44 protein-coding genes and 2 pseudogenes are annotated in these 43,326 nt (G+C 58.6%); 20 read left to right on the forward strand and 26 right to left on the reverse strand.

Translation table 11 applies throughout. The annotated features are described in order from the left end of the window. Positions 1–272, reverse strand: a pseudogene (locus MMS95_RS20510) (N-acetylmuramoyl-L-alanine amidase); the annotation flags it as partial. A gap of 121 nt (positions 273–393) precedes the next feature. Next, positions 394–717: a heavy metal-binding domain-containing protein gene (locus MMS95_RS20515; RefSeq protein ID WP_004928400.1), complete on the reverse strand. Its 324-nt coding sequence runs from the start codon at positions 715–717 to the stop codon at positions 394–396. A 159-nt stretch (positions 718–876) separates the two neighbouring features. On the opposite strand from MMS95_RS20515, the gene MMS95_RS20520 reads away from it, so the two are divergent. From MMS95_RS20520 to artJ (MMS95_RS20545), 6 genes are all read left to right on the forward strand, one after another. Further along, positions 877–1,419, forward strand: coding sequence for a lipoprotein (locus MMS95_RS20520; protein WP_015377301.1), 543 nt, complete (start codon positions 877–879; stop codon positions 1,417–1,419). 262 nt (positions 1,420–1,681) lie between these two features. After that, a complete protein-coding gene (artP, locus tag MMS95_RS20525) occupies positions 1,682–2,410 on the forward strand; it encodes an arginine ABC transporter ATP-binding protein ArtP (RefSeq protein WP_099982712.1) in 729 nt (242 codons plus the stop codon). Positions 2,411–2,442: 32 nt separating this feature from the next. Continuing rightward, the gene (artJ, locus tag MMS95_RS20530; RefSeq protein ID WP_004928409.1) at positions 2,443–3,174 is read left to right on the forward strand and encodes an arginine ABC transporter substrate-binding protein; all 732 of its coding nucleotides are present in this window, start codon (positions 2,443–2,445) and stop codon (positions 3,172–3,174) included. Between the two features lie 9 nt (positions 3,175–3,183). Then, entirely contained in the window at positions 3,184–3,900 is a 717-nt protein-coding gene (gene artQ, locus MMS95_RS20535) for an arginine ABC transporter permease ArtQ (RefSeq protein ID WP_004928413.1), read from the forward strand. Further along, positions 3,900–4,568, forward strand: coding sequence for an arginine ABC transporter permease ArtM (artM, locus tag MMS95_RS20540; protein WP_004928418.1), 669 nt, complete (start codon positions 3,900–3,902; stop codon positions 4,566–4,568). The genes artQ and artM overlap by 1 nt, the downstream gene beginning before the upstream one ends. Before the next feature lie 199 nt (positions 4,569–4,767). After that, entirely contained in the window at positions 4,768–5,502 is a 735-nt protein-coding gene (gene artJ / locus MMS95_RS20545) for an arginine ABC transporter substrate-binding protein (protein ID WP_015377297.1), read from the forward strand. A gap of 32 nt (positions 5,503–5,534) precedes the next feature. Here artJ (MMS95_RS20545) and rlmC read toward each other — a convergent pair whose 3' ends face one another. The 9 genes from rlmC to MMS95_RS20590 form a co-directional block, all read right to left on the reverse strand. Beyond that, positions 5,535–6,665: a 23S rRNA (uracil(747)-C(5))-methyltransferase RlmC gene (gene rlmC / locus MMS95_RS20550; RefSeq protein ID WP_156865417.1), complete on the reverse strand. Its 1,131-nt coding sequence runs from the start codon at positions 6,663–6,665 to the stop codon at positions 5,535–5,537. Positions 6,666–6,734: 69 nt separating this feature from the next. Further along, a complete protein-coding gene (locus MMS95_RS20555; protein WP_048322681.1) occupies positions 6,735–7,214 on the reverse strand; it encodes a YbjO family protein in 480 nt (159 codons plus the stop codon). A gap of 104 nt (positions 7,215–7,318) precedes the next feature. After that, complete coding sequence (gene potI / locus MMS95_RS20560) at positions 7,319–8,164, reverse strand: putrescine ABC transporter permease PotI (protein ID WP_103085734.1); 846 nt, start codon at positions 8,162–8,164, stop codon at positions 7,319–7,321. After that, positions 8,161–9,123 (reverse strand): putrescine ABC transporter permease PotH, encoded by a 963-nt coding sequence (gene potH, locus MMS95_RS20565; protein WP_242142191.1) that lies wholly within the window; start codon positions 9,121–9,123, stop codon positions 8,161–8,163. Before potH ends, potI begins: the two co-directional genes overlap by 4 nt. 24 nt (positions 9,124–9,147) lie before the next feature. Further along, positions 9,148–10,281 carry a putrescine ABC transporter ATP-binding subunit PotG gene (gene potG, locus MMS95_RS20570; protein WP_004938650.1) on the reverse strand — a complete coding sequence of 378 codons (1,134 nt, stop codon included), beginning with the start codon at positions 10,279–10,281 and terminating at the stop codon, positions 9,148–9,150. Positions 10,282–10,403: 122 nt separating this feature from the next. Continuing rightward, on the reverse strand, positions 10,404–11,513 hold the full coding sequence (gene potF / locus MMS95_RS20575) for a spermidine/putrescine ABC transporter substrate-binding protein PotF (RefSeq protein WP_021504361.1): 1,110 nt from the start codon (positions 11,511–11,513) through the stop codon (positions 10,404–10,406). Positions 11,514–11,919: 406 nt separating this feature from the next. Beyond that, positions 11,920–12,399 (reverse strand): YbjN domain-containing protein, encoded by a 480-nt coding sequence (locus tag MMS95_RS20580; protein WP_004938666.1) that lies wholly within the window; start codon positions 12,397–12,399, stop codon positions 11,920–11,922. A gap of 136 nt (positions 12,400–12,535) precedes the next feature. Then, on the reverse strand, positions 12,536–13,438 hold the full coding sequence (gene rimK / locus MMS95_RS20585; protein WP_166729764.1) for a 30S ribosomal protein S6--L-glutamate ligase: 903 nt from the start codon (positions 13,436–13,438) through the stop codon (positions 12,536–12,538). 54 nt (positions 13,439–13,492) lie between these two features. Continuing rightward, positions 13,493–13,807, reverse strand: coding sequence for a YbjC family protein (locus MMS95_RS20590; protein WP_015377290.1), 315 nt, complete (start codon positions 13,805–13,807; stop codon positions 13,493–13,495). A 230-nt stretch (positions 13,808–14,037) separates the two neighbouring features. On the opposite strand from MMS95_RS20590, the gene MMS95_RS20595 reads away from it, so the two are divergent. After that, positions 14,038–14,301, forward strand: a complete 264-nt coding sequence (locus MMS95_RS20595) for a GrxA family glutaredoxin (protein WP_004938676.1) — start codon at positions 14,038–14,040, stop codon at positions 14,299–14,301. 38 nt (positions 14,302–14,339) lie between these two features. Here MMS95_RS20595 and MMS95_RS20600 read toward each other — a convergent pair whose 3' ends face one another. Then, a complete protein-coding gene (locus MMS95_RS20600; protein WP_015377289.1) occupies positions 14,340–14,729 on the reverse strand; it encodes an inner membrane protein YbjM in 390 nt (129 codons plus the stop codon). A 294-nt stretch (positions 14,730–15,023) separates the two neighbouring features. Between MMS95_RS20600 and MMS95_RS20605 the strand changes: the two genes are divergently transcribed. Beyond that, positions 15,024–16,712: an aspartate:alanine antiporter gene (locus MMS95_RS20605; RefSeq protein ID WP_004938680.1), complete on the forward strand. Its 1,689-nt coding sequence runs from the start codon at positions 15,024–15,026 to the stop codon at positions 16,710–16,712. Positions 16,713–17,170: 458 nt separating this feature from the next. Here the strand turns inward: MMS95_RS20605 and MMS95_RS20610 are convergent, their stop codons facing one another. Beyond that, positions 17,171–17,539 carry a hypothetical protein gene (locus tag MMS95_RS20610; RefSeq protein WP_072010115.1) on the reverse strand — a complete coding sequence of 123 codons (369 nt, stop codon included), beginning with the start codon at positions 17,537–17,539 and terminating at the stop codon, positions 17,171–17,173. A gap of 472 nt (positions 17,540–18,011) precedes the next feature. Further along, complete coding sequence (eco, locus tag MMS95_RS20615) at positions 18,012–18,524, reverse strand: serine protease inhibitor ecotin (protein ID WP_015377287.1); 513 nt, start codon at positions 18,522–18,524, stop codon at positions 18,012–18,014. 295 nt (positions 18,525–18,819) lie between these two features. On the opposite strand from eco, the gene MMS95_RS20620 reads away from it, so the two are divergent. Both MMS95_RS20620 and ybjG read left to right on the forward strand, forming a co-directional pair. Beyond that, the gene (locus MMS95_RS20620; protein WP_103085741.1) at positions 18,820–19,554 is read left to right on the forward strand and encodes a phosphatase PAP2 family protein; all 735 of its coding nucleotides are present in this window, start codon (positions 18,820–18,822) and stop codon (positions 19,552–19,554) included. Between the two features lie 5 nt (positions 19,555–19,559). After that, on the forward strand, positions 19,560–20,165 hold the full coding sequence (gene ybjG, locus MMS95_RS20625; RefSeq protein ID WP_015377285.1) for an undecaprenyl-diphosphate phosphatase: 606 nt from the start codon (positions 19,560–19,562) through the stop codon (positions 20,163–20,165). Positions 20,166–20,201: 36 nt separating this feature from the next. Here ybjG and MMS95_RS20630 read toward each other — a convergent pair whose 3' ends face one another. Then, positions 20,202–21,038 (reverse strand): hypothetical protein, encoded by an 837-nt coding sequence (locus MMS95_RS20630; RefSeq protein ID WP_015377284.1) that lies wholly within the window; start codon positions 21,036–21,038, stop codon positions 20,202–20,204. 218 nt (positions 21,039–21,256) lie between these two features. Here MMS95_RS20630 and deoC point away from each other — a divergent pair, with 218 nt between their 5' ends. The 4 genes from deoC to MMS95_RS20650 all read left to right on the forward strand — a co-directional run bounded on the left by deoC (position 21,257) and on the right by MMS95_RS20650 (position 26,592). Further along, a complete protein-coding gene (gene deoC, locus MMS95_RS20635) occupies positions 21,257–21,937 on the forward strand; it encodes a deoxyribose-phosphate aldolase (RefSeq protein WP_004938693.1) in 681 nt (226 codons plus the stop codon). A 152-nt stretch (positions 21,938–22,089) separates the two neighbouring features. Further along, positions 22,090–22,854 (forward strand): DNA-binding transcriptional repressor DeoR, encoded by a 765-nt coding sequence (deoR, locus tag MMS95_RS20640; RefSeq protein ID WP_033633478.1) that lies wholly within the window; start codon positions 22,090–22,092, stop codon positions 22,852–22,854. A gap of 979 nt (positions 22,855–23,833) precedes the next feature. Continuing rightward, entirely contained in the window at positions 23,834–25,132 is a 1,299-nt protein-coding gene (locus MMS95_RS20645; RefSeq protein ID WP_004938697.1) for an HAAAP family serine/threonine permease, read from the forward strand. Between the two features lie 92 nt (positions 25,133–25,224). Next, positions 25,225–26,592, forward strand: coding sequence for an L-serine ammonia-lyase (locus MMS95_RS20650; RefSeq protein WP_074469397.1), 1,368 nt, complete (start codon positions 25,225–25,227; stop codon positions 26,590–26,592). A gap of 54 nt (positions 26,593–26,646) precedes the next feature. Here the strand turns inward: MMS95_RS20650 and MMS95_RS20655 are convergent, their stop codons facing one another. From MMS95_RS20655 to MMS95_RS20695, 9 genes are all read right to left on the reverse strand, one after another. Next, positions 26,647–27,312: a helix-turn-helix transcriptional regulator gene (locus tag MMS95_RS20655; protein WP_099982699.1), complete on the reverse strand. Its 666-nt coding sequence runs from the start codon at positions 27,310–27,312 to the stop codon at positions 26,647–26,649. Continuing rightward, a complete protein-coding gene (locus tag MMS95_RS20660; protein WP_135637984.1) occupies positions 27,309–28,697 on the reverse strand; it encodes an FKBP-type peptidyl-prolyl cis-trans isomerase N-terminal domain-containing protein in 1,389 nt (462 codons plus the stop codon). Before MMS95_RS20660 ends, MMS95_RS20655 begins: the two co-directional genes overlap by 4 nt. Further along, the gene (locus MMS95_RS20665; RefSeq protein WP_033645816.1) at positions 28,694–29,116 is read right to left on the reverse strand and encodes a hypothetical protein; all 423 of its coding nucleotides are present in this window, start codon (positions 29,114–29,116) and stop codon (positions 28,694–28,696) included. The genes MMS95_RS20660 and MMS95_RS20665 overlap by 4 nt, the downstream gene beginning before the upstream one ends. A gap of 24 nt (positions 29,117–29,140) precedes the next feature. Continuing rightward, positions 29,141–29,695 carry a fimbrial protein gene (locus tag MMS95_RS20670; protein WP_242142193.1) on the reverse strand — a complete coding sequence of 185 codons (555 nt, stop codon included), beginning with the start codon at positions 29,693–29,695 and terminating at the stop codon, positions 29,141–29,143. A 50-nt stretch (positions 29,696–29,745) separates the two neighbouring features. Further along, entirely contained in the window at positions 29,746–30,384 is a 639-nt protein-coding gene (locus MMS95_RS20675; protein WP_041922204.1) for a fimbrial protein, read from the reverse strand. Between the two features lie 74 nt (positions 30,385–30,458). Then, positions 30,459–31,223 carry a fimbria/pilus periplasmic chaperone gene (locus MMS95_RS20680; RefSeq protein WP_118892267.1) on the reverse strand — a complete coding sequence of 255 codons (765 nt, stop codon included), beginning with the start codon at positions 31,221–31,223 and terminating at the stop codon, positions 30,459–30,461. 81 nt (positions 31,224–31,304) lie between these two features. Beyond that, the gene (locus tag MMS95_RS20685; RefSeq protein ID WP_242142195.1) at positions 31,305–33,839 is read right to left on the reverse strand and encodes an outer membrane usher protein; all 2,535 of its coding nucleotides are present in this window, start codon (positions 33,837–33,839) and stop codon (positions 31,305–31,307) included. A gap of 46 nt (positions 33,840–33,885) precedes the next feature. Further along, entirely contained in the window at positions 33,886–34,422 is a 537-nt protein-coding gene (locus MMS95_RS20690) for a fimbrial protein (protein ID WP_103085747.1), read from the reverse strand. A gap of 78 nt (positions 34,423–34,500) precedes the next feature. Further along, positions 34,501–35,022, reverse strand: a complete 522-nt coding sequence (locus MMS95_RS20695) for a fimbrial protein (RefSeq protein WP_004938731.1) — start codon at positions 35,020–35,022, stop codon at positions 34,501–34,503. A 663-nt stretch (positions 35,023–35,685) separates the two neighbouring features. Between MMS95_RS20695 and MMS95_RS20700 the strand changes: the two genes are divergently transcribed. The 3 genes from MMS95_RS20700 (at position 35,686) to MMS95_RS20710 (ending at position 37,576) form a co-directional block, all read left to right on the forward strand. After that, a complete protein-coding gene (locus MMS95_RS20700; RefSeq protein WP_048322655.1) occupies positions 35,686–36,015 on the forward strand; it encodes a hypothetical protein in 330 nt (109 codons plus the stop codon). Positions 36,016–36,258: 243 nt separating this feature from the next. After that, positions 36,259–37,065, forward strand: coding sequence for a fimbrial protein (locus MMS95_RS20705; RefSeq protein ID WP_347340962.1), 807 nt, complete (start codon positions 36,259–36,261; stop codon positions 37,063–37,065). A gap of 13 nt (positions 37,066–37,078) precedes the next feature. Continuing rightward, positions 37,079–37,576 carry a fimbrial protein gene (locus tag MMS95_RS20710; protein ID WP_015377271.1) on the forward strand — a complete coding sequence of 166 codons (498 nt, stop codon included), beginning with the start codon at positions 37,079–37,081 and terminating at the stop codon, positions 37,574–37,576. Positions 37,577–37,670: 94 nt separating this feature from the next. Here MMS95_RS20710 and MMS95_RS20715 read toward each other — a convergent pair whose 3' ends face one another. Beyond that, positions 37,671–38,876: a serine hydrolase gene (locus MMS95_RS20715; RefSeq protein ID WP_162895233.1), complete on the reverse strand. Its 1,206-nt coding sequence runs from the start codon at positions 38,874–38,876 to the stop codon at positions 37,671–37,673. Between the two features lie 467 nt (positions 38,877–39,343). Between MMS95_RS20715 and MMS95_RS20720 the strand changes: the two genes are divergently transcribed. Then, entirely contained in the window at positions 39,344–40,711 is a 1,368-nt protein-coding gene (locus MMS95_RS20720; protein ID WP_242142198.1) for a cystathionine beta-synthase, read from the forward strand. A gap of 12 nt (positions 40,712–40,723) precedes the next feature. Then, positions 40,724–41,869, forward strand: a complete 1,146-nt coding sequence (locus tag MMS95_RS20725) for a PLP-dependent aspartate aminotransferase family protein (protein ID WP_004938751.1) — start codon at positions 40,724–40,726, stop codon at positions 41,867–41,869. A gap of 59 nt (positions 41,870–41,928) precedes the next feature. Here the strand turns inward: MMS95_RS20725 and MMS95_RS20730 are convergent, their stop codons facing one another. Then, a complete protein-coding gene (locus MMS95_RS20730; RefSeq protein ID WP_033633490.1) occupies positions 41,929–42,951 on the reverse strand; it encodes an isopenicillin N synthase family oxygenase in 1,023 nt (340 codons plus the stop codon). Positions 42,952–43,143: 192 nt separating this feature from the next. Between MMS95_RS20730 and MMS95_RS20735 the strand changes: the two are divergent. Continuing rightward, positions 43,144–43,326: pseudogene (locus MMS95_RS20735) on the forward strand (hypothetical protein); the annotation flags it as partial.

The raw sequence follows: 43,326 nt of genomic DNA on the forward strand, positions 1-43,326 counted from the left end.
AGCCGGTACACCGTCGGTTTGCCGTGTTCACGCTGCGGATGCGCCGGCAACAGATAGTGCGCGCTGACGTGTTCATCGGTCAGCGTTTTCAGCGATGAATGGAAATCTTCCGCCGTGTAGTGCATCACCAGAAAGCGAATGCGCCGATCGGCGCCCTGCGCCTGATGCAGCGTCTCGAGCTGGTAAGCGCCGCGATCGACGAGCGTGTCCTGCTGCGGATTTTGGCACCCAGCCAACAGCGCGGCGGCGATGATCCCTGGCCAAATTTTCACTTATCCTCCCTGTGGTTTGGTGATTTGATCTAACGTTAACGTTAAGCAATAGTCGCCACGGAAGCCACCCGCCGACAAAGTAAAAACGCCCCGGCGTGAGCCAGGGCGTTAAGGCATGGGATTAGCGGCTGACTTTCACCGCGGTGCCACTGACGGTCACCATCAGCATGCTGCCGTCTTTGCCAACGGTTTCATAATCGATATCAATGCCGACCACCGCGTTGGCGCCCAGCTCTTTCGCCTGATCTTCCAGTTCTTCGAACGCGATCAGGCGCGCCTTGCGCAGCTCTTTCTCGTAAGCGCCCGAACGGCCGCCGACGATATCGCGCACGCCAGCGAAGAAATCACGAAAAATGTTGGCGCCGAGAATCGCTTCGCCGGTGACGACGCCGCAGTATTCGGTGATGGTAAACCCTTCCAGGGTCGGGGTAGTTGAAAGCTGCATCAGAACTCCTTGTTTGATTAATTCAACGTATCTATGACCAGAAGATTGACATTATGTTCGCTTAATCAATGGCACGCAGTACGAATGCAAGGCCAAAAAACGCATTTATACTGTAAGCTATCGGTCTTCATGGTAGAGACTTTCACATAAGGTAATAAGATGAAAACAAAAACGATTGCGGCTGTTTTACCCTTAGCGCTGTTGCTGAGTGCCTGTACCACGGTGGAACCGGCATACAAGGATATCGGCACCCGCAGCGGCAGCTGTGTGGAAGGCGGCCCGGATACGGTCGCGCAAAAGTTCTATGACCTGCGCATCCAGCAGGGCGCCGGCCTGCCGGACAGCAACCGCCTGGCGCAGCTGCAGCCTTATCTGAGCAAAGTGCTGTATCAGGATCTGGTCAGCACTGCTCAAAACCCGGGCAAGCATCAGATTACCGGCGATCTGTTCTCCGGCAATGCGCAGGGGCCAAGCAGCGCATCCGTCGCCAGCGCCTCGACCATTCCCAACACCGATGCGAAGAACATCCCGCTGCGCGTTGACCTGAGCTACCAGAAAGACGCCAACAGCACCGTGAACTGGCAGGACGAAGTGCTAATGGTGCGCGAAGGCACCTGCTGGGTGGTTGATGATATTCGCTACCTGAATGTTCCAGCGCACGCCACCAACGGCAGCGTACGCCAGGTGCTGGAAAACCAGTAACCCGCTTCCCCCGGCCGACGCGGGCTGGCCGCGTCGGTCATCCCGCCGCCCGTCTACCGCTCGAATTTCGTCCAATAGAAAAAATTTCGCTACCGATCTCACAGCCTGCGCCACAAATCCCCTCCCTCGGCTTGAGTCGCGGTATCTTGTGCTAATCTTTTACCGTCCCGCCGCACACTCATAAATTTTAACGCACAAAGATTGCATAAGTATTCTGTGGAAGTTAACATTTGCGGCATCAATGTCTATTCAATTCTGGCGCATGAGTATTCAACTTAACGGTATCAATTGCTATTACGGCGCTCACCAGGCGCTGTTTGACATCACGCTGGAATGTCCAGCCGGGGAAACCCTGGTGCTGCTTGGCCCAAGCGGCGCCGGGAAAAGTTCATTGCTGCGGGTGCTGAACCTGCTGGAAATGCCGCGTTCGGGCCAACTGCAGATCGCCGGCAACCAATTCGACTTCAGGCAGGCGCCGGGCGAGAAAGCCATTCGCGAACTGCGCCAAAACGTCGGCATGGTGTTCCAGCAATACAACCTGTGGCCTCACCTCACCGTGGTTCAGAACCTGATCGAGGCACCTTGCCGCGTGCTGGGTCTGAACAAGGCTCAGGCGATGGAGCGCGCCGACAAGCTGCTCAAGCGTCTGCGCCTGACCGACTTCGCCGATCGCTTCCCGCTGCACCTTTCCGGTGGCCAGCAGCAGCGCGTGGCGATCGCCCGCGCCCTGATGATGGAGCCGCAGGTGTTGCTGTTCGATGAACCGACCGCAGCGCTGGATCCGGAAATCACCGCCCAGATCGTCAGCATCATTCGCGAACTGGCCGGCACCGGCATCACGCAGGTGATCGTCACCCACGAAGTGGAAGTGGCGCGCAAAACCGCCAGCCGCGTGGTGTACATGGAAAACGGCCACGTAGTGGAGCAAGGCGACAGCAGCCACTTCACGCAGCCGCGGACCACCGAGTTTGCTAATTACTTATCACACTAACAATTAACTTGCTGTAATTTGGGGAGTTTGCGATGAAAAAACTAATAATCGCCGCCGTTCTGGCCGGCATCAGCGTTTCCGCCTCCGCAGCCGAAACCATCCGTTTCGCTACCGAAGCCTCCTATCCTCCGTTTGAATTTATTGACGCCGGCAACAAGATTCAGGGTTTTGATGTCGATCTGGCCAACGCGCTGTGCAAAGAAATGCAGGCCGAGTGTACCTTCACCAACCAGGCGTTCGACAGCCTGATCCCAAGCCTGAAGTTCAAGCGTTTCGATGCGGTGATGGCCGGTATGGACATTACGCCGGAGCGTGAGAAGCAGGTGCTGTTCACCAAGCCTTACTACGATAACTCGGCGCTGTTCATCGCGCAGAAAGGAAAAATTGCCGACGTGGCGGCGCTGAAAGGCAAGAAAGTCGGCGTGCAAAACGGCACCACCCACCAGAAATACCTGACCGACAAGCACCCGGAAATCACCACCGTGCCTTACGACAGCTACCAGAACGCCATTTTGGATCTGAAGAACGGCCGCGTTGATGCGGTGTTCGGCGATACCGCGGTGGTCAACGAGTGGCTGAAGCAGAATGACGCGCTGGCGGCAGTGGGCGCCAAAGTGACCGACAAAGACTACTTCGGCACCGGCCTTGGCATCGCGGTGCGCCAGAAGAACACCGATCTGCAGGGCAAGTTCAACGCCGCTCTGGACAAGATCAAGCAGGATGGGACCTATGAAACCATCTACAAAAAATGGTTCCAGCAGTAATACGCCCAAATGAATGAATTACAACCTTTAGCAAGCGCCGCCGGCATGACCGTCGGCCTTGCCGTTTGCGCCCTGATCCTCGGGCTGATTCTGGCGATGCTGTTCGCCGTATGGGAATCGTCCCGCTGGAAAGCGGTCAGCTGGCTCGGCACCGCCTGGGTGACCGTGTTGCGCGGCCTGCCAGAAATCCTGGTGGTGCTGTTTATCTATTTCGGCTCGTCGCAGCTGCTGCTGATGCTCTCCGACGGCTTTACCCTCAACCTCGGTCTGTTCCAGCTGCCGATTCAGTTGGCGATCGACAATTTCGAAGTCAGCCCGTTCCTGTGCGGGGTGATCGCTCTGGCTCTGCTCTATTCCGCCTACGCCTCGCAGACGCTGCGCGGCGCGCTCAAAGCGGTGCCGCAGGGGCAGTGGGAATCCGGTCAGGCGCTTGGACTGAGTAAGGCGGCGATCTTCTTTCGCCTGATCATGCCGCAGATGTGGCGCCACGCCCTGCCCGGCCTCGGCAATCAGTGGCTGGTGCTGTTGAAAGACACCGCGCTGGTGTCGCTGATCAGCGTGAACGATCTGATGCTGCAAACCAAGAGCATCGCCACCCGCACCCAGGAGCCTTTTACCTGGTATGTGATCGCCGCGGCCATCTACCTGCTGGTGACGCTGTTCAGCCAATACGTCATCAAACGCATTGAGCTGCGCGCCACGCGCTTTGAGCGGGGGCCGGCCTGATGATTGAATATTTGCCGGAGATCCTCAAAGGGTTGCACACCAGCCTGACGCTGACCGTCGCCGCGCTGATCGTCGCGCTGGTGCTGTCGCTGCTGCTGACGGTGATCCTGACGCTGAAAACGCCGATCCTGACGCCGTTGGTCAAGGTTTATGTGACGCTGTTCACCGGCACGCCGCTGCTGGTGCAGATCTTCCTGATCTACTACGGCCCCGGCCAGTTCCCGGCGATCCGCGACTACCCTTGGCTGTGGAACCTGCTGTCGCAGCCCTGGCTGTGTGCGATGATAGCGCTGGCGCTGAACAGCGCGGCCTACACCACGCAGTTGTTCTACGGCGCGGTGCGTGCCATTCCCGCCGGGCAGTGGCAATCGTGCGAAGCGCTTGGCATGTCGCGCCGGCAGACGCTGCGCATTCTGCTGCCGTTCGCCTTCAAGCGCGCCCTGTCGTCTTACTCCAACGAAGTGGTGCTGGTGTTCAAAAGCACCTCGCTGGCCTATACCATCACGCTGATGGAAGTGATGGGCTACAGCCAGCTGATGTACGGCCGCACCTACGACGTGATGGTGTTCGGCGCCGCCGGCCTGGTGTACCTGTGCGTCAACGGCCTGCTGACGCTGCTGATGCGCCTGGTGGAGCGCCGCGCGCTGGCGTTTGAACGCCGCAACTGAGGCCGCCGCCCCCATGAGCCCCGCCATTGTGCGGGGCTTTTTTTACCCCTCAATGCAATACTTAATCATTTATATTGCATTTTAATTCACTCAATGGCAGGGTTAACAACAGGCATTCGCGCAAAAACCTCTGGCGATTACCAGTAAAAACAAACGATAGCGAATAATCACTTTCAGGATCCAGACAGGAGCTCTACGCATGAAAAAACTGCTGCTTGCCGCGACGATGTTGGCCGGGATGACCTTTAACGCCACCGCGGCCGAAACCATCCGCTTCGCCGCCTCCGCCACCTACCCACCGTTCGAATCGCTCGACGCCAACAACCAGATCGTCGGCTTCGATATCGATCTGGCCAACGCGCTGTGCAAGCAGATGCAGGCGCAGTGCACCTTCACCAACCAGGCGTTCGACAGCCTGATCGCCGCGCTGAAATTCAAGAAATACGATGCGGTGATTTCCGGCATGGATATCACGCCGGAGCGCAGCAAACAGGTCGCCTTTACCCAGCCTTACTACGCCAACTCGGCGATCGTGATCGCGCAAAAAGGCAAGTTCAGTTCGCTGGCGGATCTGAAAGGCAAAAAGCTCGGCATGGAAAACGGCACCACCCACCAGAAATACATGCAGGACAAGCACCCGGAGATTAACACCGTTTCTTACGACAGCTACCAGAACGCCATTCTGGAGCTGAAAAACGGCCGTATCGACGGCGTGTTCGGCGACACCGCCGTGGTGAACGAGTGGCTGAAAACCAACCCGCAGCTGGCGCCGGTGGGCGAGCACATCACCGATGCGCAATACTTCGGCACCGGTCTCGGCATCGCGGTGCGCCCGGACAACCAGGCGCTGCTGGCCAAGCTGAACGCCGCGCTGGACGCCATCAAGGCCGACGGCACCTACAAGGCCATCAACGACAAGTGGTTCCCGCAGTAAGCAATAAGGCCCGGATAACCGGGCCTTATGTTTTATAAACGCCGCACCAGCAGCGTCAGCACTTCGTAGTGCGAGGTATGCGGGAACATGTCGAACAGCTGCACCCGTTCGATGTGATACCCCGGCAACATCTCGATATCTTTCGCCATGCTCTCGGCGTTGCAGCTCGAATACAGAATATAGTCCGGCGCCATCCGGCTCAAATAGTCGCACAGCGCCTGACCGATGCCACGGCGCGGCGGGTTGACCAACACCAGCTGCGGCACCTGGCCTTCGGCGATGGCGAAGCGGGTGGAATCGAGCGCCTGAAAATCTACCTGCAACAACCCTAACCGCTGCGCCGACTGGCGCGCGCAGGCGATCGCCTCCGCGCTGATTTCGATGCCGGTCAATCGCGTCTGCGGCTGCGCGCAGTGCAGGCCGAAACCGCCGACGCCGCAGAACAGATCCCACATGCTGTCGATACCCAGCGCGCGCACCCAGTCGCGGGCGGTGGCATACAGAGCGGCGGCCACCTGCGGGTTGGTCTGAAAGAAGCTTTGCGGGCGGATGAACAGCGGCACCTGATTGAACTGTTCCTCCAGCGCCTGCTGTTCGGTCAGCGCGATCTCGCGCTCCCCTTCCATGATCGCCATATGCACCGGTTGAATATTGGCGGAGATCACCCTGAGCTGCGGCAGCTGCTGCTGCAGCCACGGCAGCGCGGCGCGCAGCTGCGCCAGTTTGGTTTCCGAGCGCAGCACGAAACGCAGCATCACGCCGCCGTCGAGCGTGCTTTCGGTCAGCAGCAGGTATTTCAGCTCGCCGCGTTTGCGCGCTACGTTATACGGCGTCAGACCGGCGCGGGCGATAAAGCTTTTCAGCACCGCAAACATCGGCGCAAAACCGGCGGGGTACAGCGGGCAGTCGCTCAGATCGACCGGCGTGCCGTCGCGGTGCAGCATGCCGAGCAGCGGTCGCTCCACGCTGCCGCTGACCACCATCTTGGCTTTATTGCGAAATGCGCTCAGTTCCCCCGCCACCGGCTGCAGCCACTGCGCGACGTCGCGCCCGGCCAGCAGCGATTGCAGGTGATGCTGTTTGTCGGCCAGTTGCTGCGGATAGGGCTTTTCCAGCCACTGACAGGAACGGCAGGTGCCCGCCGTATACAAAGCGCAATGCATGAAGATTACCGTGAAGTTCAGGATGACGAATTAAAGGCGCAGAGTTTACCACTCCGCGCGCCTAAAATCTCACTTGCGCGCGGTGAAGAAGCGGCGGCTGGCGGCAGGAACGAACAGCAACGCCAGGATCACCACGTCGGGGATCTTTTGCAGGATCAGAACGTGCAAGATTTGGCCGCTGGTTTCCCCCTCCACGGTGAACACCTCTGGGAAGACGCTGCCGATGGTGGCCAACAGCAGGTAAAGCACCACGATGCACTGGCAGGCCACATAGCCCCAGCGCCCCCAATTGCGGCCGCGCATCACCGCAAAGCCGCAGCTGATTTGCAGGCACAGCAGCATCAGGCCGGCCAGAAAGATAAAGGTGGAATCCCACGCCTGCGCGCTGGTGTTGACGAACTCCTGCGCGCCGTCGACGCCCAGCTCACCCAGCAGCAGCAGCACGCTGATACACTTGATCGCCACCATGGCGGTGCCCGCCACCATCACCGGCACCGGCGCATCCGACGTCGATCCCATTCCCTGCCCGCTTTTCAGCATGTCTGACATATCCGTGTTCCGCTACGACGCGCCACCTATACAGGTGGCACATGTAAAGTCAGGTAGTTAGTTGCAATACTTATTGATTGCAAAAATAGCAGGTTTGTTACGATTCAGCTACGGGTCGCCCGCTGCAATTCACGCGATCGTTGTTTTTCCGAGCGCGCCATAAACCACCAGGCGATCAGGCCGAGGATGCCCACCACCAGCAGGATCAGGCTGGCCAACGCGTTAATTTCCGGGTTTACCCCCATGCGCACGCTGGAGAACACCAGCATCGGCAGCGTGGTGGCGCCCGGGCCGGAGACGAAGCTGGCGATCACCAGGTCATCCAGCGACAGGGTAAACGCCAGCATCCAGCCGGAGATCAGCGCCGGCGCAATCATCGGCAAGGTGATGACGAAGAACACCTTCAGCGGCGGCGCCCCCAGATCCATTGCCGCCTCTTCAATCGAGCGATCCACCTCGCGCAGACGCGAACTGATGACCACCGCCACATAAGCGGTACAGAAGGTGACATGCGCCAGCCAGATAGTGAACATGCCACGTTCCGACGGCCAGCCGAAGGCATGCCCCATCGCCACGAACAGCAGCAGCAGCGACAGGCCGGTGATCACGTCCGGCATCACCAGCGGCGCGGTCAGCATAAACGCGAAGCCGGTCGAACCGCGAAAGCGGCCGAATCGCACCATCACCACGGCGGCGATGGCCCCCAGTACCACCGCGGCGGTGGCGGAGGCGGCGGCGATGGTCAGGCTGAGCCCCACCGCGCTGATCATCGCCGAATCGTGGAACAGTTCGCTATACCAGCGCGTGGACCAGCCGGCCCACACCGTCACCAGCTTGGAGCTGTTGAAGGAATAGATCACCAGCATCAGCATCGGCGCATACAGGAAGGTAAAGCCGACAGTCAGGATGGCGATGCGCCACGGTGAACGCACTACCGGCAAGTTGTTCATTCCTGCCCCCCTATTTCCTTGTTCTGGTGTTTGTGGAACCACAAAATTGGCACGATCAGCAACAGCAGCATGATGGTGGCGACCGCCGAGGCCACCGGCCAGTCGCGGTTATTGAAGAACTCCTGCCATAGCACGCGGCCGATCATGATGCTGTCCGGCCCGCCGAGCAGTTCCGGGATCACGAACTCCCCCACTGCCGGAATGAACACCAGCATCGAACCGGCGATGATGCCGCCGCGCGTCAGCGGCACGATCACGCTGAAGAAGGTTTTCAGCGGCCGGGCGCCCAGATCCAGCGACGCCTCCACCAGCGAGTAATCCAGCCGGATCAGCGCCGTGTAAATCGGCAGCACCATAAACGGCAGATAGGAATAAACGATGCCGATATACACCGCCAGGTTGGTGTGCAGGATCACCAGAGGTTGATCGATCACCCCTAGCCACATCAGAAAGTTATTCAGCGTGCCGTTGTTTTTCAGGATCCCCATCCAGGCGTAGACGCGGATCAGGAACGAAGTCCAGGAAGGCAGGATCACCAGCAACAGCAGAATGTTGCGGGTCGACGCCTTGCTGTGCGCCACCGCCCAGGCCAACGGATAGCCGATGATCAGGCAACACAGCGTCGAGACCGCCGCCACGCGCAGCGACTGCAGGTAGGCATCGATATACAACGGATCGTCGGTCAGCTGCAGATAGTTGGCGAAGTTGAGCGCAATGTTCAGCTTGCCGTCCACCCAGCTCATCAGCTCGGTGTAGGGCGGCACCGCCAACGCCAGCTCCGCCAGGCTGATCTTGAACACGATCAGGAACGGCAGCATAAACAGCAGCGTCAGCCATAAATACGGCAATGCGATCACCAGCTTGCGGCCGTGAGCCATCAGCAGGCGATGGAACAGGACCTTGAGGGTGGAGGGCGTTTTGGCCGGCGGTTCCGGCGTACGTTCAGAAAGCAGGGTCATACGGGTTACTCCTCACCGGCTCCACTACACTGTCAACACGACGCAGCTGTCGGTTTCCCAGCACAGACGCACTTCATCGCCCCAGGTGGGCATCCCCTTGCGGAAACGATGGCCGTTTTGCAGCTGGGCGCTGATGATCTGCCCGCTGTGCAGCTTCACGTGGTAGATGGACAGATCGCCCAGGTAGGAAATGTGCGCCACTTCCCCCACCGCGAAGTTGCAGCCGTCTTCCGGCACTTGTTCGCACAGCAGGATCTTTTCCGGCCGCAGCGCCACCTGGATCGGCACGCCATCCACCACCGAGGCATCCGGATCCACCTTGATCGCATGGCGCAACCCGGGGCTTTGCAGGATCAGCGCATCGTCGTGGCGCTCTTGCAGCACGCAGTCGAAGACGTTGACCGAACCGATAAACTCTGCGCTGAAGCGGCTGTTCGGATGCTCGTAGATCTCTTCCGGCTCGCCGATCTGCACGAACTTGCCGCGGTTCATGATGGCGATACGCCCCGCCATGGTCATCGCCTCCTCCTGATCGTGCGTCACCATCACGCAGGTCACGCCGACGCGCTCGAGAATGTCGGTCACTTCCAGCTGCATGCGATCGCGCAGCTTCTTGTCCAGCGCGCCCATCGGTTCATCCAGCAGCAGCAACTTCGGCCGCTTGGCCAAGCTGCGTGCCAATGCCACCCGCTGCCGCTGGCCGCCGGAAAGCTGGTGCGGTTTGCGTTTGGCGTACTCCTGCATGTGCACCAGCGCCAGCATTTCCGCCACCCGTTCGGCGATCTCCGCCCGCGGCATTTTGTCCTGCTTCAGGCCGAACGCGATGTTTTGCTCCACGGTCATGTGCGGGAACAGCGCGTACGACTGAAACATCATGTTGATCGGCCGCTGGTACGGCGGCACATGCGACATATCCTGCCCGTCGAGCACGATCTGCCCTTCCGTCGGCTGTTCAAAGCCGGCCAGCATGCGCAGCAAGGTGGACTTGCCGCAGCCGGACGGGCCAAGCAGCGCAAAGATCTCGCCCTTGTAGATGGTGAGGCTGACGTCTTCGACCGCATTCTGCCCGTCGAAGGTTTTGGTGAGGTTACGGATTTCCAGCAGAGGGGTGAAGACCTTCTGCGACTTGGCTTGAGGACGAGGGATGGCGTCGTTCAATCGGGGTGCTCTCCGGCGTAAAGCGGCACAAAACCACGGCGAGCGCCGTGGCCCAAAACGGCAATGCAGGCGGGGAGCGCCCGCCTGCCGGTTTACCGACGATGGGGGGATCCCCCCCATCATCACTTCCCGCTTTTAACTTTAGTCCATGCGCGGGTAATGACACGGTCCAGCTTCGGCGACTGCACGTTGAGCGTGAACAGCTTGGCGCGCAGATCGGCCGGCGGATAGACGTTCGGGTTCTCGCGCACTTCGGCGTTCACCAGCGGCGTGGAGTCTTTCACCGCATTGGCGTAATAGACATAGTTGCTGATGCCCGCCATCACGTCAGGTTTCATCAGGAAGTTCAGGAACTGGTACGCGGCGTCTTTGTTCTTGGCGTCCGCCGGCATGGCGAACATGTCAAAGTAGGTCAGCGCTCCCTCTTTCGGGATCGCGTAGGCTACGTTCACGCCGTTCTTCGCCTCTTTGGCGCGGTTGGCCGCCTGCATCACGTCGCCGGACCAGCCGATCGCCACGCAGATATCACCGTTAGCCAGGTCGTTGATGTACTGAGAAGAGTGGAAGTAACGAATGTTCGGCCGCAGTTTCAGCAGCAGATCGTTGGCCGCGCCGGTGTAGTCCGCCGCATTGGTGCTGTTGGGATCCTTGCCCAGGTAGTGCAGCACGGTGGCGTAAACCTCGCTCGGCGCATCGAGGAAGGAGACGCCGCAGCTTTTCAGCTTCTCGAGGTTTTCCGGCTTGAGGATCAGATCCCAACTGTCGACAGGCGCGTCTTTGCCCAATGCCGCCTTCACCTTGTCGACGTTATAGCCGATGCCGGTGGTCACCATCAGGTATGGGATGCCGTATTTGTTGTCTTTATCGTTGTGTGCAACCAGCTTCAGCATCTCGGGATCGAGATTCTTGTAGTTGGGCATTTTGCTCTTGTCGAGCGGTTCGAAGATGCCGGCCTGCGACTGGCGTTCGAGGAAGTTGGATGAAGGAACCACCAGATCATAACCGGTGCTGCCCGCCATCAGTTTGCCTTCCAACACTTCGTTGGAGTCAAAGACGTCGTACACCACTTTGATACCGGTTTCTTTCTGGAATTTGGCCAGGGTATCCGGCGCGATATAGTCGGACCAGTTATACACGTGCAGCGTTTTCTCTTCGGCTGACGCCGTGACGGACGCGGCCATCAACAGACCGGCAACCACACCCGATAACCACTTTTTACGTTGGGTGACCATCCGTAACTTCCTCCAAAACAGGGTAAATCATAGAATTGAACTTGTATCTGCAGCGATACAAAACCTTTCCTGATTGAGCGCAATCGTTGCAACCGCGAACTGAATGGCTATGCATATGATTGCATGCGCCTTTTTGCACTGCCCTGCTCGCGTGGTTACAAGGGAAATCGCAAGCCCTTTGCAGAATCAGCAGCATAGCCGCTGCCATCGCAACCCGCCAGCCCCCAGGGTAAAAAACGCCATTTATCGATTTTTTATGCAATTTTTCTCTATGTGATACGGCATTAATGGCGTAAAAGCCGAGAAAGATCGGGCGGCAGAGGCCTAAGTGCAGAATATTTAATTGCGGAGGGGAGTCACGGCAGCATGCCGCCGGAGCGACGGCATGCTTAAGGTACAGCGAGGATCAGTGCAGCATCGGCTGACGCACGGCGCCAGCGGGGATCTCTTCTTCGTCACCCATAAACAGCAGATCGTTCGCCCGCGCCTCGAGGATCACCATCGAGACCTGCTCTTCGCCCTGCTGCATGAAGTGGGTGAACTGCTCGTAGGTGATGCCGACCGCCACGCTCAGCGACTGGCAGACGATCAGCTTCGGCAGGTTGTCGTCCTGAATGTCGACAAACGCCTTGATGGTCAGCGAGCTGGCGTTGATCTGGCTCAGGTCCGCCACCAGCGGGATCAGCGCGGTCGGCTTCACCTCGGCCAGCGCGGAGAACAGGATGACGTTATCCACCAGATCTATCTTGGCGTCGAACACGCCGTCGAAGTTCTGCATGTGCGGCAGGTGCAGCGCCTGGCAGGAATCGCACTCAAAGAAAGAAATGCCCGACTGATCCAGCCAGCGCCGCAACAGCGCCAAATCGGGGACAATGAGTGAATCCATAATAACCAGCCTCACAATATTCAAAACGCGAAAAGGCGCATAGCTTACGGAATATTCACCCGATACGCCACGATCAATGCGGCTTAATTCACTAATTAAGATATTGCTCGGCGGGAAAAGCGCAACGCGCGTACCGTCAGCCGCCCGATTTCAGGCGGAACCCCGGCCGGCCGCGCTGCTCGATGTATTCGATCATCATGCCGGCAATGTCCAGCCCGGTAGTGGTTTCCACCCCTTCCAGCCCCGGTGAGGCGTTGACCTCCATCACCAGCGGGCCGCGCTCGGCGCGCAGGATATCCACCCCGGCCACGTCCAGCCCCAGCGTGTTCGCCGCTTTGACCGCAATCGCCCGCTCCCTGGCGGTGATGGTCACTTTGCGGGCGGTGCCGCCACGGTGCAGGTTGGAACGAAACTCGCCGGGCCTGGCCTGCCGCTCGATGGCGGCCACCACTCGGCCCCCCACCACCAGACAGCGCACATCGCACCCCTGCGCCTCGCGCACGTACTCCTGCACCAGGATGTGGGCGTTCAGGCCGCGAAAGGCGTCGATCACGCTTTCCGCCGCCTGACGGGTTTCCGCCAGCACCACGCCGATGCCCTGCGTGCCTTCCACCAGTTTGACCACCAGCGGCGCGCCGCCGACCAGCTCGATCAGATCGCCGGTGTCGTCCGGCGAATGGGCAAAACCGGTGATCGGCAGATCGATGCCCTGCCGCGCCAGCAGCTGCAGCGAACGCAGCTTGTCGCGGGCGCGGGTAATGGCCACGGATTCGTTGAGGGGGTAGCTGCCGAGCAGCTCGAACTGGCGCAGCACCGCCGTGCCGTAAAAGGTAATGGCAGAGCCGATGCGCGGGATCACCGCATCGTAACGTTCCAGCTGACGGCCGCGATAATGAATGGTCGGCGCCGCCGGATTGATGTTCATATAGCAGGAGAGCGGATCGATGATATCGATACTGTGCCCGCGATCTTCCGCCGCTTCACGCAGCCGCTTACATGAATAGAGCGATCCGTCGCGAGAAAGAATGGCAATTTTCACTCGTCACCCCAAAAGCCAACGCCTGCCCGGCAGGCGAGTTAGCGGCCGCGGCACTCAGGCGCGCGGATCGCGATCCTGATTATCTTTCGATGCGTCTGCATCTTGCGGTTTGCGGCGATCGTTTTCTGGCGGCAAGCCGCCGCGCATCAGTGGCCCGAAGCCCTGCACCACGCGCCATACCAGAAACGCCGCCGCCGGCACCATCAGCGCCACGCCGAGGAAAATCATGCCGACCGCCGCCTGCTGCGACGCCAGCCAACCCGGCAGTTGCAGGTGGCCGTGAATGCTGAGGTAGGCCAGCACCAGCATCACGATGCCCAGCCCTTCCAACACCAGCACCGGGCGCGGTAAGTCACCGAATGAACGCATATTTTTCCTCTCCAGAAGGTCTGCCCCCAGTGTAGTGAATTCCCGCCGACGGCGACAGCCCCGGCAGACTAATTGGTTACATGAATCAGATTAACAGGTAATTCCTGCTTTTTTTTCACCGCCTCAACGGGCATAGTAGGCGCCATCTGACGCAGGTAATGACTTTTTCGGTGACGGGATGTCGTTGCAATCGCGAATAATTTATCGAAAATCCAATTAAGGAGCGTTGCATGTTTGCAGTAATCTTCGGGCGTCCTGGCTGTCCTTATTGTGTCCGCGCTAAAGAACTGGCGGAAAAACTGACTGAAGAACGCGACGATTTCAACTTCCGTTACGTTGACATCCACGCGGAAGGCATCACCAAGGCCGATCTGGAAAAAACCGTCGGCAAACCGGTTGAAACCGTGCCGCAGATCTTCCTGGATGAGAAGCACATCGGTGGCTGCACCGATTTCGAAGCTTACGCTAAAGAACACCTGAACCTGTTCCAGTAAGTTTTTGAACGGCAAAAAGGCGCTTAATGCGCCTTTTTTTATTGCCGCTGCCGCCGGTGCAACTGCTGGAGCGTGTGCAACAAACCGAGGGCGAACAGCATCAGCATCGCGCCGAACACGCACCAGAACACCGCGCTGGTGGCGTAAGCCAGTTCCTGCCAAAACGACGAGGACGGCGTCAGCCAGAAGTGGCGGATCAGCAGGCACAGCGGCAATGCATACAGCGCGCCAAGCAACGGGCAAAGCAGCCGCTTGCGGCTCGACAGATAGCTGGCGATCGCGCCGGGGATCACAAACAGCAGCAGACCGGTTTCACCGTGGTGCTCATGATCCGTGCTGCCGAACAGGCCGGTTTGCTGGCCGAGAAACACCAGGCTGAACAACAGAAAACAGCTGAGAATGCCCAGCCAATATCTATAACTCGTCATGCGAATTCTCCCCCGCCCAATTACCGCATCAATAGAAATCGGCCTGGTCACCCGTGCGGTGACGCTGAACCGAATTTTTTCCTTGGTCAAAAGAGAGTTAAATGCGCACGGCGGCGCAGGAAATCAGCTTTCTGTGCTGGCTGTCATCGGTCATAGCGTCTAGAATGAACGCCGCCGAACGATGGTTCGCTTCGCCTTACGCTGGTGGTGATTTATGATGTCGTTTTAAGGCTGAATTTATCTCTTATAGTTATCTATATCAAGCACTTACTGGTAAACAATAAGTTATCCTCCGTGAACATAAACGTCGCTAGTTTGTTAAACGGTAACTACATTCTGTTACTGTTCGTGGTACTCGCACTGGGGCTGTGCCTCGGTAAACTCCGTCTGGGCTCCGTCCAACTCGGTAATTCCATTGGCGTTTTAGTGGTTTCTCTGCTGCTCGGCCAGCAACACTTCGCCATTAACACCGAGGCGCTGAATCTCGGCTTCATGCTGTTTATTTTCTGCGTCGGGGTGGAAGCCGGGCCTAACTTTTTCTCGATTTTCTTCCGCGACGGCAAGAATTACCTGATGCTGGCGCTGGTGATGGTCGGTTCGGCCATGGTGATCGCCATCGGCCTCGGCAAGCTGTTCCACTGGGACATCGGCCTGACCGCCGGCATGCTGGCCGGCTCGATGACCTCGACGCCGGTGCTGGTGGGCGCCGGCGATACGCTGCGCAACACCATCGTCAACGGCCCGGCGCTGCTGGCGGCGCAGGATCATCTGAGCCTTGGCTATGCCCTTACCTACCTGATCGGTCTGGTCAGCCTGATTTTCGGCGCGCGCTACCTGCCAAAACTGCAGCACCAGGATCTGTCCACCTCCGCCCAGCAAATCGCTCGCGAACGCGGCCTGGACACCGACAGCCAGCGCAAGGTCTACCTGCCGGTGATCCGCGCCTACCGCGTCGGCCCCGAGCTGGTGGCCTGGGCCGACGGCAAGAACCTGCGCGAGCTGGGCATCTACCGCCAGACCGGCTGCTACATCGAACGCATCCGCCGCAACGGCATTCTGGCCAACCCGGACGGTGACGCGGTGCTGCAGGTGGGCGACGAGATCTCGCTGGTCGGTTATCCGGACGCCCACGCGCGGCTGGATCCGAGCTTCCGCAACGGTAAGGAAGTGTTCGACCGCGATCTGCTCGACATGCGCATCGTGACCGAAGAGATCGTAGTGAAGAACAGCAACGCGGTGAACAAACGCCTGAGCCAGCTGAAGCTGACCGACCACGGCTGCTTCCTCAACCGCGTGATCCGCAGCCAGATCGAAATGCCGATCGACGACAGCATCGTGCTCAACAAAGGCGACGTGCTGCAGGTGAGCGGCGACGCGCGCCGGGTGAAGAGCGTGGCGGAGAAGATTGGCTTTATCTCGATTCACAGCCAGGTGACCGATCTGCTGGCGTTCTGCGCCTTCTTCATCATCGGCCTGCTGATCGGCCAGATCACCATTCAGTTCAGCAACTTCTCGTTCGGCATCGGCAACGCCGCCGGCCTGCTGATGTCCGGCATCATGCTCGGCTTCCTGCGCGCCAACCACCCGACCTTCGGCTACATTCCGCAGGGCGCGCTGAACATGGTGAAAGAGTTCGGTCTGATGGTGTTTATGGCGGGCGTGGGCCTGAGCGCCGGCGCGGGCATCGGCCACAGCCTGGGCGCGGTCGGCGGCCAGATGCTGATCGCCGGGCTGATCGTCAGCCTGGTGCCGGTGATTATCTGCTTCCTGTTCGGCGCCTACGTGCTGCGCATGAACCGCGCCCTGCTGTTCGGCGCCATCATGGGCGCCCGCACCTGCGCGCCGGCGATGGAGATCATCAGCGATACCGCGCGCAGCAACATCCCGGCGTTGGGCTACGCCGGTACCTACGCCATCGCTAACGTGCTGTTAACGCTGGCGGGTTCGCTCATCGTAGTGCTATGGCCGGGCATACTCGGCTGATCGATTAGCGGGAGAGATGGATCGGCGATAAAAATATTTTGATTTTTTTGTCGCCGGCCAGAACTTTCGTTGGGGGCCGCAGTCTGAATTAGTGCCACTGCTTTTCTTTGATGTCCCCATTTTGTGGAGCCCGATAATCCCGCCTTTTAGGTTCAAGATTATCGGGTTTTTTGTTGCCTGCACTCCACCGCCCGCGGGACCACCATCAGATGGCAGCAACACCTCAACTGACGGCGTACAGCGCCGCGTCCGCTCCTTCCTGAAACATCGTTTCTCTTAACGTTTAGTGTCGGGCGGTCGGCTATCAGACAATGATTTCCCAAGGTTTGATTTCAGAAGGAATGAGAGCGGAGTAACTGTATTAATTGGCAAGTGGGGCTGAACTCAACAACGGCCTTATCAATATCTTAATATCAAAAAAAGCAAGACACCTACGGTGCCTTGCTTTTCTTTTTACATTAGCAAGCGCCAAAAAGAACGACAGAGAACAGAACGGAACCGTTCAGATAAATAGTGGCCTTCAATCCCGTAGGAATAAAGGAACCACAGGTCTCTGCGCACACTTTAAGCTGCCCACCAATGGGAATTGGAATCGGCGAAGAAACGCAAAAGTCACCGTAGATAGGAATGGTAAAACAAATTTGGTTGTTTGCAGGGTTATAACTGGCCCCAACGCAAACCGAAAGTTTAAGCGCCAACACGCCCTGCTGCTTAAGGTCTACAGGTACCGGCGCCGGTGTTTTTTGCGAAAATCCAACCGCAGTAAAATCAGCAACATGTTCATTTTGACCGTGCGGATCTTGTTCATTGCATTTACAATCAGCCATTGGAATATCCTCGTAAGTTTTTTTAGATATTAATTAGCGAACAATGTAATTGCCGTGGAGCTAATTACATTGATGAATCTAGCAGCACAGTAATTAATTTCCATTCCTTCGCCATTAAATAAAATCAATAAAACAACAATAAAATGATTAATAAGAATATTTTTATTTATGTAACCAACACGGTTTGTTATTGCCGAAATAATTGCAATTCACAATAATATAATCAGGGATGAAGGGAGATAAAAAATGAGGATATTGCGAGTGAGAATTAAAAAAATGCCCTTAAACCAAGGATGTTAACCTTGTTAGCTTGAGTCAATTTCCATTTTCCCTCTGTCGGTTGAAAAATTTTGGCTAAGCGCCCGGCTTTCCTACCTGAAAATAAAAAACCGCCTGAAGAGCCGCATATCATCGCAAAATGCTCTTCAAACGGTTTTGTACAAGATCATGTATTCATAGCGCTAATCGCGGATTACTTTGATTCAGCCTGGCTTACGGTGTCTTCGGCTTTCCAGATGCGGTATTTCACTTCCGCGTCTTTCGGCGCATACACCACGATCGGCAGGCGGCTGTTGTAACGCTGCATCGCGGCGTCGCCCAGGTTAGCGGCGATGAATTTCTTGGTCTTGGTGTTATCCGGGCAGGCCATCATGGTCGAGGCCGGCTCGGACAGCTTCTCCAGCACCAGGTAGTCGTACCCCCAGCCGGACAGGGTTTTAGTCTCCAGGGTGCCGCCAATCATATGGCGGTTGCAGTCCACTTCCAGCGTCTTGCCGATCAGCAGCTCTACCTTATAGTTCTCTTCGTGCTCTTGCTTCGGCAGGTAGATCACCTGGCGGTTCATGCCCTTCTCGGCTTTCGGGTAAGGCGCGACCTTTTCCAGCGGCTGTTTGCTGATATCCGCGTCATCGCCAGAGGTGGCCGCCATGGCGCTGGCGGAAACGGCCATCAGCAGGCCGGAAAATACAACGGATGCCTTGTTCATGTTTTATCCCTACACTTTTTGTCAAATAATCCGCCTATAAACTAATACACTACCGCCAAGCTCGCCACAGGTTTAATCTTCTTTACAATAGGCTATAAATAGTGACAATCGCTTGGCATTTCCCGTTAACCGGAGCAATACCCCAGAAAAAAACCGCCGATTAAGACGAGAAAAAAAAGTGATGACCTGCGCACAACCGGGTGTATCAGATAGGGTTTTCTTACCGCCGGACTAAGGTTTTCTTAAGACAGAATTACTACAGTGGCGCTATTCAATACTGTCACCGAGCCTGCGCGTGAATCCACAATCGTCATTAAATCAATCCTCAACGGCACAGCAAATTAAGACAACCGCCCTTTACTCCCTGCCGACATCCTTTTACCGTTGGCAAGTTTTTGGCCTGCTGATCAGCGGTTTGGTGTTCCTGTGGCTCTCCCGCAACGAACAGCTGGACTGGGCGATCAGCAACTATTGGTACGATGCCGCCAGCGGGCATTTCCCGTGGCAAAACAATTACTGGCTGGATCTGATCAATCACCGTCTGTTGAAGCAGATAGTGATCGTGGGAGCGGTGCTTACGCTGTTTTGGGGCATCTATCGCCGCAGCGCGCGCCTGATTGTCAGCATGCTGCTTCTCGGCATCGGCCCGCTGGTGGTGGGCATTCTCAAGGCCACCAGCGCGCACTCCTGTCCGTGGGATCTGATCGAGTACGGCGGCAAGGCGATGTCCTTCCCGTTGTTCGGCGCGGTACCGGCGCTGCCGGGCCCCGGTCGCTGTTTCCCCGGCGGGCACGCCTCGAGCGGTTTCGCGGTCATGGCGTTGTTTTTCCTGTTTTATCCGCAGCGCCCGCGCCTGGCCTGGTGCTGCTGGTGCGGCGGTATTGCGCTCGGCATGTTGATGGGCTTTGGTCAGATCATGCGCGGCGCACATTTTCTTACCCATAACCTGTGGGCAGGTTGGTGGGTTTGGTTAAGCCAGTTGGCAATTTATTGGATAGTTAGCGGCTATTGGCGCCGCAAGACGAGGTAACGGTTATGGAGCAGTTAAACCATGTTCTTTTCGCCTGGATCAATGCGACCCCGGCATCTCCCGAATGGATGATCGATTTCGCCACCTTTCTGGCGCGCGATCTTATCATTATCGTGCCGCTGCTGATCGTCGGCCTGTGGCTGTGGGGGCCGCGCAGCCAACTGGTTTCGCAGCGCGAAGTGGTGGCGAAAACCACGATCGCGCTGCTGTTCGCCATGCTTGCCGCCTCCGCTATCGGCGCGCTGCTGCCGCATGAGCGCCCGTTCGTCGCCGGCGTGGGTTATACCTTCCTGGCGCACGTGCCGGACAGTTCGTTCCCCAGCGATCACGGCACCGCCATCTTTACCTTTGCGCTGGCGTTCCTGTTCTGGCACCGGGTCTGGTCCGGCGCGCTGCTGATGATTGTCGCCGTCGGCATCGCCTGGTCACGCGTTTACCTCGGCGTGCACTGGCCGCTGGATATGGTCGGCGGTTTCCTGCTCGGCCTGGTCGGCTGTCTGTTCGCTCAGCTGGTATGGAATCTGTTCGGCGATGTCCTCGCCGACAGGCTGTCGCGTCTGTATCGCTTTCTGTTTGCCTTCGCCATTCGCCGCGGCTGGGTGAAAGAATAACCGCATAACATGACAGGGGCGTTACCGCCCCTGCTTTCACACCACGCCGGTGGTCACGCAAAATGCCCGCGTTTTTCCCGCTCCCAGCATCACTCCCGCCTCCCCTTCCGGCGCATTAGGCCGGCAGTTTGCCGGCTGGATAAAAGCAAGCAGCCGCCTGTTGCCCTGGACAGCGATGCGCCGCAGGCCATAGTTGAATTGCCCGGTGGCAAAACGCGTCACATAGCGGCGGCCTTGCGGCGCCAGCATAAAGAACTCGGCCTGATCCACGTAGCGCGTCAGATCGTCGGAGCACAGCAGTTCCTGCCCGAGCGCCTCTCCCAACAGCGCCGGCGTCGGCAGGTTCTGGCGGAACACCGCGTCGGGAATGCAATCGTAGTTGAGGCGGCACACATAGCGCAGCGGCTGCGGCCGATCGGCCAGGTTGGTAACCTTCATCTCTATGGCGAACTGCGCGCTCTGGGCCGCCAGACGCAGCGCCGGGCCGATGCGCCAACGCCCGCCCAGCCGCTCGCCTTCACCGTGCAACGTCAGCTCATCGCCCGCCAGCTGCAGCCACACGCGTTGCATCTGGAGCGGCGCGCCGTCGTGACTCGGCCAGGCGGGACAGAACGCGGCGTCGTCAGCGCGCTTTCTTCCGGCGCCCCGCACGCTGCGGCGGCCCGATTTCAGCGAATGACCGTCAAACTCGGCGTCCCAGATCGCGAGGCCCTGATACGGCAAAACCGTCAGCGCGCCACGGCAGTTCGCCAGCGTCAGCATCGGCCCGCGTTCTGCGCAGCGATGCGCGCTCACCGCGAAATCCGCGTTGCGGAACAGTTCCTGCCGATACGTCCCGAAAGCTTCAGGAGCCAGGTCGATGTTGATCTTCATCTTTTTTCCCTCGACGTTTCGCCCGCGCAGGCCGCGAGCGGCCGCTGAAAATGTTATTTAAATAACAAACAACCCTCCTCTAAGTTATACATATAACAGTGAAGTAACTATGATCTCGTCGACATTTTTCAAATCCCGCTAGGTTTACCGACATTGAAATGTTATTATTTTCACATCACCTATCCATGCTCTTTTCTCAACTTCACTAAGGAACCGCGATGACCACCGAAAACATCGATTACGCCAGCTATGTTGACCACACCCTGCTGGCCATGGACGCCACCGAAATGCAGATCGCCAAACTGTGCGAAGAAGCGCAGCAGCACAACTTCTATGCGGTATGCGTCAACTCCGGCTACGTGCCGCTGGCGGCCCAGCTGCTGCAGGAAAGCACGGTGAAAGTCTGCTCGGTGATCGGTTTCCCGCTGGGCGCCGGCCTGACCGTCGCCAAAGCCTTTGAAGCCAAAGCGGCGATCGCCGCCGGCGCGCAAGAGATCGACATGGTGATCAACGTCGGCTGGCTGAAGAGCGGCCTGCTGGACGAAGTGAAAGCCGACATCGCCGCCGTGCGCGAGGTTTGCGCGGCGATCCCGTTGAAGGTAATATTGGAAACCTGCCTGCTCAGCGATGCGCAGATCGTCCAGGTTTGTGAAATGTGTCGCGAACTCGATGTCGCCTTCGTGAAAACCTCCACCGGCTTCAGCACCGGCGGCGCTCGGGAAGAGCACGTCAAACTGATGCGCGAGACCGTGGGCAGCGAAATGGGCGTGAAAGCTTCCGGCGCCGTGCGCGATCGCGCCACCGCCGAGAAGATGATCAACGCCGGCGCCACGCGTATCGGCACCAGCTCCGGCGTCGCCATCGTCTCCGGCGCTCAGGCGGCAGCGGGCAGCTACTGATCGTCGGCATGCCCTGAGGGGCATAGCCAATACACTCCGATGCGGGACAATACGGGCGGTTGATGCGGCCCGATATTGCCCCGCATCGTTCTGTTTAGCGCCGGAAATGCCGGCTCGCCTTTTATCTCTACTACCTGTGGGAAGACGGATCTATGGAAACGCGGCGCGAAGAACGTATCAACCGGCTAGTTCAGGCGTTAAAACGCGCTGACAAGATCCACCTGAAAGAAGCCGCCGTGCTGCTGGGGGTCTCGGAGATGACCATTCGCCGCGATCTGAGCGCCGAACCGGCGGCCGTGGTGTTGCTCGGCGGCTACGTGGTGACCGATCCGCGCAGCAACGGCGTGACCAACTACTTCGTTTCCGATCAAAAAGCCAAACAGGTAACGGAGAAACGGCGCATCGGCCTGCTGGCGGCGCCGCTGATCAATGAAAACGACACGGTGTTTTTCGACTGCGGCACCACCACGCCGGCGATCATCGACGCCATCGCCGACGAGTTGGCTTTCACCGCCGTGTGTCATTCGCTGAACACCTTCCTGGCGCTGCAGGACAAACCGAACTGCAAGGTGGTGCTGTGCGGCGGCGAGTTCAAGCCGAACAACTACATCTTTTCCAGCGTCGGCGGCCGCAACGAGCTCGATCACATCTGCCCGAACATCGCCTTTATCTCCGCCGCCGGCCTCAGCCTGCAGCACGGCGCCACCTGCTTCAACTTCGACGAGCTGGAGATGAAGCATCGCGCCATGGCGATGGCGCAGCAAAAGATCCTGGTGGCAGATCACAGCAAGTTCGGCAAAACCAAGCCGGCCTGCATCGGCCCGCTGACGCAGTTCGATCGGGTGATCACCGATCGCCAGCCGGACGCCGACTTCATGGCGTTCTTCAACGATAACGCCATCGCTACCCGCTATTAATCCGCCTTCAGCGCCGTCGAAACCGGCGGCGCGCCGCTTCGATATCCCTCTTTCCCCGCCGAAAAATGAACAAATAATGCGCAATCAATTCGCGTTTTTCGCTTATCCGCACGCAACATCAGGTTAATAAAATGCAACAGCTCACCCGCGTGATTATTTTTTCGCAGGCTAACCACGCGGTCGGTTGGGTGAATTAACGGCTATTTATGGCTTTTATATGATAAATCGAGCCAAAGGCCAGGAAGTTTAAATAAACGGCGGTTTACGCGATTGCAGCAAATCTCGCCAATACCTGTTAGGTATCTGTTATTTATATGATGAATGGTTACGCATTTTTATCCGCTAACCACGTAAGTAATTTCCCTTCGTTACTAGCGGTGCTTTTCAAGAAAAACAAAATAAAAACAAAAAGATAAACGTTATTTACCTTAAAAACATAATGTGATCTACATCACTAAAACTGCTTAATCCGGGTTTTTCGCTAGATCCAAAACCACGCATAAAATATATTGCTCGGCTTGCTGCTGAGCACAGCGCTTTATCCGGCTAATTATTGTACAAGCCGCATAATCGCAGAAACTTTCATGAGAGCGTTCTCAGCACAAAATCTTACACAAATGTGCAACAAATGCGCGAAAAATCGATAAAAAAGCTGATAACTGCACATATTGCGCATTTGAGAGCAGGATCACGGTTGTTTCTACTGTAAATCGTTATCTTGCCGCCAACAAAAATCGACAGGCAAAGACCTGTCGGCAGCGGTAACGACTTTTATCGCCCGCGACGGTGAAAAGTCTTTAGTGAATTACCCGGCGCTGTGCCTTGGTAATGAACGCAATAAACAACCAGGGGGACGCCAAAACATCCCCGCAAGCAACACCTGATTCTTACCGCAAGCGTTGCCTGAATAGGACGTTTGACGGTTTAACCTTAAGTTTTGCCTTTTAATTTTAAATTCGTGTTCACTTCGGAGATATTTATGGACACTACACAGACCGGCACAATTGCCTCTGCGGCTTCGGGCTCCAGCAGTACCTGGCGTAAAACGGATACCATGTGGATGTTGGGCCTGTACGGCACCGCCATCGGCGCAGGCGTCCTGTTCTTGCCCATCAACGCCGGCATCGGCGGTTTGATTCCTTTGATCATCATGGCCATCATCGCTTTCCCGATGACCTTCTTTGCCCACCGCGGCCTGTGCCGTTTCGTTCTGTCCGGCAAAAATCCCGGTGAAGACATCACCGCCGTGGTAGAAGAGCACTTCGGCATCACCGCCGGTAAGCTGATTACCCTGCTGTACTTCTTCGCCATCTACCCGATTCTGTTGGTTTACAGCGTGGCGATCACCAACACCGTCGACAGCTTCATCACCCACCAGTTGGGCATGACGTCGCCGCCGCGCGCCATCCTGTCGCTGATCCTGATCGTCGGCCTGATGACCATCGTGCGCTTCGGTGAGCAGGCCATCGTGAAAACCATGAGCATCCTGGTGTTCCCGTTTGTGGCGGTGCTGATGCTGCTGGCGGTGTATCTGATCCCTAACTGGACCGGCGCCATCTTCGAAAACGTGTCGCTGTCCGGCAGCGGTACCGGCATGGGTCACGGCCTGATCATGACCCTGTGGCTGGCGATCCCGGTGATGGTGTTCTCCTTCAACCACTCGCCGATCATCTCCGCCTTCGCCGTCGCCAAACGCGAAGAGTACGGCGCAGACGCCGAGAAGAAATGCTCCCGCATTCTGGCTTACGCACACATCATGATGGTGCTGACCGTGATGTTCTTCGTGTTCAGCTGCGTGCTGAGCCTGACGCCGGAAAACCTGGCGGAAGCCAAGGCGCAGAATATCTCGATTCTGTCTTACCTGGCTAACCACTTTAACAACCCGATGATCGAGTACATCGCGCCGGTTATCGCCTTCGTCGCCATCACCAAATCGTTCCTGGGCCACTACCTGGGCGCCCGTGAAGGCTTCAACGGCCTGGTCGCCAAGTCGATGAAGAGCCGCGGCAAAACCGTCAGCACCGCCAAGCTGAACCGCATGACCGCTATCTTCATGCTGGTGACCACCTGGATCGTCGCCACCCTGAACCCGAGCATCCTGGGCATGATCGAAACCCTGGGTGGCCCAATCATCGCCATGCTGCTGTTCCTGATGCCGATGTACGCCATCCGTAAAGTGCCTGCCATGCGCAAGTACAGCGGCCACATCAGCAACGTGTTTGTGGTTGTGATGGGTCTGATCGCCATCTCTGCTATCGTGTTCAGCCTGCTCGGCTAATCACGTCCGGCCGGCGCCGCTGCGCGCCGGCCCTCCCGCACTCCCCCATTTCCCGTATTCACCGCCTGAAACCTGAAGAAGGAGGCGAGACCATGGTCAGCGTTTTCGATATTTTCAAAATTGGCATCGGCCCATCCAGCTCCCACACCGTTGGCCCGATGAAAGCCGGCAAACAGTTCGTCGACGATCTGATCGCCCACCAGCAGCTGCAGGACACCACCCGCGTGGTGGTCGACGTGTACGGTTCGCTGTCGTTGACCGGTAAAGGCCACCACACCGATATCGCCATTATCATGGGCCTGGCCGGCAACCTGCCGCACGACGTGGACATCGACAGCATTCCGGGCTTTATCCGCGACGTCGAACAACGCGGCCGCCTGCCGCTGGCCAACGGCCACCACGAGGTGGATTTCCCGCTGCACGGCGGCATGAATTTCCACAGCGATAACCTGCCGCTGCACGAAAACGGCATGCGCATCCGCGCCTTCGCCGATGAACGCTTGCTGCACAGCAAAACCTATTACTCGATCGGCGGCGGTTTCATCGTCGACGAAGAGCACTTCGGCCAGTCCGCCGAGGGCGCAACGCCGGTGCCTTACCCATTCAAATCGGCGCACGATCTGCAGCAGCATTGCAAAGAGACCGGGCTGTCGTTGTCCGGCCTGGTGATGCAGAACGAACTGGCGCTGCGCAGCAAAGCGGATATCGACGCGCACTTCGCCGACGTCTGGCAGGTGATGAGCGCCGGTATCGAACGCGGCATCAACACCGAAGGCTTGCTGCCCGGCCCGATGAAAGTGCCGCGCCGCGCCGCCGCGCTGCGCCGCATTCTGGTGACCGGAGACAAGAACAATATCGACCCGATGAACGTGGTCGATTGGATCAACATGTTCGCGCTGGCGGTCAACGAAGAAAACGCCGCCGGTGGCCGCGTGGTTACCGCCCCGACCAACGGCGCCTGCGGCATCATCCCTGCGGTGCTGGCCTACTACGACAAGTTCATCCGCCCGGTGAACGCCAACTCCTACACCCGCTACTTCCTGGCGTCCGGCGTGATTGGTGCGCTGTACAAGATGAATGCCTCGATCTCCGGCGCCGAAGTGGGCTGTCAGGGGGAAGTGGGCGTCGCCTGTTCGATGGCGGCGGCCGGGTTGACCGAGCTGCTGGGCGGCAGCCCGGCGCAGGTGTGCATCGCGGCGGAGATCGCCATGGAGCACCATTTGGGGCTGACCTGCGATCCGCTCGCCGGCCAGGTACAGGTGCCCTGCATCGAACGCAACGCCATTTCCGCCGTCAAGGCAGTCAATGCCGCGCGCATGGCGATGCGCCGCACCAGCGAACCGCGGGTTTGTCTGGATAAGGTGATCGAAACCATGTACGAAACCGGCAAAGACATGAACGCCAAATACCGCGAAACCTCACAGGGCGGGCTGGCGATCAAGGTCGTGGCCTGTAACTGATCGCCACGGCGAGGCACTAAAGGCGCCGGCCGGTCTGACTTGGCCGGCGCCGTTTCAATAGCGATCCTTTCCTGCCGCAACGCCCACCTGAATGCCCGCGCGAGGCCCCACTGCCCCGGGACGAGCGCTGTGCCGCAGCCAACCGTAAAGTTCGGCATTACGCCGGAATCCCATTTTGCGCATCACGCTCATCTTGTGGTTGCTGACGGTTTTCACGCTGATGTCCAGCATCCGGGCGATTTGCGTCACCCCCATCTCGCGCGTCATACAGCGCATGATCTCCTGTTCGCGCAGCGTCAGGCCGCGGTGCTGGCATATGCAGTTCCTGCCACAACCCGGCCGGTTCGGCCATTTGCTGCGCCGCTCCAGCTCGGCGCTCACCTGATACAGCGCCGAGACCAACGGCATATCGTGGTAGATGACGCCGGCCTCCAGCGCGCAGCGGTTTCCGACGGTGCGTTTATGCCGCCCCTCCGGCATTCGCAACGAGAAATACAGCGTTTTACGCCCTGCGGTCTGCGCCTCAAAGAAGTGACAAAAACAGCTTTGCACGCCGGGGGGAAAATAGCAGAACACCAGATCGGCTTCGTGAACCTGCTGCGCATCCAGTAACAGCGTACGCTTGCCGTAAGTGCTGAAATGCAGCGCCAGGGCCTCCTGCCAACCGGCGCTGAAGTAACGGTTTTCATCAAATAGCGCGATTTTTATCATCGTGTTCATCCCTGCCTCCCCGCCGTTCCGGCTTCCCGTTTAACCGCCTGGGCACCCTTTGCCGGCGCCTGGCTGTTGTCGATGCGTAATTCATAAATCATGGTGGCGTTGGGTGGCACTTTCGGCGGATAGCCGGTTTCGCCGTAGGCCAGCGCTGGCGGCACGACCATCGTCAGCGATCCGTGGTTGTGCAGGTGGCTTATCGCCTCCCGAAACAGCGGCGGATACTCGGACAACGGTTGCGACAGCACCTTGCCGCTCAGTTCCATATCCTGGATCACCGTACCGTCGGTCAATTTCTCCTTCACGACCACATCAACCACCGTCGTTGGCGCCAGCGCGCCCTCCCCGGCGTAATCAACCCGATACCAGAAGCCCATCGCCGATTGCTTTACGTCCTTTTGTTGACTGAACTGCGTCAGGTAATCTTCATCACGCCGCCGCTGTTCGTTAACGCGTTTCTCACGCGCGGCCACGGCGGCGGCATCCGCTTGCGCCGTCAGCGCATTCAGTTCATCCGGCGGCAACCGCAAACGCCCCGAGACGCTATCGATGACGCCCGCCAACAGGCTGTCGCGATCCACCGGCACGCCCCAACTTTGACGCTCCGCCACTACCCCCTGAATGTCCCGCCCCAGCGCACTGCCCGCCGCATAGGACAGACGCTTGCGATCATCCTTCAACTGCTCCGGCGTCATCTCCCATTGCAGCCGCTTACGCAACGCCAGCAGGTCTTCGCGCGCCTGCTGAGTCGCCTTCTGCTCACCGGCCCGCTTCTGCTCGCTTTCTTCCAACGCGGCGCGCAGAGCGTTCAACGCCTCCTGGTGCTCGCGTTGGCGTTGTGCAAGCGTCTGTGCCGATGCCTGCGCGGCAGATTCCAGTTCGGTGACGCGCCGTTCGGCCTGCGCCGCCGTCGCTCTGCTTTGGGCGGTTTCCTGCGTCGCCTGACGCAGCAGCGCCTCGGCGCGCTGCGCGTCGGGCGAGCCGCGCCAAGCGGTGCCCAACCCGGCGATCCACTTTTGCAGCGTTGACGAATCGGGCAACGTCGCGACGGATGGCGTCGCTTTCTCCGCCCGCAACGCGGCGAGTTCCTGGCGCAACATCGTCAGTTCCATTCGCTGGCGCGCCAGCTGTTGGTCACGCGCCAATAATTCCTGGGTCAGCGTAAAAGCTTTGGCCGGTGAGGCTGGCTTATTGTTGTCCGACGGGCGCTTCGCGGGTTCACGCTTTTTTTGCCCCGACTCGCGTTCGACTGGCGCCGCTTTTTCGTTCGTCGGCACGATGTTTTGCCGTTGATACTGCTCGGCAAACTGCAGCAGCGCCGGCACGCCGTCGTCCGCCAGCGCGACGCCGGAGAACAGCAGAGCGACGCAGCCCAGCAGGCGCAGCCTCATTTAATCTGCTCCCCACGATCCGCCAAGCCGGTCAACACCGCCTGATTCACCCCGGCGCACAGATAGTTGACCTTGTAGCGATACAGCGCATCCACCGTCTCCTGCGTGTCGCCGTTTACCCTGGCGCGCAAGCTGGCGTACTGCGAGGCGCCGCTCATCAGGCTGTCGAAGGCCTGCTTATAGCGCTGATACTGTTTCTCGTCGATCGCGCGCAATGCGCCCAGTTGCTGCTGGCACTGCTGCAGCTGTTCGGCCTCACGCTGCTTGCGCAAAGCCTCTTCTGACGGTGGTTGCACAACCTGATTTTTAGTGTTCACGGCGGGCTTGCCCGACTTTTGGCTTTGGCAAGCGGCGGCGCTCAACGCCAACAGGCACAGCAGCCCCATGCGCAGGGCGTGATTGACGTGCTTTCTCATCATTGCGTTTCTTGTCCTTGTAGACGCTTATTCGTATTCCAACGTAAAAGTGGCCACCGCGCTGAAGGTGCCGCGACCGATGGACTTCTTCTGGATAGCCTCCGGTTCCCCTTGCACATAGGCCTGCAGCGTAAGCGTGGTGTTGCCGGCACTCAGGCGGAATTTATCGCTGGCGCGATTGAGCGGCAGCGCCTTGCCGCGGCTGTCTTCCAGCCCGATGCCGATCCCCGACGCCAGGCTGCCGGCATCCAGTGCCAACAGGCCGGGCAGTTTGGCGTTCTCGGTGCCGGTAAACGTGATAGCCACCGTATTGCCCAGGCTGAGATCGCACTCGGTCAGGTGCAACGCGAAGGTTTGACTGTGGGAACGGGTGTTCAGATACAGGTATTTGTCGACGATGGTGCCGAAATCCAGTTGGATATCCTCATCTCCCGGCTGAATGACGCACGGCTCAGCCACCAGCGTGCCGTGAAAGCGCATGTTTTCCGCTGCGGCCGCCGACTGCGCCATTATGCCGGCCGCCATGACCATGCCAGCCCCCAACAGCGCGCTCCGGCGCCGGTTCGTCTCTGTCGCGCGCATGACGCCACTCCCTTTGGTTGTGCTTGCGCCGACCGGGCGCAAGCGGCGTATTAGTCGTAGTAAAGCCGGAAATCGATCGCCGCACGGTAAGCGCCGGCGCTCAGCGTCGCCGGGGTGCGCACCGGCGTCACCGTATACGTCAGGGTGTTTTGTCCCGGCGTCAGCAATACCGGTTTGTTACGCGCGCCGAGGCGCACAGGCAGGCCGCTGGCATCCGCCAGCTGCAACCCCAACCCGGTGACGCCGGCAACCCTGACCAACCCCGGCGCGTCGTCATCCGTCGGCGCGGCAAACGCCACGGACACCGCAGGCTGGCTGCCGCTCCAGGCCAGCACCCCAGTCCAGGCGTCGCGGCTGCTCGCCGGCGCCCGCAGGCAGTCTTTCAGCGTCAGCTCGAACGCCACCGGCGTGCCGCGATCGCCCGGGCGCTGGAAGTGCGCCGTTCCCGTCTCACCCAACCACACTTCCTGACGAGCGGTGGTCATTTCCAGGCTGCAGGCGCTTTCCGTCAACGCGCCGTAGACGTGGAGCGTGCCGTTCGCCCCCTCCACGTCCCAGTTGTCCACCGCGCGGGCCGGCGGCATCAGCATCAGCATCGTGCCCGCCGTCAGCGGCACCATCAGCGCGGCCAACACCGTCAGGCCGATAGTGCGTCGCTGATGACGTTCATAGGCCTTTCCCAACAGCATGGGGATCTTTCGTTGCATGATTCGTTCACTCCGCTGTGTTCATGACTCGGTCTTCCCTGCTTGCGCGTGGCTCGTCATTTGGCGACCGGCACGACCTGGCAGGCACTGCCGGCGCAGCGGAAGTTCAACTGCGGCCGCCCGCCGTAATCGTTGATGTACGCCAGCGACGGTGCGTTGCCGAGGCTCGCGGCGGGCACGTTCAGCGGGGCGCTGGCCTTCGGCGCCACCATCAACGGTTCAAAGCCGGCCGCCCCTTTGCCGCCCTTGCCGGCGCTCGCCTCAACGATCGTCACGTAATAAGGGGTCGGGTTGTTCACCACATACTTGTCACCCTGCCGGGTCAGCGTCAGCTGCTCCTGCCACGGCGCCGCGTTCTTCTTCGGGGCGAGCGCCGCCGGGCGATAAAACATTTTGATGCGGGTCTGCAACGCTATCTGCAGCGTGTTCGGCTTATTGCTGCGCGGCGGTATTTCCCGCAGGTTGAAGTAATACAGCGTCTCCCGGTCCTGCGGCAGCTGACGCGCCGCCGGCAGCGACTGGATCTTCACCTGGCTCGGTTTGCCCGGCTCCACCCGCTGCACCGGCGGCAGCACGGTGAAGGGGCTTTGGATCTTGTTGCCGCGATCGTCTTCGATCCATCCCTGCGCCAGATACGGCAACTGTTTGTTCTGGTTACTGATGTTGAGACTGACCGTTTTCAGGTCGCCGTCGAAAATCACGCGCGTGCGATCCAGCGCGATAGCCGCCTGAGCGGGCAGGCCGACCGCGCCGAGCGTCAATGCGGCGGCGAGCGGGCCCACAAGGGAAACGGTCTTTCTGGTCATAGTCAGATTCATCATGTCTTCACGGTTCCAGTCGGCCGAAGGCGAGCAATCCCGCCCCGGCGGTTTAGCGGCGGAGCGCACTCCGCCGGGTGTAAGTCAGTTGGCGTCAGCCGCCGGCTTGTTGCCGGCAAGAGGACGACAAGGCAGCAGCAGCGTGTTCATCAGCATTTCGGCCGGCAGCGGCGCCGGCAGCTGGATTTCACACTGCGCCGCGCCGTTCCAATGCACGCGCATGCGCTCGCCGGGGTTGAGGCCGGACAGGTAAACGCTGCCGCCGTCATTGATGATGCCGGTCTCCTGTTTGCGGGCATTCAGCACCGTGGCGCCGAACGGCGGCTCGCTGCCGTCCGCCAGTTTGACGATCGCCATCGCCTTCTCGCCGGCTATCACCTCAAACTTGCGGTAGCCGATGGCGCCCTCGGTCAACGTGGCCTGCACCACGGAACGCGTCGCCTCGACGTTGTCGCTCAGGCTGTTGAGATCGATGCTGGCCTTATTGCGGTAGTAGCTGTTTACATCCGCCACCACCGCTTTGCCGTAACGGTTGGTCAGCGCCGTACTGCCGTAGCCGCGCACCGGCACGCCGGCGACACCTTCGGTATCCAGCAGCAAGCGCGTGCCGCCCGGCGTATTGACCCGGTGCAGCACCGCCCCTTCCGCCGCCATCGTCAGGCCGCCCTGCGCGCCGATGCCGACAGCGCTGTAACGGCCGGCCTGGTAGCTGGCGTTGGCGTTGATCTGCGCCATATCGCCCTGATGGCTGTAATAGCCGCTGGCCGTCGCCCCGCTGCGCGCTGCGCCGGCGCTGATCTGATAGTTGTTGTGTTCATCGACCCGGTTGTAGTAACCGACCCGATGGGCGTTCTCTTCGCGATCGAGCGTCATGTTGTAACTGAGCGTCCCGGCGCTGCCCCAGGGCAGCGACAGCGACAGGTACATCCCGTCGTCATTGCGCTCGTTGTAACGGTTGCGATAGGCCGACAGCGATACGCTGACGTTCTTGAAATCGCCGATATCGAAGTAGCGCGATACCATCAGGTTGTAACGATCGTTCGGCGCCCGATCCCAGTAGGTTTGGTGGCTGTAGTTGAGATAGGTGCTGAGCCCCAGATCGCGGAACTGTTTGTTGAAGGTGATGGTGTACATCTCCTTGCTCTTGCCGCTGCGTCCCCCTTCGTAACGCGCATCGAGGTAGTCCCCCATGCTCATGAAGTCCTCCTGGGAGAAGCGGTAGCCGGCGAAAGTGATCTGGCTGTCGTACTGGTCGAAGTTCTTCGAATAGCTCAACCGGTACGAACCACCGGTCAGAGCGCCCTCCTGCGGCAAGCGCGCACGCGACTGCGTGGCATCGAACGACAGCGCCCCCAGCGCCATCAGATCGCGCCCGATCCCCAGCGACAGCGCGTTGTAATCGCCGCCGGCGATCCCCCCGCCGTACAGCGACCAGCCGTTGCTGATGCCCCAGGAGAACTCACCGGTGCCGAACATCGGCCCGCGCAGGTGGTGCCCCCACTCCGACGGCTTGCCCGTCGCCAGCTTGTAACGCACCGTGCCCGGGCGCGTCAGGTAAGGAATGTTGGCGGTGTTCATCTTGAACGCCTGCACGCTGCCGTCCTGCTCTTCGACGCGCACGTCCAGCTCGCCGGAAACGGCGTCGTTGATGTCCTGAATGCGGAATGGCCCCGCCGCCACTTGCGTTTCATACAGCACGCGCCCTTGCTGGCTGACCACCACCTTGGCGTTGGTTTTCGCCACGCCGGTCACTTCCGGCGCATAGCCGCGCAGGTTGGGCGGCAACATGCTGTCGTCGGATCGCAGACTGACGCCGGTAAAGCGCAGGCTGTCGAAAATGTCGGAGTTCAGATAATCCTCCCCCATCGTCAGCCGCGAGCGCAGCGCCGGAATAGCCCGGTAGGCGTAATAACGGCTCCAGTCGAACTGTTTGTCGGTCGACTGAGAAGAACCGGTCTGATGGCTGAGATTAGCCTGCCAGTCGGCGCGTAGGCGCCAGGCGCCCAGATTGGCGCCGCCGGTGCCGTTGCCGCTCAGGCTGTAACTGCTGCCGCCTTTCTGATGTTTTTGTGTTTGAGCATTGACGTTATAGTCAAACAGCAGCCCGGGAATACCGTCATCCCAGCGCGAAGGCGGGTCCCAGTTTTCCGAGCTGTATTCCAGATAGGCCTGAGGAATGTTGAGGTACAGCGAGGAGCTGGCAAGATCGCCGCGGGCTTCCATCCCTGCCAGGCTGGAGGCGTCAAGGCAACGGCCGCCGTGCGTCCAGTTCAGCGTACTTAACAGTTTTTCTTTCAGCCCCAGTTGGTTGACCAACTCCGGCGAAAGACAGGCTTCGCTGCCTTTAGGATCGTTCTCGGGCGCCATAAACGTCACCGGCTGTTCCGCCAGATCGTTCTTATTGACGTGCACCACCATGGTATAAACGCCCGGCATGATGTAGCCGCTGCGCGTAAATTGGCTCAGATCGATATTTTTACGATCGTTGATGTCCAAGACGTCAGTATTGAATTGAATAACGTCGGCGGCATAAACCAACGCGATCGGATTTCCCAGAGAAAGGGCGACACAGAGCCCCAAGGCCTGAAGACGAAATAACTTCCCTGCCGGTGAAAGCATAATAAAGTCCTTTCAATAACGAATTAACCGTCAGTACGAAAAAAAATCAAAAATAATCCAGCTTAAAACGCACTGTGGAAAAATACGCTCCCACCTTCAACGGCTGGTGATTCGGCATTAACGTCATGGAATAATTCAGCACTCGGTTGCCCGGTATTATTCCTTCCATCGGCAACGGCTCCCCTGGAATAATTGGCCTGCCGCGGCTGTCTTTTATCTTCAATGCGATGCCGCGCGCATCGCCCTGTACGCCAAACAAAGCGCCTTCCGCCAAACCATCAAACGTGACCTGAAAGAATTTCCAATCAGGCTTGTTTTCCGGACGTTCCAAAATGCAATTAACCAATTCAATACTGAAAGGTTTAGTCATTCCCTGGCCGTCACGAATGATCTGTCCGATAGGAAGCGTGTCCATATCGATTGTCTGATCGCGGCTGCCGGCGGCAATGGCGCAGGCAGTGTCGATAATGGCGCCGTGCATACTGACTTTGCCCCACCCCTGTGCGGCGGAAATTGCACTGCCGGGCGCAAACGCCAACGACGCCAAAAGAACGGCACCCGCCCGATTCCTTGAAAAAAACATCGCGACATTCCTTTGACACAGAGAGTCACCAGGCATGCGGCGTGCCCCATGCCTGGTTGATTAAGCCTGCGGTCTCACTTACTGATAAGCCAGAGTGAAGTCGGCTACGGCGGTGAAATCGCCCGGAACGATGGCTGCGGAAGCGCCTTCACCCTGCAGGTAAGCGGCGAAGTTCAGGCTGTTGTTGCCAGTATTCAGCGTCTGTGCCGCAGTCGCCTGACCCAGTTTGATCGGCTGGCCGCCATAAGTGATTGCTACGCCAGCGCCGCTGGCGGTCCCCGCGATACCCAATAGATCTTTGTTGGTTGACGACGCAATGCCGCTGAAGGTGGTTTTAACGGTTTTCAGCGTCGTGGTATCACACTGCTCCAGCTTGATTTCAAACGGACGCGGGTTGGATTTGCCGCCGTTTTTCAACGCCACGTTAGAAACCTGGCCCAGATCTACGGTCTGATCGATCGACTCGGGTGCAATAGAGCATGGCGCATCAATAATAGAACCCGTGAAGGTCACTTTACCGTGTCCCTGATCGGCTGCCTGTGCAAAAGAACTTGCGCCAAATGCAATCACTGCAGCCATCATGATTTTGTTAAGTTTCATAGAACCTATATTCCTTATAAGAAAAAATGCATATTCCAATCAAGAAAAAGAGCAACAGGAAATCTGCTCGCGCTTATATATGCGCAGCCCTGATTCTTTAGCATCTTGCTGGTTGGTTAACTGCCAAAACCAAAGAAACCGACAATAAATACGTCGATAACGGCAAGTCTGCAGCGGCCCACCCATTAATGAATTCGTCATATAAAAATAAACGAAATCACAACAAGCAGAGACCAATACTTTCTAACCCGCCCTTCTCGTCTGGCGATGAATATTCTGGCAAATGCCCACCGGCAAAAAAAGTCTTTTTTTGATCAAGACGAACATTCGCAATTTATTTCCTAATTAAAGTTAATTTAGTGTTATTTTTAGGCTCATAGATCGTAAAAAATACTTTTATAGTGCAATATCCTGTTTTTCTCTGTTTCACAATTAATCAGATCGCAAAGACGCTCTTTGTGAATATAATAAACCAAAACTTTAGGTTTCTGCGTGACACTCCCTCAGCCTGCAAACAGGTAGAAACGGAGTGGGAACCTTCTTTTTTTCAATCCTGATAAATAGATAGGATTTTTCTTGATTCGCGATTTACCTCGTTATTGGTAGGCAGTGAAACTTTGTTTTTTCTTAGGAATACAGCAATCAAAATACAGAGGAAGTGCTATGGAAGCGTTATCTCCAAAACAAAAGGAAATACGGCAATTGCAGCACGATCTGCTGCAAACATTATTCGCGCAGTCGCCCCGTCCATGTCCCGACACCGGACTGCCACCTCAGCATCTGTGGTTGTCTACCCGGCAACTGGCCAACGCCGTCAACGTCGGCGTTTACCGCGCCCGGCTACTGCTGTTGGAACTCGTCGCCAAACAAGACGTGCTCGTAACGGACGGCTCCATCAACAACTCGTTGAGGTGGTACCCCACCGCCCTACTGCCAGCTGACAACAAGGAAATACCAGGAATAGATGCGCCTTATTCTCATTTAACGGAATAACGCCGGCACAGCCAGCCTAATTAGCCCTATTTCGTGGCGGCACCTAGCCAAATGACACTATATAATCGGGATATTATTGTGAGAAAAACAACCATCCTATTTCTACAACACTGCCTGGCATTATCTTTTTTCGTCCTCATTGGTAACGCCAATGCATTTACCTGTAAAACCTCCGACGGCGGGAACATTGGTCAGGGTGGTTCAATGACGCCGGTCGACGTCAGGGTAAAGATAGGCCCTGAATTGTCCATCGGGAAAAATGAAATCGTCAACGTCAGCCAGGTGACCTGTAAAAACGACGTCGCCAGCTGGAAAGATATTTTACTCACCGGCAGCCCGGCGTTGACGATGAACACCGCCATTTTCGGTACGCTTGCCAACGGTATGACAATCAACGGCACCGACTACTTATCCCCGATCCAATCAGGTATCCAGGTGATGACGATCACCGGCCTAAACAGTGCCAGCATTTCCATCAGGGTTTACATCGTGCTCAACCGTTCGCCGACGCAGGATATCAAGGTGAACAAGGGCGACGTCATCGGCCAAATCAACTTTGAACAAAAAAATGACCAGTCAGGTTGCCCAAAATGTGGGCCTTACCGGTGGCGCCTGATCGCCGACAACGACGCCTACTTCGTCACCACCAGTTGCACTATCAACAACGGCCAGCAGATTAACGTCGACTTCGGTCAGATCCGCCAGGACTTTCTCACGCAGAGCGCCATCGACGCCCAAATCAAACAGGACAAGGCGCTCAGCTACCGGTGTGACGATCAGAGCGCGACACAAGACATTTTGGTTCGCATGGTCAGCGATGCCAGCGGCTTCTCCAGCGATTTCATCAAGACCTCCAATCCTAATGTCGGCGTAGCCATGGTGCACAATGGCGCGGTGGTGAAACCCAACAATACGTTCAGAACGCGCATCGTCAACGGGCTGGGCAACGACACCGTCACCTTTGTGCCAGTGAAGAACAATGTGCCTTACACCAGCATCGCCACCGGTCCGATGTCAGGCTCGGCCACGCTGATCTTCAGCGCACCTTGAGACGGGAGCCAGAATGAACATGACGAGGAAAACGCGTTGCGCTCTGCTGTTTACGCTGGGTGTGATCAGCGCCGCCCCCCAGGCCGCCGACCAGGGCACCAAGGTCAGTATCACCGCCACCGTGGTGGCGCCTCCGCCTTGCGTGATCAACGACGGGCGCACCATCGATATCGACTTTGGCAAGGTCGGCATCAAACGTATCGACGGTAATCGCTATATGCAACGCATCGATTACAGCATCAAGTGTGAGTTTCTGGATAACAGCCGCCAGCTGAAAATGAAGATCATGGGCAGCGCGGCGGCCTTTGACAGCAGCGTGTTGAACAGCAGCGTCAATGGGCTGGGCATCAAACTGCTGGCCAACGGCAAGGCTTTCGCCATCAATACGCCGCTGAACATCGATTACGCCAATCCGCCGACGCTTGATGCGGTGCCGGTGAAAAACAGCGCCGTCACCCTGGCGGAAGGTGACTTCTCCAGCGGAGCCACCATGCTGGTGGACTATTTCTGAAACGCCACGGATGCTGAAAATGAAAAAGCCGCAACGGAAGGTTGCGGCTTTTTCAGGAACCGCACGCGACGATGCGGCAGCGGTGTCAGGGCATTCAGCCGAAGATCCCGCCGAACCACTGGCTCAGCTTCATCATCACCATATCCCAGATGCGGCTGAAGAAGTTGCCCTCTTTTACCTCTTGCATCGCCACCAGCGGGTGCTGCTCGATGGTTTTGCCGTCCAGCTGGAAATCGATGGTGCCGACCACCTGGTTTTTCGCCAGCGGCGCTTCCAGCGTCGGTTGGATCAGCTTGTAGCTGGCCTTCAGGTTTTTCATCTGCCCTTTCGGAATGGTGACCGAGGCGTCTTTCGCCACGCCGAGCGGCACTTCGCTGACGTCGCCGAACCACACTTTCTGGGTGACGAACGGCTTATCGGCCTTGATCGGCGTCGCGGTTTCATAGAAGCGGAAGCCCCAGGTCAGCAGCTTTTCGCTTTCGCTAAAGCGCACGCGATCGCTCGGCGCGCCTAAAACCACCGAGATCAGACGCATCGGGCCGTCGGTGGCGGACGCCACCAGGTTGTGGCCGGCGCCGCTGGTGTAACCGGTCTTGATGCCGTCGACGTTCAGGTTGCTGCTCCACAGCAGACGGTTGCGGTTAATCTGGCGGATCTTGTTAAAGGTGAACTCTTTCTCTTTATGCAGCGCGTATTCGTCCGGCACGTCGCGGATCAACGCCTGGCTCAGCAGCGCCATGTCGCGCGCGGTGCTGTACTGCCCTTCCGCATCCAGACCATGCACCGTCAGGAAGTGGGTATTCTGCAGCCCCAGAGATTTGGCGTAGTTGTTCATCAGGCCAACGAACGAATCCTGGCTGCCCGCCACGTAGTCCGCCAGCGCGATGCTGGCGTCGTTGCCGGACTGGATCACGATGCCCTTATTCAGTTCCAGCACCGGCACCTGATCGCCCGGCTTGATGAACATCAGCGAAGAGCCGCGCAGCGCCGGGTTACCGGGCGCCCAGGCGTCTTTGCCGACGGTGACCATGTCTTCCGGCTTGATCTTGCCGGCCTTGATCGCTTGGCCGATCACGTAGCTGGACATGATCTTGGTCAGGCTGGCGGGATCGAGACGCGTATCGGCATTGCCTTCGGTCAGCACTTTACCGCTGTTGTAATCCATCAGAATGAAGGCCTTGGCGTCTACCTGCGGCGGCGCCGGCGGCTCGGCCGCGTGCACGGCCGGGGCGGCCAGCAACAGGATGCCTACGCTGAAGGTCAGTTTTTTCAGGGAAGTGGATAAGTTTTTTTTCATCATGACGTCGCCAGAGTGTCCATTCAAAACCATTGAAATAGCGTTAACTTTCAAACATGTTCACGTTTTAAGCCAACCAGCGAGAGTGGCCCGGTGCGCGCGTGCCGGCTGCAACCCCCTGCGGCGCCCGTAATGGGTAACGCAACGCACCGAAAATGCCCTTGCTGTGAGTTTATGTGATTTATCTTATTTTTGCAGGGTTTAGCGTGAATTTTCAGCATTTTTACATAACTGTACGCAGGCACGCACTTATCGTTCAAAAAAGCATCGCGACGCGCATTTTCGCATCTACCCACGGCTACACGGCCAAGCATCTGCACCGCTAAACATCTGCGCTTCCATACGTCTAAAAAAGATTAATATATTCCATAATGGCATATAGAACCGCTATTTGTTCTTTTTAAAGCGCTTATCCTCAGCGCTATCATCCGCACAACGACTTTTATACCGAATAATCCTGGAGATGAGTCATGGCGATCCCCCATTCCGTCATCGAGATGATTGGCAATACCCCGATGTTGGAACTGACCCAGTTTGATATCGGCCCGTGCCGGCTGTTCGTCAAGCTGGAGAACCAAAACCCCGGCGGTTCGATCAAAGACCGCGTGGCACTGTCGATGATCGAACAGGCCGAGCGCGACGGCAAACTGCAGCCGGGCGGCACCATCATCGAAGCCACCGCCGGCAATACCGGCCTGGGGTTGGCGCTGGTGGCGGCGCTGAAAGGCTATAAGCTGCTGCTGGTGGTGCCGGACAAAATGAGCCGCGAAAAGATCTTCCACCTGCGCGCGCTGGGGGTAGAGGTGCTGCTGACCCGTTCGGACGTCGGCAAGGGGCACCCGGCTTACTACCAGGATTACGCCAAACGCCTGGCGGAAGAGATCCCCGGCGCCTTTTATATCGATCAGTTCAACAACCCCGCCAACCCGGCGGCCCATACCACCACCACGGCGCCCGAACTGTGGCGGCAGATGGAGCATGACGTGGACGCCATCGTGGTCGGCGTCGGTTCCGGCGGCACGCTGGGCGGGCTGAGCCGCTATTTCGCCGAGGTTTCGCCGCAGACGGAATTCGTGCTGGCTGACCCTACCGGCTCTATTCTGGCGGACTATCTCGACCACGGCCAAATCGGCGAAGCCGGCAGTTGGCTGGTGGAAGGTATCGGCGAAGACTTCGTCCCGCCGCTCAGCGACTTTGACCAGGTGCGCAACGCTTACCGCATCGGCGACGCCGAAGCCTTCACCACCGCGCGCGAGCTGCTGCGCAAGGAAGGCGTGCTGGCGGGATCGTCCACCGGCACCCTGCTGGCCGCCGCATTGCGTTACTGCCGCGCACAGACCGAACCCAAGCGGGTAGTGACCTTCGTCTGCGACAGCGGCAACAAATACCTGTCTAAAATGTATAACGATCACTGGATGCTGGAACAGGGCCTGCTGAGCAAGCCACAGCACGGCGATCTGCGCGATCTGATCGCCTACCGCCACGACGAGGGCGCCGCCGTTTCCGCCGCGCCGGACGACACGTTGGCGATCGTGCACGCCCGCATGCGGCTGTACGACATCTCGCAGCTGCCGGTGCTGGAAGGCGATCGGGTGGTCGGTCTGATCGATGAGTGGGATCTGCTGAACGCCGTTCAGGCCGACGCCGCCCACTTCAGCCTGACGGCCGGCAGCGCGATGACCAAACAGGTTCATACGCTGCAAAAGGAAGCCGGTTACGAGGAATTACAGGCCACCTTCAACCATGGCCACGTCGCGGTGGTGCTCGACGGCGAGCGCTTCCTCGGCCTGATTACCCGCACAGACGTGCTTAACGCCTGGCGCCAAAAATTACGTTAATAAGGACCCATTATGGCCAAGTTTGATACGTTGACCGTTCACGCCGGTTACACCCCGGACGCGACCGGCGCAGTGATGCCGGCGATTTACGCCACCTCCACCTACGCCCAACCGGCGCCGGGTGAACATACCGGCTATGAATACTCCCGCAGCGCCAACCCGACGCGCACCGCGCTGGAAAGCGCCATCGCCGAACTGGAAGGCGGCAGCCGCGGTTACGCCTTCGCCTCCGGCCTGGCGGCCTGCTCCACGGTGCTGGAGCTGCTCGATAAAGACAGCCACCTGATCGCGGTGGACGACCTGTACGGCGGCACCTATCGCCTGCTGGAAAAAGTGCGCAGCCGCACCGCCGGCCTGCGCGTCACCTACGTGGCGCCGGCGGATCTCGCCGGGCTGGAACAGGCGATCGAGCCGGACACCAAAATGATCTGGGTGGAAACGCCGACCAACCCGCTGCTTAAGCTGGCGGATCTGAGCGCCATCGCCGCGATCGCCAAAAAGCACCGGCTCATCAGCGTGGCGGACAACACCTTCGCCTCGCCGTATCTGCAACGCCCGCTGGATCTGGGTTTTGACGTGGTGGTGCACTCCGCCACCAAATACCTCAACGGCCACTCCGATGTGGTGGCGGGCGTCGCGGCGGTGGGCGATAACCCGGCGCTGGCGGAACAGCTCGGTTTCCTGCAAAACGCAGTCGGCGGCATTCTCGATCCGTTCAGCAGCTTCCTGACGCTGCGCGGCATCCGCACCCTGGCGCTGCGCATGCAGCGCCACAGCGACAGCGCGCTGCGCATCGCCCAGTGGCTGGAGAGCCAGCCGCAGGTGGAAAACGTCTACTATCCCGGCCTGCCGAGCCACCCGCAGCACGAACTGGCGGCGCGCCAGATGACGCGCTTCGGCGGCATGATCTCGGTACGGCTGAAAGGCGACGACGCCTATGCGCGCCGGGTCATCCAGCGTTCGCGCCTGTTTACCCTGGCGGAAAGCCTGGGCGGCGTGGAAAGCCTGATCAGCCAGCCGTTCAGCATGACGCACGCCTCCATTCCGCTGGAACAGCGCCTGGCAACCGGCATCACGCCGCAGCTGGTGCGCCTGTCGGTGGGGATTGAGGATGTGGAAGATCTGATCGCCGATCTACAGCAGGCGCTGGCGGAATAATCGCCGCATCAGCGCATGATCAGCCCGGCCGACGCGCCGGGCTTTTTTACGCCCGGCGTTCAGAGGCCGATGACGTCCTGATAAAAACGGTGCGCCACATCGGGGTGAGAGCGGATGCGGCCTTTCAGGTAGTTATACCCCACGTCGCGCAGCAGCGGATTGAGCGGATCGCTGGCCGGGCCGCGCGCCTGCGCCGCCAACTGCGGCGGCAGTTGATACAGCGGCACCACCGCGTCCAGACGCGCGCCGAGGAAGAACGCGATCGATAATCTGTCACTCCCCGCCGGCGGCGTTTCCACCCGGTGCACCGTGGCGCGCAGATAGCCGTTAGTCGCCAGCTCCAGCAGCTCGCCGATGTTCACTACGAAGGTATCTTCACGCGGCTGTGCGTCTATCCACTGCCCCTCGCTGACCTCCACCTGCAGCCCTTTTTGCGCGTCCTGCAGCAGGAAGCTGAGGAAACCGGAGTCCTTGTGCGCGCCGACGCCCTGTGCGCTGGCGGTGGCCTCCCGCCCCGGGTAGCGGATCAGTTTGATGTGCTCGTTGGGCTTCTCGCCGTATAAGCGATCGAAAGCCTGCTCCGGCAGCGAAAGTGCCAACGCGAAAGCGCGCAGCAGCCGCAGCGACATGGCGGTCATCGCCTGTTGCCACTCCAGCAGCAGCGGTTTCAGCGCCGGCAGCGCCGCCGGCCACTGGTTTGGCCCCTGCAGACGCGCCCAGCGCGGCGTGTCGTCAGCCAGCGTCAGCGCCGGGCGTTCGGCGCCGATATCGAACTGCTCGCGCCAGTCAGGCTGCCCGCGCGTGAGTTCCGCCGCCGCCCGGTTGTAACCGCGAAAGTGCGGCGAATGCACCATCTGCACCGCCAGCTTGTCGGCTTCCGGCAGGGCGAAAAATTGTCGCGCGGCGTGCTGCAACCGCGCATTCAACGCGCCGTCCACGCCGTGACCGCGCAGATAGAAGAAACCGACGTCGCGCGCCGCCGCGCGCAAATCGTCAAGAAAAGCGCGCCGCCGGCGCGCATCACCGTCAAGCTGCGAAAGATCCAGCAGCGGCAACGTCTTCAGCGTCGTCAGGTGCGTCATCATGCGGTTCCTCTTCTTCCCCGATTACGATCGGGCTGCCATACAGGCGAATAATCAACATTGACCCTCCCCAGCGGGTGGCTGCATTTGCCCCATAGTTACCACCGCGCTCGCCGGGACGGCCAATATTGTTGCGTTCTAAGATATGCAAACGTTCAACAAACTGTCGCAAAACCGTCATCAATGTTTCTTATGCTCTGCGCAATTTCGCCGACGCCGCTGGCTGGCGACGTGCGCTATCCGCTATCCTGTAAACGACCTCATACCCTGCCTGCCGGAGAAATACTGATGGATTTAGCCTTATTCGACCTGGATGAAACCCTGATTGACGATGACAGCGCCAGCCTGTGGATCCGCTGGCTGGTCGGCCAGGGG

This window comes from Serratia sp. PGPR-27 (assembly GCF_022678525.1).
Taxonomy (GTDB): domain Bacteria; phylum Pseudomonadota; class Gammaproteobacteria; order Enterobacterales; family Enterobacteriaceae; genus Serratia; species Serratia nematodiphila.

What these genes read in the sequence shown, in the direction of transcription:
- MMS95_RS20680 (WP_118892267.1), bottom strand. Translation starts at nt 31,223, where the DNA reads ATGATGAATCTGACTATGACCAGAAAGACCGTTTCCCTTGTGGGCCCG.
- MMS95_RS20660 (WP_135637984.1), bottom strand. Translation starts at nt 28,697, where the DNA reads ATGAGGCTGCGCCTGCTGGGCTGCGTCGCTCTGCTGTTCTCCGGCGTC.
- artP (WP_099982712.1), top strand. Translation starts at nt 1,682, where the DNA reads ATGAGTATTCAACTTAACGGTATCAATTGCTATTACGGCGCTCACCAG.
- MMS95_RS20665 (WP_033645816.1), bottom strand. Translation starts at nt 29,116, where the DNA reads ATGATGAGAAAGCACGTCAATCACGCCCTGCGCATGGGGCTGCTGTGC.
- MMS95_RS20685 (WP_242142195.1), bottom strand. Translation starts at nt 33,839, where the DNA reads ATGCTTTCACCGGCAGGGAAGTTATTTCGTCTTCAGGCCTTGGGGCTC.
- MMS95_RS20730 (WP_033633490.1), bottom strand. Translation starts at nt 42,951, where the DNA reads ATGACGCACCTGACGACGCTGAAGACGTTGCCGCTGCTGGATCTTTCG.
- MMS95_RS20600 (WP_015377289.1), bottom strand. Translation starts at nt 14,729, where the DNA reads ATGACGAGTTATAGATATTGGCTGGGCATTCTCAGCTGTTTTCTGTTG.
- potI (WP_103085734.1), bottom strand. Translation starts at nt 8,164, where the DNA reads ATGAACAACTTGCCGGTAGTGCGTTCACCGTGGCGCATCGCCATCCTG.
- ybjG (WP_015377285.1), top strand. Translation starts at nt 19,560, where the DNA reads ATGGAGCAGTTAAACCATGTTCTTTTCGCCTGGATCAATGCGACCCCG.
- MMS95_RS20650 (WP_074469397.1), top strand. Translation starts at nt 25,225, where the DNA reads ATGGTCAGCGTTTTCGATATTTTCAAAATTGGCATCGGCCCATCCAGC.
- MMS95_RS20555 (WP_048322681.1), bottom strand. Translation starts at nt 7,214, where the DNA reads ATGTCAGACATGCTGAAAAGCGGGCAGGGAATGGGATCGACGTCGGAT.
- MMS95_RS20725 (WP_004938751.1), top strand. Translation starts at nt 40,724, where the DNA reads ATGGCCAAGTTTGATACGTTGACCGTTCACGCCGGTTACACCCCGGAC.
- deoC (WP_004938693.1), top strand. Translation starts at nt 21,257, where the DNA reads ATGACCACCGAAAACATCGATTACGCCAGCTATGTTGACCACACCCTG.
- MMS95_RS20715 (WP_162895233.1), bottom strand. Translation starts at nt 38,876, where the DNA reads ATGATGAAAAAAAACTTATCCACTTCCCTGAAAAAACTGACCTTCAGC.
- MMS95_RS20670 (WP_242142193.1), bottom strand. Translation starts at nt 29,695, where the DNA reads ATGCGCGCGACAGAGACGAACCGGCGCCGGAGCGCGCTGTTGGGGGCT.
- artJ (WP_004928409.1), top strand. Translation starts at nt 2,443, where the DNA reads ATGAAAAAACTAATAATCGCCGCCGTTCTGGCCGGCATCAGCGTTTCC.
- MMS95_RS20655 (WP_099982699.1), bottom strand. Translation starts at nt 27,312, where the DNA reads ATGAACACGATGATAAAAATCGCGCTATTTGATGAAAACCGTTACTTC.
- MMS95_RS20645 (WP_004938697.1), top strand. Translation starts at nt 23,834, where the DNA reads ATGGACACTACACAGACCGGCACAATTGCCTCTGCGGCTTCGGGCTCC.
- eco (WP_015377287.1), bottom strand. Translation starts at nt 18,524, where the DNA reads ATGAACAAGGCATCCGTTGTATTTTCCGGCCTGCTGATGGCCGTTTCC.
- MMS95_RS20580 (WP_004938666.1), bottom strand. Translation starts at nt 12,399, where the DNA reads ATGGATTCACTCATTGTCCCCGATTTGGCGCTGTTGCGGCGCTGGCTG.
- MMS95_RS20675 (WP_041922204.1), bottom strand. Translation starts at nt 30,384, where the DNA reads ATGCTGTTGGGAAAGGCCTATGAACGTCATCAGCGACGCACTATCGGC.
- MMS95_RS20690 (WP_103085747.1), bottom strand. Translation starts at nt 34,422, where the DNA reads ATGTTTTTTTCAAGGAATCGGGCGGGTGCCGTTCTTTTGGCGTCGTTG.
- artM (WP_004928418.1), top strand. Translation starts at nt 3,900, where the DNA reads ATGATTGAATATTTGCCGGAGATCCTCAAAGGGTTGCACACCAGCCTG.
- MMS95_RS20520 (WP_015377301.1), top strand. Translation starts at nt 877, where the DNA reads ATGAAAACAAAAACGATTGCGGCTGTTTTACCCTTAGCGCTGTTGCTG.
- artQ (WP_004928413.1), top strand. Translation starts at nt 3,184, where the DNA reads ATGAATGAATTACAACCTTTAGCAAGCGCCGCCGGCATGACCGTCGGC.
- MMS95_RS20695 (WP_004938731.1), bottom strand. Translation starts at nt 35,022, where the DNA reads ATGAAACTTAACAAAATCATGATGGCTGCAGTGATTGCATTTGGCGCA.
- MMS95_RS20610 (WP_072010115.1), bottom strand. Translation starts at nt 17,539, where the DNA reads ATGGCTGATTGTAAATGCAATGAACAAGATCCGCACGGTCAAAATGAA.
- artJ (WP_015377297.1), top strand. Translation starts at nt 4,768, where the DNA reads ATGAAAAAACTGCTGCTTGCCGCGACGATGTTGGCCGGGATGACCTTT.
- deoR (WP_033633478.1), top strand. Translation starts at nt 22,090, where the DNA reads ATGGAAACGCGGCGCGAAGAACGTATCAACCGGCTAGTTCAGGCGTTA.
- MMS95_RS20515 (WP_004928400.1), bottom strand. Translation starts at nt 717, where the DNA reads ATGCAGCTTTCAACTACCCCGACCCTGGAAGGGTTTACCATCACCGAA.
- MMS95_RS20720 (WP_242142198.1), top strand. Translation starts at nt 39,344, where the DNA reads ATGGCGATCCCCCATTCCGTCATCGAGATGATTGGCAATACCCCGATG.
- MMS95_RS20710 (WP_015377271.1), top strand. Translation starts at nt 37,079, where the DNA reads ATGAACATGACGAGGAAAACGCGTTGCGCTCTGCTGTTTACGCTGGGT.
- rlmC (WP_156865417.1), bottom strand. Translation starts at nt 6,665, where the DNA reads ATGCATTGCGCTTTGTATACGGCGGGCACCTGCCGTTCCTGTCAGTGG.
- MMS95_RS20630 (WP_015377284.1), bottom strand. Translation starts at nt 21,038, where the DNA reads ATGAAGATCAACATCGACCTGGCTCCTGAAGCTTTCGGGACGTATCGG.
- MMS95_RS20590 (WP_015377290.1), bottom strand. Translation starts at nt 13,807, where the DNA reads ATGCGTTCATTCGGTGACTTACCGCGCCCGGTGCTGGTGTTGGAAGGG.
- MMS95_RS20595 (WP_004938676.1), top strand. Translation starts at nt 14,038, where the DNA reads ATGTTTGCAGTAATCTTCGGGCGTCCTGGCTGTCCTTATTGTGTCCGC.
- potH (WP_242142191.1), bottom strand. Translation starts at nt 9,123, where the DNA reads ATGACCCTGCTTTCTGAACGTACGCCGGAACCGCCGGCCAAAACGCCC.
- potF (WP_021504361.1), bottom strand. Translation starts at nt 11,513, where the DNA reads ATGGTCACCCAACGTAAAAAGTGGTTATCGGGTGTGGTTGCCGGTCTG.
- MMS95_RS20700 (WP_048322655.1), top strand. Translation starts at nt 35,686, where the DNA reads ATGGAAGCGTTATCTCCAAAACAAAAGGAAATACGGCAATTGCAGCAC.